Origin of the sequence: Paenibacillus sambharensis (assembly GCF_003233845.1) — a bacterium.
GTDB classification, from domain to species: domain Bacteria; phylum Bacillota; class Bacilli; order Paenibacillales; family Paenibacillaceae; genus Paenibacillus_I; species Paenibacillus_I sambharensis.
In genome coordinates this window covers 115,343-170,369 of record NZ_QKRB01000053.1, presented here as the reverse complement: position 1 = coordinate 170,369, position 55,027 = coordinate 115,343, and the positions used below count along the sequence as shown (strand labels likewise).

61 protein-coding genes, 1 riboswitch and 1 other annotated feature (2 of these 63 cut by a window edge) are annotated in these 55,027 nt (G+C 53.1%); of the genes, 40 read left to right on the top strand and 21 right to left on the bottom strand.

The features are described from left to right. Positions 1-140, top strand: partial view of a 3D domain-containing protein gene (locus DNH61_RS18465; protein ID WP_245948243.1) — the end only. 532 nt of this gene lie to the left of the window's left edge; the window shows 140 of its 672 coding nt (coding positions 533-672); the start codon falls outside the window, past its left edge; the stop codon is at positions 138-140. A 9-nt stretch (positions 141-149) separates the two neighbouring features. Here DNH61_RS18465 and DNH61_RS18460 read toward each other — a convergent pair whose 3' ends face one another. Beyond that, entirely contained in the window at positions 150-1,010 is an 861-nt protein-coding gene (locus tag DNH61_RS18460) for a polysaccharide deacetylase family protein (RefSeq protein ID WP_111148154.1), read from the bottom strand. A 313-nt stretch (positions 1,011-1,323) separates the two neighbouring features. Between DNH61_RS18460 and DNH61_RS18455 the strand changes: the two genes are divergently transcribed. Further along, the gene (locus tag DNH61_RS18455; RefSeq protein ID WP_342771459.1) at positions 1,324-1,740 is read left to right on the top strand and encodes an O-methyltransferase; all 417 of its coding nucleotides are present in this window, start codon (positions 1,324-1,326) and stop codon (positions 1,738-1,740) included. A 67-nt stretch (positions 1,741-1,807) separates the two neighbouring features. Here DNH61_RS18455 and DNH61_RS18450 read toward each other — a convergent pair whose 3' ends face one another. From DNH61_RS18450 to DNH61_RS18435, 4 genes are all read right to left on the bottom strand, one after another. Next, positions 1,808-2,032, bottom strand: a complete 225-nt coding sequence (locus DNH61_RS18450; protein ID WP_111148152.1) for an alpha/beta-type small acid-soluble spore protein — start codon at positions 2,030-2,032, stop codon at positions 1,808-1,810. A gap of 87 nt (positions 2,033-2,119) precedes the next feature. After that, the gene (locus tag DNH61_RS18445; RefSeq protein WP_111148151.1) at positions 2,120-3,121 is read right to left on the bottom strand and encodes a TIGR03943 family putative permease subunit; all 1,002 of its coding nucleotides are present in this window, start codon (positions 3,119-3,121) and stop codon (positions 2,120-2,122) included. A 28-nt stretch (positions 3,122-3,149) separates the two neighbouring features. After that, a complete protein-coding gene (locus DNH61_RS18440; RefSeq protein WP_245948242.1) occupies positions 3,150-4,205 on the bottom strand; it encodes a permease in 1,056 nt (351 codons plus the stop codon). A 175-nt stretch (positions 4,206-4,380) separates the two neighbouring features. Continuing rightward, positions 4,381-4,785 carry a hypothetical protein gene (locus DNH61_RS18435; RefSeq protein WP_111148150.1) on the bottom strand — a complete coding sequence of 135 codons (405 nt, stop codon included), beginning with the start codon at positions 4,783-4,785 and terminating at the stop codon, positions 4,381-4,383. A gap of 191 nt (positions 4,786-4,976) precedes the next feature. After that, positions 4,977-5,211, top strand: a binding site (T-box leader). Between the two features lie 119 nt (positions 5,212-5,330). Between DNH61_RS18435 and trpS the strand changes: the two genes are divergently transcribed. Next, on the top strand, positions 5,331-6,320 hold the full coding sequence (gene trpS, locus DNH61_RS18430) for a tryptophan--tRNA ligase (protein WP_111148149.1): 990 nt from the start codon (positions 5,331-5,333) through the stop codon (positions 6,318-6,320). A gap of 59 nt (positions 6,321-6,379) precedes the next feature. On the opposite strand, the gene DNH61_RS26130 is transcribed toward trpS, so the two are convergent. Then, positions 6,380-6,556, bottom strand: a complete 177-nt coding sequence (locus DNH61_RS26130) for a DUF5325 family protein (RefSeq protein WP_146241080.1) — start codon at positions 6,554-6,556, stop codon at positions 6,380-6,382. Between the two features lie 120 nt (positions 6,557-6,676). Between DNH61_RS26130 and DNH61_RS18425 the strand changes: the two genes are divergently transcribed. After that, the gene (locus DNH61_RS18425) at positions 6,677-6,895 is read left to right on the top strand and encodes an alpha/beta-type small acid-soluble spore protein (protein WP_111148148.1); all 219 of its coding nucleotides are present in this window, start codon (positions 6,677-6,679) and stop codon (positions 6,893-6,895) included. Between the two features lie 129 nt (positions 6,896-7,024). Here DNH61_RS18425 and DNH61_RS18420 read toward each other — a convergent pair whose 3' ends face one another. Next, positions 7,025-8,011: a metal-dependent hydrolase gene (locus DNH61_RS18420; protein WP_111148147.1), complete on the bottom strand. Its 987-nt coding sequence runs from the start codon at positions 8,009-8,011 to the stop codon at positions 7,025-7,027. 86 nt (positions 8,012-8,097) lie between these two features. Between DNH61_RS18420 and DNH61_RS18415 the strand changes: the two genes are divergently transcribed. Next, positions 8,098-8,376 carry a hypothetical protein gene (locus DNH61_RS18415; RefSeq protein ID WP_111148146.1) on the top strand — a complete coding sequence of 93 codons (279 nt, stop codon included), beginning with the start codon at positions 8,098-8,100 and terminating at the stop codon, positions 8,374-8,376. On the opposite strand, the gene gerQ is transcribed toward DNH61_RS18415, so the two are convergent. Next, positions 8,373-8,897: a spore coat protein GerQ gene (gene gerQ / locus DNH61_RS18410; protein ID WP_181438774.1), complete on the bottom strand. Its 525-nt coding sequence runs from the start codon at positions 8,895-8,897 to the stop codon at positions 8,373-8,375. The genes DNH61_RS18415 and gerQ overlap by 4 nt on opposite strands. 21 nt (positions 8,898-8,918) lie before the next feature. Next, positions 8,919-9,341, bottom strand: a complete 423-nt coding sequence (locus tag DNH61_RS18405) for a cell wall hydrolase (RefSeq protein ID WP_111148145.1) — start codon at positions 9,339-9,341, stop codon at positions 8,919-8,921. Between the two features lie 273 nt (positions 9,342-9,614). On the opposite strand from DNH61_RS18405, the gene cyoE reads away from it, so the two are divergent. From cyoE to DNH61_RS18390, 3 genes are read left to right on the top strand one after another with little or no spacing between them, the layout of a single operon-like run. Continuing rightward, a complete protein-coding gene (gene cyoE / locus DNH61_RS18400) occupies positions 9,615-10,487 on the top strand; it encodes a heme o synthase (protein ID WP_181438773.1) in 873 nt (290 codons plus the stop codon). Between the two features lie 31 nt (positions 10,488-10,518). Beyond that, complete coding sequence (locus DNH61_RS18395) at positions 10,519-11,133, top strand: SCO family protein (protein ID WP_111148143.1); 615 nt, start codon at positions 10,519-10,521, stop codon at positions 11,131-11,133. Positions 11,134-11,166: 33 nt separating this feature from the next. Then, positions 11,167-12,099 (top strand): AEC family transporter, encoded by a 933-nt coding sequence (locus DNH61_RS18390; protein ID WP_111148142.1) that lies wholly within the window; start codon positions 11,167-11,169, stop codon positions 12,097-12,099. Here the strand turns inward: DNH61_RS18390 and DNH61_RS18385 are convergent. Continuing rightward, on the bottom strand, positions 12,090-12,467 hold the full coding sequence (locus DNH61_RS18385; RefSeq protein ID WP_111148342.1) for a ribonuclease M5: 378 nt from the start codon (positions 12,465-12,467) through the stop codon (positions 12,090-12,092). The two genes, DNH61_RS18390 and DNH61_RS18385, sit on opposite strands and share 10 nt — an antisense overlap. Before the next feature lie 101 nt (positions 12,468-12,568). After that, positions 12,569-13,759, bottom strand: coding sequence for an MFS transporter (locus tag DNH61_RS18380; protein WP_111148141.1), 1,191 nt, complete (start codon positions 13,757-13,759; stop codon positions 12,569-12,571). A 211-nt stretch (positions 13,760-13,970) separates the two neighbouring features. Here DNH61_RS18380 and DNH61_RS18370 point away from each other — a divergent pair, with 211 nt between their 5' ends. The 16 genes from DNH61_RS18370 (at position 13,971) to DNH61_RS18295 (ending at position 30,840) form a co-directional block, all read left to right on the top strand. Next, complete coding sequence (locus DNH61_RS18370) at positions 13,971-14,465, top strand: hypothetical protein (RefSeq protein ID WP_245948241.1); 495 nt, start codon at positions 13,971-13,973, stop codon at positions 14,463-14,465. 209 nt (positions 14,466-14,674) lie between these two features. After that, positions 14,675-15,670 carry a transglutaminase domain-containing protein gene (locus DNH61_RS18365; protein WP_245948240.1) on the top strand — a complete coding sequence of 332 codons (996 nt, stop codon included), beginning with the start codon at positions 14,675-14,677 and terminating at the stop codon, positions 15,668-15,670. 146 nt (positions 15,671-15,816) lie between these two features. Continuing rightward, positions 15,817-17,877 (top strand): peptidoglycan D,D-transpeptidase FtsI family protein, encoded by a 2,061-nt coding sequence (locus DNH61_RS18360; protein ID WP_111148139.1) that lies wholly within the window; start codon positions 15,817-15,819, stop codon positions 17,875-17,877. 217 nt (positions 17,878-18,094) lie between these two features. Beyond that, positions 18,095-19,099, top strand: a complete 1,005-nt coding sequence (locus DNH61_RS18355; protein WP_425452273.1) for a metal ABC transporter solute-binding protein, Zn/Mn family — start codon at positions 18,095-18,097, stop codon at positions 19,097-19,099. Positions 19,100-19,116: 17 nt separating this feature from the next. Next, positions 19,117-19,884, top strand: coding sequence for a metal ABC transporter ATP-binding protein (locus tag DNH61_RS18350; RefSeq protein WP_111148138.1), 768 nt, complete (start codon positions 19,117-19,119; stop codon positions 19,882-19,884). A 4-nt stretch (positions 19,885-19,888) separates the two neighbouring features. After that, complete coding sequence (locus tag DNH61_RS18345) at positions 19,889-20,833, top strand: metal ABC transporter permease (RefSeq protein WP_111148334.1); 945 nt, start codon at positions 19,889-19,891, stop codon at positions 20,831-20,833. Further along, on the top strand, positions 20,830-21,717 hold the full coding sequence (locus DNH61_RS18340) for a metal ABC transporter permease (protein ID WP_111148137.1): 888 nt from the start codon (positions 20,830-20,832) through the stop codon (positions 21,715-21,717). The genes DNH61_RS18345 and DNH61_RS18340 overlap by 4 nt, the downstream gene beginning before the upstream one ends. A 219-nt stretch (positions 21,718-21,936) precedes the next feature. Continuing rightward, positions 21,937-22,686 carry a Cof-type HAD-IIB family hydrolase gene (locus DNH61_RS18335; RefSeq protein WP_111148136.1) on the top strand — a complete coding sequence of 250 codons (750 nt, stop codon included), beginning with the start codon at positions 21,937-21,939 and terminating at the stop codon, positions 22,684-22,686. Positions 22,687-22,692: 6 nt separating this feature from the next. Beyond that, complete coding sequence (locus DNH61_RS18330) at positions 22,693-23,175, top strand: DUF456 domain-containing protein (RefSeq protein ID WP_111148135.1); 483 nt, start codon at positions 22,693-22,695, stop codon at positions 23,173-23,175. Between the two features lie 47 nt (positions 23,176-23,222). Then, positions 23,223-23,948: a ThuA domain-containing protein gene (locus DNH61_RS18325; protein WP_111148134.1), complete on the top strand. Its 726-nt coding sequence runs from the start codon at positions 23,223-23,225 to the stop codon at positions 23,946-23,948. Positions 23,949-23,971: 23 nt separating this feature from the next. Next, positions 23,972-25,654, top strand: coding sequence for a putative polysaccharide biosynthesis protein (locus DNH61_RS18320; RefSeq protein WP_245948239.1), 1,683 nt, complete (start codon positions 23,972-23,974; stop codon positions 25,652-25,654). A 91-nt stretch (positions 25,655-25,745) separates the two neighbouring features. Next, positions 25,746-27,461 carry a copper amine oxidase N-terminal domain-containing protein gene (locus tag DNH61_RS18315; RefSeq protein ID WP_181438772.1) on the top strand — a complete coding sequence of 572 codons (1,716 nt, stop codon included), beginning with the start codon at positions 25,746-25,748 and terminating at the stop codon, positions 27,459-27,461. A 129-nt stretch (positions 27,462-27,590) separates the two neighbouring features. Beyond that, positions 27,591-27,944 carry a thioredoxin family protein gene (locus DNH61_RS18310; RefSeq protein WP_484216271.1) on the top strand — a complete coding sequence of 118 codons (354 nt, stop codon included), beginning with the start codon at positions 27,591-27,593 and terminating at the stop codon, positions 27,942-27,944. 85 nt (positions 27,945-28,029) lie between these two features. Next, positions 28,030-29,019, top strand: a complete 990-nt coding sequence (locus DNH61_RS18305) for a COX15/CtaA family protein (protein ID WP_342771458.1) — start codon at positions 28,030-28,032, stop codon at positions 29,017-29,019. Positions 29,020-29,260: 241 nt separating this feature from the next. Further along, positions 29,261-29,962 (top strand): Cthe_2314 family HEPN domain-containing protein, encoded by a 702-nt coding sequence (locus DNH61_RS18300; protein WP_111148129.1) that lies wholly within the window; start codon positions 29,261-29,263, stop codon positions 29,960-29,962. 110 nt (positions 29,963-30,072) lie between these two features. After that, on the top strand, positions 30,073-30,840 hold the full coding sequence (locus DNH61_RS18295; protein ID WP_111148332.1) for an SDR family oxidoreductase: 768 nt from the start codon (positions 30,073-30,075) through the stop codon (positions 30,838-30,840). A 186-nt stretch (positions 30,841-31,026) separates the two neighbouring features. On the opposite strand, the gene DNH61_RS18290 is transcribed toward DNH61_RS18295, so the two are convergent. After that, positions 31,027-31,272, bottom strand: a complete 246-nt coding sequence (locus DNH61_RS18290; RefSeq protein ID WP_111148128.1) for a NifU family protein — start codon at positions 31,270-31,272, stop codon at positions 31,027-31,029. Positions 31,273-31,359: 87 nt separating this feature from the next. Here DNH61_RS18290 and DNH61_RS18285 point away from each other — a divergent pair, with 87 nt between their 5' ends. Then, on the top strand, positions 31,360-31,629 hold the full coding sequence (locus tag DNH61_RS18285) for a YuzB family protein (protein WP_111148127.1): 270 nt from the start codon (positions 31,360-31,362) through the stop codon (positions 31,627-31,629). Positions 31,630-31,665: 36 nt separating this feature from the next. On the opposite strand, the gene DNH61_RS18280 is transcribed toward DNH61_RS18285, so the two are convergent. Together DNH61_RS18280 and mqnE are read right to left on the bottom strand one after the other, a co-directional pair. Then, positions 31,666-32,727 (bottom strand): NAD(P)/FAD-dependent oxidoreductase, encoded by a 1,062-nt coding sequence (locus tag DNH61_RS18280; RefSeq protein WP_111148126.1) that lies wholly within the window; start codon positions 32,725-32,727, stop codon positions 31,666-31,668. A 221-nt stretch (positions 32,728-32,948) separates the two neighbouring features. Continuing rightward, positions 32,949-34,052 carry an aminofutalosine synthase MqnE gene (gene mqnE, locus DNH61_RS18275; protein WP_111148125.1) on the bottom strand — a complete coding sequence of 368 codons (1,104 nt, stop codon included), beginning with the start codon at positions 34,050-34,052 and terminating at the stop codon, positions 32,949-32,951. Positions 34,053-34,393: 341 nt separating this feature from the next. Here mqnE and erpA point away from each other — a divergent pair, with 341 nt between their 5' ends. Beyond that, positions 34,394-34,753, top strand: a complete 360-nt coding sequence (gene erpA / locus DNH61_RS18270; RefSeq protein ID WP_111148124.1) for an iron-sulfur cluster insertion protein ErpA — start codon at positions 34,394-34,396, stop codon at positions 34,751-34,753. Between the two features lie 95 nt (positions 34,754-34,848). On the opposite strand, the gene DNH61_RS26125 is transcribed toward erpA, so the two are convergent. Continuing rightward, positions 34,849-35,298, bottom strand: coding sequence for a hypothetical protein (locus DNH61_RS26125; RefSeq protein WP_146241079.1), 450 nt, complete (start codon positions 35,296-35,298; stop codon positions 34,849-34,851). 184 nt (positions 35,299-35,482) lie between these two features. Here DNH61_RS26125 and DNH61_RS26460 point away from each other — a divergent pair, with 184 nt between their 5' ends. Further along, positions 35,483-35,626, top strand: coding sequence for a hypothetical protein (locus DNH61_RS26460; RefSeq protein WP_181438771.1), 144 nt, complete (start codon positions 35,483-35,485; stop codon positions 35,624-35,626). 70 nt (positions 35,627-35,696) lie between these two features. Here the strand turns inward: DNH61_RS26460 and DNH61_RS18260 are convergent, their stop codons facing one another. Further along, positions 35,697-35,957: a hypothetical protein gene (locus DNH61_RS18260; RefSeq protein ID WP_111148122.1), complete on the bottom strand. Its 261-nt coding sequence runs from the start codon at positions 35,955-35,957 to the stop codon at positions 35,697-35,699. A 233-nt stretch (positions 35,958-36,190) separates the two neighbouring features. Here DNH61_RS18260 and DNH61_RS18255 point away from each other — a divergent pair, with 233 nt between their 5' ends. Both DNH61_RS18255 and sda read left to right on the top strand, forming a co-directional pair. Beyond that, positions 36,191-36,862, top strand: coding sequence for a YheC/YheD family protein (locus DNH61_RS18255; RefSeq protein WP_111148121.1), 672 nt, complete (start codon positions 36,191-36,193; stop codon positions 36,860-36,862). A 233-nt stretch (positions 36,863-37,095) separates the two neighbouring features. Beyond that, positions 37,096-37,239 (top strand): sporulation histidine kinase inhibitor Sda, encoded by a 144-nt coding sequence (sda, locus tag DNH61_RS18250; protein WP_111148120.1) that lies wholly within the window; start codon positions 37,096-37,098, stop codon positions 37,237-37,239. Positions 37,240-37,657: 418 nt separating this feature from the next. Here sda and DNH61_RS18245 read toward each other — a convergent pair whose 3' ends face one another. Continuing rightward, positions 37,658-38,656, bottom strand: coding sequence for an NAD(P)/FAD-dependent oxidoreductase (locus DNH61_RS18245; RefSeq protein ID WP_111148119.1), 999 nt, complete (start codon positions 38,654-38,656; stop codon positions 37,658-37,660). 302 nt (positions 38,657-38,958) lie between these two features. On the opposite strand from DNH61_RS18245, the gene DNH61_RS18240 reads away from it, so the two are divergent. Together DNH61_RS18240 and DNH61_RS18235 are read left to right on the top strand one after the other, a co-directional pair. Continuing rightward, a complete protein-coding gene (locus tag DNH61_RS18240; protein ID WP_111148118.1) occupies positions 38,959-40,152 on the top strand; it encodes an NAD(P)/FAD-dependent oxidoreductase in 1,194 nt (397 codons plus the stop codon). After that, positions 40,152-40,433, top strand: a complete 282-nt coding sequence (locus DNH61_RS18235; protein ID WP_111148117.1) for a hypothetical protein — start codon at positions 40,152-40,154, stop codon at positions 40,431-40,433. Before DNH61_RS18240 ends, DNH61_RS18235 begins: the two co-directional genes overlap by 1 nt. 63 nt (positions 40,434-40,496) lie before the next feature. Here DNH61_RS18235 and hemQ read toward each other — a convergent pair whose 3' ends face one another. Further along, the gene (hemQ, locus tag DNH61_RS18230; RefSeq protein WP_111148116.1) at positions 40,497-41,243 is read right to left on the bottom strand and encodes a hydrogen peroxide-dependent heme synthase; all 747 of its coding nucleotides are present in this window, start codon (positions 41,241-41,243) and stop codon (positions 40,497-40,499) included. A gap of 204 nt (positions 41,244-41,447) precedes the next feature. Here hemQ and DNH61_RS18225 point away from each other — a divergent pair, with 204 nt between their 5' ends. The 4 genes from DNH61_RS18225 (at position 41,448) to dnaI (ending at position 45,411) form a co-directional block, all read left to right on the top strand. Further along, the gene (locus DNH61_RS18225) at positions 41,448-41,735 is read left to right on the top strand and encodes a YuiB family protein (RefSeq protein ID WP_111148115.1); all 288 of its coding nucleotides are present in this window, start codon (positions 41,448-41,450) and stop codon (positions 41,733-41,735) included. Positions 41,736-41,800: 65 nt separating this feature from the next. After that, a complete protein-coding gene (locus DNH61_RS18220; protein ID WP_111148114.1) occupies positions 41,801-42,670 on the top strand; it encodes an alpha/beta fold hydrolase in 870 nt (289 codons plus the stop codon). Positions 42,671-42,912: 242 nt separating this feature from the next. After that, the gene (locus tag DNH61_RS18215; RefSeq protein ID WP_111148113.1) at positions 42,913-44,442 is read left to right on the top strand and encodes a replication initiation and membrane attachment family protein; all 1,530 of its coding nucleotides are present in this window, start codon (positions 42,913-42,915) and stop codon (positions 44,440-44,442) included. A 12-nt stretch (positions 44,443-44,454) separates the two neighbouring features. Beyond that, entirely contained in the window at positions 44,455-45,411 is a 957-nt protein-coding gene (gene dnaI / locus DNH61_RS18210; RefSeq protein ID WP_111148112.1) for a primosomal protein DnaI, read from the top strand. Between the two features lie 139 nt (positions 45,412-45,550). Here the strand turns inward: dnaI and DNH61_RS18205 are convergent, their stop codons facing one another. Beyond that, positions 45,551-45,697, bottom strand: coding sequence for a YqzM family protein (locus DNH61_RS18205; protein WP_235287097.1), 147 nt, complete (start codon positions 45,695-45,697; stop codon positions 45,551-45,553). Positions 45,698-45,964: 267 nt separating this feature from the next. Between DNH61_RS18205 and uvrC the strand changes: the two genes are divergently transcribed. Beyond that, positions 45,965-47,944: an excinuclease ABC subunit UvrC gene (gene uvrC, locus DNH61_RS18200; protein WP_111148328.1), complete on the top strand. Its 1,980-nt coding sequence runs from the start codon at positions 45,965-45,967 to the stop codon at positions 47,942-47,944. Here uvrC and DNH61_RS18195 read toward each other — a convergent pair. After that, a complete protein-coding gene (locus tag DNH61_RS18195; protein ID WP_181438770.1) occupies positions 47,916-49,574 on the bottom strand; it encodes a CPBP family intramembrane glutamic endopeptidase in 1,659 nt (552 codons plus the stop codon). The two genes, uvrC and DNH61_RS18195, sit on opposite strands and share 29 nt — an antisense overlap. Before the next feature lie 270 nt (positions 49,575-49,844). Then, positions 49,845-50,031: riboswitch (cyclic di-AMP (ydaO/yuaA leader) on the top strand. A 136-nt stretch (positions 50,032-50,167) separates the two neighbouring features. Between DNH61_RS18195 and DNH61_RS18190 the strand changes: the two genes are divergently transcribed. Next, positions 50,168-50,830 carry a potassium channel family protein gene (locus DNH61_RS18190; protein WP_111148110.1) on the top strand — a complete coding sequence of 221 codons (663 nt, stop codon included), beginning with the start codon at positions 50,168-50,170 and terminating at the stop codon, positions 50,828-50,830. 83 nt (positions 50,831-50,913) lie between these two features. Here the strand turns inward: DNH61_RS18190 and DNH61_RS18185 are convergent, their stop codons facing one another. Then, the gene (locus DNH61_RS18185; protein ID WP_111148109.1) at positions 50,914-51,831 is read right to left on the bottom strand and encodes a LysR family transcriptional regulator; all 918 of its coding nucleotides are present in this window, start codon (positions 51,829-51,831) and stop codon (positions 50,914-50,916) included. A 193-nt stretch (positions 51,832-52,024) separates the two neighbouring features. Between DNH61_RS18185 and DNH61_RS18180 the strand changes: the two genes are divergently transcribed. The 3 genes in view from DNH61_RS18180 to sdhB are tightly spaced (at most 24 nt apart) and all read left to right on the top strand, a layout consistent with a single transcriptional unit that may run on beyond the window. Beyond that, complete coding sequence (locus DNH61_RS18180) at positions 52,025-52,705, top strand: succinate dehydrogenase cytochrome b558 subunit (RefSeq protein ID WP_111148108.1); 681 nt, start codon at positions 52,025-52,027, stop codon at positions 52,703-52,705. Between the two features lie 24 nt (positions 52,706-52,729). Continuing rightward, a complete protein-coding gene (gene sdhA, locus DNH61_RS18175; protein WP_111148107.1) occupies positions 52,730-54,487 on the top strand; it encodes a succinate dehydrogenase flavoprotein subunit in 1,758 nt (585 codons plus the stop codon). Between the two features lie 2 nt (positions 54,488-54,489). After that, positions 54,490-55,027: the 5' portion of a succinate dehydrogenase iron-sulfur subunit gene (sdhB, locus tag DNH61_RS18170; protein ID WP_111148106.1), read on the top strand. 227 nt of this gene lie beyond the right edge of the window; only the first 538 of its 765 coding nucleotides appear in the window; the start codon lies at positions 54,490-54,492; its stop codon lies off the right edge, out of view.

The following is a 55,027-nucleotide window of genomic DNA, read 5'->3' as shown; positions in this document are numbered from 1 at the left end:
TGCCTGCGGGCGGCATGTATGCCATAGCTTCCGATATCGGAGGCGCAATTAAAGGCAGCAGGATTGATATCTTCGTGGCGGACAGCAGGCCCAAAGCATTAACGTTTGGCATTCAAGGCGTCACGTTATATGTATTATAGCCAGGAGCCTTAACCTCGCAGCCCCCGCTGTCCCAGCAGCTCATCAACCGTAACGGCCTGGTAGCCTTTGGCCTTAAGATAACGAATCAGCTTGGGCACCGCATTAACGGTTCCGCTCAAGTCCTGGCTGTCACCGCCGCCTGCATGCTGAAGAATGATAGATCCAGGCTGCAGCGTTTTCCGGATATTCGCCATGATCTTATCACTGCCGATGCTTGTCCAATCCACGGAATCGACATCCCAGTTCACAACAATATAGCCGTGCTCCCTTGACCATTCGACCTGACGGGGGAGAATCTCGCCGTACGGAGGGCGGATAAATCGGGGACGGTAACCTGTTAGCCTGGCGAGCAGCTGGTCAGTCCGCTCAATCTGCTTGCGGTAGCTGGCCAGTGACGATTTGGCAAACAGGGCATGGGAGTAGGAATGGTTGCCCACCAGATGGCCTTCCCGGACCATTCGCTTCACGAGCTCCGGGTACTTCGCCGCCCGGCTGCCAAGCACGAAGAATGTTGCCCGGGTGTGATGCTTGGCCAAGATGTCCAGCACCTTAGGGGTGTACCGGGGATCAGGGACATCGTCGAAGGTCAGGGCCACCAGCTTGCGCCCGCCGTTCCCCCGCGTGACAAAGCTTCCGGGATACCGTCTCTGCAGTACGGACCAGGGGACATGGCGGACACTTGACCTGCGGTAGCGCTTCCTGCGCGGGACAGCTGCGCTCTTGCTGCTCTGATCCGAAGAGGCTGCCTTGACTGTATCCACTTTCCCGGTTATTAACCGGACTTTATACATAGAAGATGTATGACTAGCTGATGCAGAGAGCTGAAGGAGCAGGGGGAGTATCACCACAGTCCACAATATCCGCCGCATGCTCCAGCCCTCCCTTAATTCTGCTTGTTAGTTTGAATCGGAATAAACGGACGAGAATTCGTTCGTACCTAGTTTTACCGAATGCCGGGTTATCATGCAGCGGAAAGCAGGTATGCCACGGGTTCATCATATTTCATTATTTTGTAAGCGCTATTTTGTAGGTTGTATTAGATAAAACCAGATGTTCACACAATGTATAATACTTTAGACCTAATAAAATCTATGTAAAGTATTGTCGAATGGTCGATTGTGACTATATAATAGGTCCTGTAAGCAGATGGAAAGATCATGCAAAATAGGGTGGAGGAGACTAATGATGAGAGCAGTAGAAGAAATGCCATTAGCAAGGCAGGTGGATTATGTATTTCGGCAGCTGGAAAATGAACTGACCAATGCGGTGGGCGGGACAGTATCGATTCAGATCCGGAATAATGCAGTGGGCAAATATGGGGTTAAGCATCATCCGATTGATACACGTGACGGAGTGGTAAATACCTGCTCCGGTACAGGGTTGTCGGCTGAGCAGGTGGCGGCGTTCCGCAAGATGGCGGTGGAGGTGCTGCAGATGAAGCGCAATTGGACGCATGGTGAAATCCAGTATGATTTTTCGGTTAGGGAAAGCAGCAGGAATTGGTCAGCCAGTGTGATGTACGAGTCCAATTATAACGCAGTCAACTGGATGAGCAGATATCAGCCGCAGCATAAGACTTCATTCATGGAATTCAATTAGTAATGCTGTTCTGACAAAAAATCAAGCCCGCAGCCGGAAGCAGCTGCGGGCTTACTTGTGATACAGTTTAACGATTGAAGCGGCCGGCCAGCTGCTCCTCAGCAATTTGAACCAAGCGGCGTGTTATGTAGCCCCCGATTGCGCCGGTGTCGCGGGTTGCCATATAACCGTAATAGCCGTCCTGTGGAATCTGGATACCGAGCTCTTGCGCAACTTCATATTTGAGTTGATCGAGAGCTGCGCTGGCTTGAGGAATGACGAGCGTGTTGCTGTTGCGGTTATTAGATGCCATCCTGCTCACCTCCTTTGCTGCCCTTAGTATGGTTGTACAGGATAAAAATATACATCCATAAACATTCAGGAAGCGGAGGGAAGCTTGTTAGAAGCCAAAGTCGAAATCCGGATAGACGTAAGGCGACTCGGGAGCCGGGATTTTCTCGATTTTGTTCGCTTTAAGGTAAATGATTTCATTATCCTTATACGTCGTGAGGTCCATCTTTCCGGTTACCTGAATCCATTCGTCATCCGCATACCGGGATGCCCCGGGATAATCAATCATCAAGCCATACGGCATGGCATCAGCTGAACAGCAGTTCATGGCAAAGCGGCTGACCACGAAGCGCTCCTTGCCCATCTCTTCTTCACGGTAGACGAAGCCGCTGAGGACCACTGTCTTGCCGGTCAGATTGACACGATACAGATCCAGGGTAGTGAGGTTCTCGATGAACGACTTCTCGGGGATCTCGATCCGCTCGGAGAAGTACAGCTTCTTCGCATGCTCGGCATAGGTTTCCGTATAGGTGTCCGCCGGGAACATGGCATTCAGCTGCTCCCCGGTGGGCACAGCTCCGGGTTCGAGCTCGATGCGGACAGGTGAAGCTGTCTCAGGCTGGCGGCTTGCGCTTGAGGCGTCAGACCCTTCATTCATAGGAGCGGCTTCCGCCTTTGCTTCTGCATTTGGTACACCGCCCGCGTTTACCGGTGTATTGAACTGCTGGGAGGAGCTTAATGTAATCCCCTTCTTCGAAGCCAGCGCACTGCCCATTGTGGTGTCAGGGAGCAGAAAGCCAAGCGCGAGCGGGAACAGGAAGAGGCTATAGATAAGCGTATTCTTGGCAGCGGAAGGCGACGGATCATGGCTGCAGTCGCACTGCATCTCTCTTTTGCGCCCTATCCACGTCTGAATGGCTTCATAGAACTGGTATACCGCAGCCGCATACAGGCCGATTGCGGAGAGCTTGACGTAGAGCTCCATCCTGGGAGCAATATAGTAGCCGATATTGTCGGTTTTGACCAGGTAGACAATCAGCATGGCGAAGCCGGTCAGGATTAGGCCCCGCATCAGCTGATGCAGCATGCGGCTGCGTGAGTCATTTTCCATGGATGAGACTCCTTTCAGGGGCTGCCGGTTACGAGAAGAACAGCCTTTCCGTTAAGATTGATCCGATTAGAACCAGCGTGCCTGTAATGAAGATGAGTGCCAGCACGATCTTGGTCCTGAAGGTGGACAACAGCATAAGCGTGTTCTTGATATCAATCATTGGTCCGAACACAAGGAAAGCGAGCAGCGATCCAGCGCTGAACGTTCCGGTGAAGGAAGCGGCAATGAAGGCATCAGAGGTCGAACAGATCGACAGCACGAAGGCAAAGGCCATCATGAACAGGTTGGATAGAACCGGCTGCTCACCGACGCCTGCCAGCGTATCACGGCTGAGCCCAGTCTGAATCAGGGCAGTAAGCAGAGCGCCGAATATCAGATACTTGCCCATCTCAAAAAATTCATCCGAGGCATGGGATAGAGTGGAAGCGAAGCGGTTCTTCACGCTTGCTGTTCCCGCATGGCCGTGGTCATGACTATGGTGATGCCCGTGATGATGGTCATGACTGTGGATGACTCCAGTAGCAGGACTTGCCTGCTTCAGCGGATTGCTTCTAATAACCTTATACAGGATCAGGCCGGTGATTACGGAGACGCCGAAGGCTAGGCCCATCCGGGAATAGGCAATCTCAGGCCGCGTCCGGAATGCCGTCCAGGTCGCTGTATAGACGACCGGGTTCAGGATCGGGCCGGCTATAATATAGACAATGCCGATATATGCTGGCATGCCTTTGCGGATCAGCCGCCTAACGACGGGTACCATGCCGCATTCACACAGCGGAAACAGCAGCCCTAGCAGACTGCCGAACAGCACACCTGCAACGGGGTTCTTGGGTGTAAACCGCTGAATAACGCTGTCGGAGACGAATACCTGCAGCAGTGCTGAGAACAGGACGCCGAGCAGGATAAATGGAAATGCCTCCAGAATGATGCTGATAAACATCGTCTTGAAGCTTGGAATGAAGGCGGGATCAAGTGAAAAATCGAGCAGTTCCGATAGGCTGGTGCCAGTCAGAATAAGTCCGATTATTCCGAGACAGCAGATCATCAGCAGCGGAGGCGCAAAGCGTAATAGGATACTGGCCAAGCTTCTTACCCCATTTCTGTAAGGATTACGGTTACTAATTATAGACTATGCCCGTACGGGCGTCCATAGGACAACTAATATAGGAAGCCATAAACAAAAACTGCCTTCAGCAGCGTGGATACACGTCTGCCGAAGACAGTTGTTAAGGTGTCTTTACTAGGATGAATTCAATGGGTCAGCGCCGGATCTGGAAGCTTGATACTTCCCTTGTTCTCTGCCGTAAAGCCTGCTCCTGCTCCAGCATGGAGTAAATTTCCGCGGTTAACCGCCTCGAGCAGCTTGTGCAGAGCTTCGCTTCGCGCACGGGGCTGCTGCAGCTCTCACAGGCAGTTGTCAGATTGGGATAATTCTGAATACACAATTTGCGGCTGCGGATAAAGGAGTGAATGGTTTTCACGGGAACCCCTGTGCACTTGGATAGGCTCGCTGTGTCGGCAAAACGGTTGCCCGCCAGATAGCGGTCAATGGCCGATAACTGGTTGTCTAGACGTGAGGAGCATTCACTGCACAGATTGCGGAGATTCTTCTGGTACACATTACCGCAGGACGGGCAGTGTGCAACTTGCAATTCCTTCAGCATCATCGACTCACCTCAATATGTAGTTCTATTGACCCAATTGTATCATAGGACTTGGGTTGGTGCATTAAGATTTTGACTGGACAGACCCGGGACAAATCTTATCGCTAGTCAAAGCTAAGCTGAACCGCATAGGACTTGATATACAGGGCATAGGCGGCTTGACTTTTCGGAACTGCGGCGTATAATCGGGTTAAATGGCAATGATGGGAAGTAGTAGGCGCGCAGCTGTGATTGCAGAGAGCCGGTGGGTGGTGTGAACCGGTGTCAAGCTCTTGCTGAATGGATCCCGGAGCCGAGACCGGAAGGCAGACGCTGCCAGGTGGTTCTCCGCAGGTTCCGCGTTATGGAACAGAAGGCTGTCATCGGCGCTTTTACTTGCGCTCATGCCAGCGAATAAGGGTGGCACCACGGTCCCTCGTCCCTTGCGGCGGGGGCTTTTTTGCGTTCCCGCATCCTGGTATTAATACCCAGTGAGGGGGATGGCTAAACATCAGGGGACAGACAGGTAAGGTTAGTAAACCAGTTAGCGGAAGGAGCTGTTGTTGATGCAGCGCGTATTATCGGGCATTCAGCCCAGTGGACAGTTGACTCTTGGTAACTACATCGGAGCTATGCAAAATTTCGTCCGGCTACAGGACACCTACCAATGCTTCTTCATGATCGTCGATCTGCATGCGATTACCGTACCTCAGGAGCCGGAAGCGCTTCGGGAGCAGACAGAAGCAGTAGCTTCTCTGTTCATTGCCGCGGGGATTGATCCTGCTAAGGCAGCTGTTTTTGTTCAGTCGCATGTACGCTCGCATGTCGAGCTCAGCTGGCTGATGACGACAATGACTTATATGGGCGAGCTGGAGCGGATGACCCAGTTTAAGGATAAGTCAGCGGGCAAGGATTCGATCGGCGCAGGTCTGTTTGCGTATCCGGCTCTTATGGCCGCGGACATCCTGATCTATAACGCTGACCTTGTGCCGGTGGGGGATGACCAGAAGCAGCATCTCGAGCTGACCCGTGATCTGGCAGGGCGGTTTAACAGCCGGTTTGGCGATTATTTCACTACGCCTGAGCCATATATCCCGAAGGTAGGCGCACGGATTATGTCGCTCGACGACGCTTCGAAGAAGATGAGCAAGAGCAACCCGAATCCGGGCAGCTACATTGCCCTGCTTGACCCGCCGGATGTCATCCGGAAGAAGCTCAGCCGGGCGGTAACCGACTCTGGCCGTGAAGTGAAGTTCAACCCGGCGGAGAAGCCGGAAATCAGCAATCTGATGAGCATCTATTCGCACTGCTCGGGGCTGTCACTGGAGGAAATTGAAGCCCGCTATGAAGGCCAGGGATACGGCGGGTTTAAGAAGGATCTGGCTGAGCAGGTGGTTTCGGTTCTGGAGCCGCTGCAAGCGCGGTATAATGAGATCAGACAGTCTGGCGAGATCCATCGTATTCTGGCCGATGGAGCGGATCGCGCCTCTGCCATTGCCGACAAGACCGTACGTGACGTAAAGGAAAAGATGGGGTTCCTGCTGCCGAAGGACTGATGCGGGAGAGCAGCCAGGGCTGTGTGACTAACTATTACAAGAAGAAGAAAAGACGGCGATCAGCCGTCTTTTCTTCTTCTCTGGCGGGCTTTGTAGACAAAGCCGTACCCGATGACTCCCATCGTTATCAGGAAGAAGAGCAGGGCCAGCCAGCCGTTATGGCTGATCATGATGGCGGTTACAAACATGAGCAGGACAGAGATGCAGGCAAACAGCAGCGATACTGATTTGGACATTCACATTCTCCTTTACATTTTTTTTGAGACAAGGAAGCATATATTCGCGAATAGGGGCACATAATAAGCTCGCAAGCTTGCAACACACTACAGCTTAGAGGACGAAAGGAGATTACAAACATGGCAGGCCAATCCCGCAGCAGCAACACGTTGGTAGTACCTCAAGCGAGCCAAGCACTGGAACAAATCAAATACGAAGCTGCACAAGAGCTCGGTATCCAAATCCCGCAGGACGGCTATTACGGTAACATGGCAACTCGTGATGCTGGTTCCCTTGGTGGTTACATCACTAAGAAGCTCGTCCAAATCGCTGAACAACAATTGGCGGGCAACCGTTAATTCTACGTATACCTATTGATAAGCGGAAGTCCGGGGCAGCCCGGGCTTCTTTGTGTGTTTGGAAATCGTTCAATTGCAAACGACAGCACCCCCTCCATTGTGGCAGGAAGGGGTGCGGGGGTCAAGGTGCTAATAGCTGTTGAGCCGGAGCCGCTTCTCCAGCCGCTTCTCACTCAACCAGCCAATATAGGAGCCAAGGGTCAGATAGTCCTTATCCATTACAACGACTGCTACGAAGGGATACTGCTTGCGATGCCGAAAGCGAACATCCGACCAGCGCACCTCATAGCCCCAAGCGTAGCTTCGCACTTCCACATAAGTGAAGGTGGTAAAATACAGGAACGCCTTCACATCGGCATGCTGCTTGGAAGCTTCAACGGCCGGATGATGGACAGAGCGGATGTTCTCAATCCACGTCAGTGTTCGTCCCTTCAGATGACCGATGGCAAAGCCGCCGTCATATTGGTGTTTGACTATGTTCCAGTCCTGAATGGTAAGCGTGGGAATGATGGTATAACGGTCACCTTCGGTATAGGAGGTGTCTATTCGAATCACAAGGCGCTCTGCTGCGCTGCGCTGCAGGGTGCGGCCAATGTAGTAGATCACCAGTAAGATATAAAGCCACGGGAACACAACCGAGGGGCTTGCCGTCTCAGATGCCCAGAGCAGGAGGGCTGCCAGATGAGTCAGGAATATAACGGGGTCGAATATATGGATAATGTTCCATCTTACCCACTTGTCGGATACCGGCCAGTAGGCTTGTGTCCCGTATGTATTAAACATATCGGTCAGCACATGCAGGCTGACAGCAAGCAGTACCCACGCGCCCACATGCAGCAGGGGGAGCGATCCCTGGTAGGCTAGCTGGAGAATACCTGTAATGAGGCAGGCCCATATCAGAACCGCGGGGAAGGAATGCGATTTGCCCCGGTGGTTCCGGATATAGGCGGCATTCCCCAGGAATCGCAGCAAACCGTCAAAGTCGGGAGCTTGCGATCCGACGACCGTACCAATCATGACCGCACCGAAAATATCCGGGTCCGCAGCGACTGCGGGGTCTACCGCTGCCAAACCCGCAAGACCGAGACCGATAACCAAATGAGTTCCGGAATCCATGGCATGCTGACCTCCCGTTATGATGATATACTATGTGCATGCTTTAGTATGTTCTTCATATCTGCTGATTATGAGGAGGGGTCAGGATGTATACCTGCTTTGTGGAATATCGGGTTGCTCTGGAATTCAGAGGAGCCTATGTGGAGTGGATGGAGAGGATCAGAGAATCGGACAACAGCTTTATCTTATATGAAGGAACGGATCAGCCAGGGCTGTTCGTCGAGGTATGGCATGCTGACAGTCTGGAGCGGGGAAAAGCCCTGAAGGAAGAGCGCTGCTCGGAGAGCTCTCCCTGGGCTGGTATGTTCAAGTATGTTCAAGGCGGAAAAGATAAGATTCACGCCTGGGTTTTCCGGGCCTGCTAGCGGCCGCTTGTCATCGGTGTCGTGTTGGTCACAACGCCGCCGTTTACTGGATACTCATAGGCAATCTCTTCATCGAAGGTTACATAGTCGAGATTGACCATCAGCAGAAGGTAGCGCATGCCAGTCTCCGGGTTGCTAAGGATGAGATGATCCCGGCCGGCTGCTTCCACGATTCCCTTGAATACCTTGGCATTCCACTGGGAGTTGTTCTCGAAGGTCATATATACGGTAGCCAGCTTGCCGCGGTTCAGGCGCAGAATGTTCTCTACATAGGACTCTTCCATGGCGGGCATCGTAACGATGTTGCCGGCGCCGGGCGTCACCATGCCTCCTAAAGGAACGCTTGGCGGTACGTTTCCCTGCATGCCGGGGGCCATCATTGCGCCTGGTGACTGAGTATATGACATTGGAGCACTGGTGCAGCCGGGATAAGTGTAGGAGCCGGCATAGGGCTGGATTTGCTGGCCGCCAGTTCCATAAGCGGCAGGCTTCATACCATAAGACGGGTTAACATTATACATTTGACTATTCCTCGCTTTCTGTTAAAAAACATTCGGGCAGTTGACAGTCGTCGGGGCAAAGAAACAGTGGCTTTTGTGGCGGCCGGTGTTCGCCTGGTTATACCATTGTCCTGGACAGGATGCGGTCGGACGGAAGAACCAGAGCGCATTGGATGCAGGATGCTGCCGCTCTCCATTGATTACGCGGCGGGCAAGTCTGATTTCCTTCTCCCTCGCAGACTGGTAGAAGTAACCCTTCTGTGTCGCTTCAAACCCGCCGGGCCTCTGGAACGTCATGTCCCGGATGGACCGGAGATTGCGGAAATCTAGGCAGTCGGCCTTAACCCGGTTAACAGCTACGTTGCCGACCATAAGCATGCCTAACTCGCCTTCGCCTTCCGCTTCGGCGCGTATGAGGCGGGCCAGCATTTTGACATCCTCGGAATTGGTTTTAATTCTGGCCATCTGTTCGGGATCCACTCCTTTCGAAGCTGGTATCGTCGCTCGCGCCCATGGGCTCAAGACTATATGACATCTTATTAGCTTGCCGGGCAGATGTTGACACAGTCGGCTTGTAATATTTTTTTTGGGTTTTAAGTGTGTGATAAACAACACATGGCGAAATCATGAACAGCCGGTGAGAACGTTGTCAACCGGCGGTATTTTCGGTATGATTAAGAACGATTCGAGGGCAGAAGGTGTTTGTCAGCCTTTATGCATCATAATTGGAGGCCCGCTGTGCTGAAAGATTTATACCTGTTGACCAAACCGCGGATTATTCGCCTCAATCTGATTGCCGCTTTCGGCGGCTTCTGGGTCGGGTCCAAGTGGGACGTTGATTGGCTCCTGCTTCTCTGGATGCTGGTCGGCTCCGCGCTGACAATGGCGTCTTCCTGTGTCATTAATAACTATTGGGACCGTGAACTGGATCTGAAGATGGCACGAACCCAGGACCGCGCGCTGCCATCCGGCCGCTTGACACCCGCCTTTGTCCTGATATACGGGATTATGCTGGGAATTATAGGGGAAGTTGTTCTATTCGTTCTGGTTAACCCGCTGTGCGGCTGGCTGGGGCTGCTTGGCATGTTTGTATACATTGTAATCTACACAATGTGGCTCAAGCGCTCCTCTACCTGGAGCACCTCGATTGGGGGAATCTCGGGTGCCATGCCGCCGGTAATCGGCTACTGCGCTGCATCCAATACGGTAGACGCTGGTGCCTGGCTGCTGTTTGCCCTGCTCTTCCTATGGCAGCCCGCCCATTTCTGGTCGCTGGCGATCAGAAGGGTGGAGGAATACCGGGCTGCCGGATTCCCGCTGCTTCCGGTGGTGAAGGGCATTCCCAGAACGAAGCTTCAGATGATCCCGTATGTTCTGCTGCTGCTTCCCGCCGGTATTCTAATGCACTATTACGGATATGTCGGGCAGATTTACCTGATCGTCTCTGTGCTGGCCGGCGCCGTCTGGATGTGGCATACGCTGCTGGGGATTACAGCCAAGGATACGGAAAGATGGGCCAAGACGAATTTTCTGATCTCTGTAAACTACCTGATGCTTACCTTTATCATCATGGTTGCAGACACGCCGGGCGCAGCTGTGCTGCAGCCCTGAATCTTATTAGAAGGGAGGAGTCAGCTAAACTATGGCATTCGTAAAGAAATACAGCTTTCAGATTGCATTATTTGTTCTGGTTGCGGCTATGGCGGCGTATGTCTTATCCAGATTCGTGTTCACGCCGGAGGAGAAGCTTGAAGTCATCAAGGCTGCACCGGATTATGAGCTGACCGCTCTTGATGGTAACATGGCCAAGCGCTCTGATTCGGACGGCAAGGTCAGGCTTTATTACTTCTTCTTCGCCAATTGCCCGGATGTATGCCCGCCGACGACCAGAATGGCCAGCGATGTGCAGGACGAGCTGAAGAAGGACGGACTGTTCCCTTCTGATGTCGAATTTAACTGGATAACGATCGATCCCGAGCGGGACAGCCTTGAAGCCATGCGCGAGTATGCGGATAATATGCAGCTGGATTTGAACGGATGGAATTTCCTGCGCGGTGAACCGGAGCAAATCGTTAACATTGCTCGGGAGTTTGACCTTGGTGTAATCAGCAAAGGCTCGGAAAACCTTGTCCATATGGATATTCTGGTGCTTGTGGACCGGGAAGGAAACATCCGGAAATATATTAGGGGTTTCTCAGATGAGGGTACCAGCGTAGAATCGGTTGTGGCCGATGTTAAGAATGTGGCGAACGACTGAGAATGAAAGCTGCCCCGGAAAGAGAATAAACAGATGTCGATATTTTTGCACATTCTGTGGAATAACGTACTCCCGCTGTCCGTGATGATTGCTGCAGGCATCATTCTGCAGCGGGCTTTTTCTTTGGATATCAAGACCTTATCCAAGCTTAACTTTTATTTATTTTCCCCGGCACTTATGTTCAGGCTGCTGTATGAAACCCCAATATCGCTGGACATATTCGGAACTGTGATGCTGTTCGCGCTGATCTTCATGCTGCTGCAGTATGGCGCGGTGGAGATTGTCATCCGGCTGAAGGGATATGACGGGGGGATGCGGGGCGCCATGCGGAACAGTGTTCTCTTCTATAATAGCGCAAACTACGGCATTCCGCTTAATCAGCTTGCCTTTGCGGGCAATCCGTACACGCTGTCGATTCAGGTTCTAATCATGATGCTGCAGTCGCTGATTCCCAATACATACGGCATCTACAGTGTGAATGCTCATAAGGCAGACTGGCGGGCCATCCGCAGGGTGATATTGTCAATGCCGATCATTTATGTTATTCCGCTCGCCTTTGTTATGCGCTGGCTGGAGGTGCCTGTTCCGGAGTTTATCTACACGCCGATTAATTATACGGCTGATGCCTTCATTGGAACGGCGCTGATCACACTGGGTGTGCAGCTGGGGAGCATGAGCTGGCGGATCAGCGGTAGGCTTGCCTATGACGTAGGCTTGTCAGCCTTGCTGCGGCTTGTCGGGGGGCCGGTCATCGCCTGGGGCCTTACGCTGATCCTTGGCATCGACGGTCTCACCGCCGCCGCCCTCATTGTCTCATCAGCTGTTCCAACCTCGCTCAGCAGTGTGCTGCTGGCCGTTGAATTCGATAATGAGAAGGAATTTGCTTCACAGGCAGTATTCGTTTCCACATTAGCCAGTATTATAACGGTAACCTTCGTCATTTTCCTGTTGAATATTCAGATTTGATCTTCCTTGCTCCAGCGTTCCATGGCCGGATCAGGCTCAGGGAAAATCAGATACTCGCCGAGCCCCGCCTTATCCAGCTGAGCCAGCAGGTAGGGTTCGGGAGTGCCTTCAACCCCGGGATAACCTCTTCTCGTATAGATATGCTCTGCATCAGGGAAGGCATCGCGCAGAATGCCGCGGATCCGCTTGCCGGATGAATCATTGTCCGTGAAGATATAGACCTCCCGCCCGTTAACCTGCTTGATCAGACGCTCTACCTGCAGTGTCCCGGGCGTACCATAGGTACAGAAAATATCAACTTCGTCCGTTACTACCCGCTTCAGCCTGCTGCGGTCATTCTTGCCTTCCACGATAATAACGATGTCCACCATGACCACCTCCCGTTATTCTTATTGTACCCATTTCCCGGGAAATGTCGAAAGGCATGGGAGCTGCGATAGGGAACAGCGTCACAGGGTCCCTTCTCTTCTTATGAAGTAATTCGTGTTGGGGCGGAGGATGCCCGGATCGTATGCAGAGGCAGCAGAATAACGGCCAGCATGAGAGACAGAAAAGCGACATAGTAAGGTGAGATGGTCTCCCTGATCTGCCCCGCGATCATCGGGCCCAAGAAGGCGCCAATCGAGAAGGCGACGGACAGAATGGAGAACATCCGGCCGTACCGCGTGCCCCCGCTGAGCTGGATAAGAAGAGACGAGAGAGCGGGATAGATAATTCCCTTGGCCATGCCGGCAGCGAAGAGCAGGGTGTACAGCGGTACCGGTATCTTGATAGCAATGGCGAAGAAGGTCAGTGCCAATCCCAGTGCGCCCCATAATGTACGGGCATATGGAGATAGCTTGTTAAGGAACAGCAGGCTGAGCGTGAACAATGCGCCGAGACTGATTACAGAGAAGAGTAGCCCGGTTGTCATTACGCCAGCGCTGGCGCCAGCCATAAGCGGGAGCTCAAAGGACAATATGCCTTGGGCACAGGACATAGCCACCGGCAGGGAATAGACAAGCCAGGGCATGGATGGTGCGGCTGAAGAAGACGGCTGCGGGCTGCTGCCTGCAGCAGGAAGGCCGCCGGTTGACATTGCCGGCTCGTTCGCCGTACCTGGCAAAGTCTTCGCGGAAGCTTCACGGATGAAGAAGTACGCACAGAGCGCTGTGCCGATCAGTATCCAGCCCAGCAGGTAGAAGGCCTGTTCAAAGCCGACCTTCGCCACCAGAAGCGCTCCGGCCGCCGGCGAGACGACGGAAGCAAGCGTGTGGACCAGGCCGTTGCCAGCCATCAGCTTGCCCTGCTTCAGCTGGTCGGAAGTAATCCGGGCGAGCATGGCCATACAGGCGGGTGAGAGGAAGGCAAGCACGAATCCGCTGACCGACCGCAGGGTCAGGAGCTGCCAAGGGTCGGTGACCTTCGATTGAAGCAGCAGAATCCCGCCGGCCAGCAGCAGGCTCATGACGATAAAGAAGCGGCTGCCGAACCGGTCCACGCTGTAGCCCGCAATAATATTGCCGGGCAGATGCGTCAAGGAGTACATTCCCATCATGAGGCCGATGAACGAAGGGGCTGCGCCAATCGAGACGGCGAAGGGCGTCAGAATAGGGTATTGGGCATGCAGATCGAATACAGCAACGAAGGAAAACAGATAAAGCCAGATGGCTGTTCGCATGAGTCACTCTCCCGTAAAGTTCGAAAATTCTCTATATCCTACTTGTACTCATTAAGGGGACAGGATATGTATGGACAAGCCATGTTAACGCGAAGGTCCCGGTCAAATGCCGTTTACGGTAGGATGAAGCTGGGGTATAATGATTGTTACCTGAGCATACGGGGCCAGGGCGATCTAGTAGGTTGCTAGAATAGCCGGGAGCTGTGCTCATATGGCTTGGAAACAGATGAATCGGGGTGTCTTGGTGTTTGAGGAAATGTTGAATTATGACTGGGAAACATGGAAGCTGTTTTTTCAGGAGCACTGGTTAATTCTTGTCGTGGCACTAGTAGTACTTCTCATTATTATCCGGCTTGTCAAAACTGTCGTGAAATGGGCGCTCGTCGCCGTCATTGTTATAGTCGTCATCATTTACAGCGGCTACACGCTGAATGATTTGAACCTTGATTCGATAACCTCGATCGGCACGCAGGTAGCCGACAGTGTGAAGAAGGAAGCGGTTAATGCAATGGCGGGTGAAATCAAGAGCGCCTCGTATACGGATAACGGTGACGGGACTTATACCGTCAAGACCGATACGCTGGAGCTGACTGGCGCCGGCGGAGATAATGAGGTAGCCGTCTATTACAGGGGTACATCGCTTGGCAAGTGGAAGATCGATGAGTATATTAAGGCACTGATTGAACAGGCCAAGCAAAACGGATAGGGATTACAATGCATGGACAGTGCGAAGCACCGGGGAGGGAATAGGCAGATATGGATTGGGGCAGGGCGGATTCCTACTTGGAGCCTGTCGCGTTGATCATTATAGTGGTTTTGGGTTTCTCGGTGATTCAAGGCTTTCGTAGGGGTGCGTCGGGTTCAGCGAAGCACCTTTTCTTTTTTATTTGGGAGGGCGTCTGGAGCCTGGTCTCTTTGATCGCGGCCTGGAGGCTGGCCTCCTTCGTATCGCCTATGCTGGAGATCTGGCTGGAGGGCAGAAATATCACAGTGCCGGCAGGGGAGTTAAATACCTTCATGCAGGTGTGGTATACGTTCGTGACCGGCATTCGCGACTTTCCGCTTATGCGGATCGGTCTGCTGCTGGTCGTGTTCTATCTGCTGCTGCGGACGCTGTCCCGTATCGCGGGCATGCTGCTCGTTCCGCTCATTGTGGACCTGCTGGGCAGGCTGAGCCCCGGCAGGGAAAGCGGAACAGCAGGCAGGGCGGTCAGCCGGATTGCAGGAGCTGCTCTTGGGGCGGCGCACGGTGCGGGCAGGGCGCTGCTGATTCTCGCCATGCTGTTCGTCTATGTGTCGCTAATGCCGGGAGCGCCGCTTGCCGGCGGAATCGCTTCCTCGCCAGTGTACCAGGAAGCGGCTGGCCGGCTGCTGGAGCCAGTGGCAGGCAGGGTGCTGGCTGAACAGGGGCCTGTCTTCACGAAGGCGGTCGAAGCCGAGTTCAAGAGGATCGCCGAGCGCCGGTATGAGATCATCGATCACGATGTTCCGGATGAAATTAAGGAAGCGGCGGTTAAGCTGACGTCGGGCCTGGAGGGCGACCGAGAGAAGGCGAAGGCGCTGTACGACTGGATTGGGACACGGATTGAATATGACTGGGATAAAGCCGATAATTATATTGATCATGGCGTATGGAAGGAACAGACGCCGGATGATACCTTCCGTACCCGGAAGGGCGTTTGTATTGATGTGGCCCGCCTGTATGCCGTGATGGCCCGCACAGCCGGACTTGATGTGAAGGTGGTCACAGGGCTGGGCGCGGATGGCCGGGGCGGGTATGGACCGCATGCCTGGAACGAAGTGCTTGCCGCGGATACTGGGCGCTGGATTCAGCTGGATGCAACCTGGGCTTCTTCGGGGGACTGGTTCGATACAGCTGACTTTGACAAAACGCATATCCGTGAAGCGTAGCTTGCCGGATATAAGGGGAATCTGCCGTTTCCTGCGGCAGCCTTACCGTATAAGGAGAACCAAATGGCCAGTTAAGTCGTCTCAATATAAGGAAGCTAATCGGGCTTGGCACGGCCCGTAGCTAAGGAATAGGGAGGGAGAACGGTATGTCGAATCAGCGTACGGAAGAGGAACAGAAGCGGCAGATTGTTAATCGGCGCCATTTCTCATTCCGGCTGAATATGTTTTTTTTCAGTACCTTTGTATTGTTCAGCATGCTGATTATCCAGCTTGCGATATTGCAGTTCGTCAAGGCTCCGGAGCTGAAGGCGATGGAGACCAAGATAGGCACCAGCTCGGTGCTGATCCCGCCGATCCGCGGCGATATTTACGATTCGACAGGCAAGACGCGCATCGCCTATTCGACGTCTACACAGTCGCTCTATTATACGATTGACCCGCACATCAAGGAAGATAAAGCAAGGCGTATTGCGGAAGAGCTTCATGCCGTCTTCGAGAAGTACGGGGATCCGAAGGAGTCCATGACCGTTGATGAAATTATCAAGGAGATGGATATTAATTTTCGAATTAACTATGCCACTACGCCGCGACGAATCAAATCGAACCTCACGAATGAGGAAATTGCTCACTTCATGGAGCATCGGGATAAGTTCGAGGGTATGGAGGTCGTGGAGGAGAGCATTCGCAATTATGATGAAAACACGATTGCCGTCCAATTGGTTGGTTATCTAAAGAAATACAACAAGGTGAACACCGTACCGGCCTTTGAAGAAATCTACGGCACCCGGGATAAGGAAGAGGATCCAACGGTCCGGTATCTGAAGCAGGAGGATGTCGGCGTGGATGGCATCGAGCTGATGTATCAGGATGTGCTAAGAGGCAAGAACGGCGTGAAGACGTATCCGATCAACAGCCAGTCGGCTATTATCGGACAGCCGACGGTTACAAAGCCGGATAAGGGCAGCAACCTGTACTTGACCATTAACAAGGATGTGCAGCTGAAGACGGAAGAAGCGATCATGAACCATCTGGCTTACATTCGGTCTGCCCCGCGCAGCAGCCCGGATTACGCACCTTATGCTAGAGCAGGCTACGCCGTAGCAATGGAAGTGGATACCGGCAAGGTGGTGGCCATGGCCAGCATGCCCGACTATGATCCTAATGTGTGGAAGGGCGGAAGCATCGATTCCGAGGATTATAAGAAGATTGAATTTAGTCAATATAACGGAACGATTCGTCAGGTGTATCAGGACTGGGGTACCCAGGAGGAGGCTAATAAGCATACGTCTTCATTGGTTTATCTGGGTTCTACGCAAAAGCCCTTAACTGTTCTAATTGGTATGGCCGAAAAATTAATAACACCCTATACTCGTTATAATGATACCGGTGTGTTCTATTATGGTAAGGAAGGGACGTCGCACCGTAGAGGTATTCCCAATGCCGGTGGCCACGCATATGGTTCCATGGACCCTGCCCGGGCAATTGAAAAATCATCCAACCCTTTCATGGCTGAGAAAATCGGTAATGCTTTGTACCACAAGTATGACGGTCTCGAGGGTGTAGAGACCTGGGACAAATATGTCAAGCAGTTTGGACTAGGCGTTTCCACAGAAAGCGGGCTGCCTTGGGAAAGCAAAGGGGTTATCGATTATTTCCATGAAGCGCAGGTGGGTAGCACTCAATCTGCTTTAATCTTGTCTTCGTTTGGCCAGCAGGCAAGGTATACCCCGCTCCAATTGGCGCAGTATACGGCTATGCTAGCTAACCGCGGCAAGCGTATGAAGCCGCTGTTCGTTGAGAAGATTATTGATCAGAACGGCAAGGTAGTGGAGAAGGCTGAGCCTGTGGTTTTGAACGAGATTGATTTCCCTAAAGAATATTGGCAGGTTATTGAGCGCGGTATGAAATCCAGTGTGCAGGGCTTTGAAGGAGTTAATTATTCGTTCAACCGGAAGACCGGTACATCCGAGCAGACGACAAGCGTAGGGAAGGTCGACAACGCCGTCTTCATCGCCTATGCGCCTGCCGACAAGCCGAAGCTGGCTGTAGCGGTTGTCGTACCGGAGGGCGGATTTGGCGGCCGTGGTGCGGCACCGATTGCCCGCAAGATTTTCGACGCTTATGATGAAGAGATTGGCCTATACGGAACGCCGCGCAAGGCGAAGCAGCAGGAGTCAGATGCTGCGGACACGGCGGCGGCCGAATAATCAATAAACCGAATATAGGCAGAACATGCTTCCCGGCAAGTGTAGCGAAACGGCCGTTCTCCAAGTCAACATGACTTGGAGAACGGTTTTTTTGTGTGCGATAAAATCATCACAAAAAATAAATGTTGCACACAGGAAACTTTATTGTATAATGATAACAATTAGTCCTATGGGCAATAGTTGTTCGTCCATGCAATTTATTAAGGAAGGTGATCACATGGCTAGCATCCAAACCGGCAGCAGGAATCATACATCGGGTCAGTTATTGATGAAGAAAGCACCGTTCAAGAGATGGGTTGTAACAATGGCTTATATGCTGCTGGCAGCTGCGCTGCTTAGTGGTTGCGGAAACGACGAGCGCGAGGCAGGTGCTGAAGAAGCAGAGGTTTTGAAGGTTACATCGACAACAGGCATGATCAACGACATCGTGCGTAAGATCGGCGGAAGCGACGTCGAAGCAACCGGCCTGATGGGTCCGGGTACTGACCCCCATTTATACAAGGCTACACAGGGCGATATCAAGAGGCTGGATGAGGCAGACGTGATTTTCTATAACGGTCTGTATCTGGAAGGCACTATGGGAGAAATACTGGAGAAGCTGGGCGAGAAGAAGAAGGTTGTGGCCGTCTCGGAGAGGCTGAATGATCAGCAGCTGATGAAGGTCTCTTATGACGGTGAGGAGGTTTATGATCCGCATGTCTGGTTTGATGTGGAGAACTGGATTTCGGCAGCCGAGGTTGTCCGGGACACGCTCAAGGAAGCGGATGCCGCCCATGCAGACGGTTATGACTTGAGGGCGGATGATTACATTAGCCGATTGAAGGAGCTGGACCAGTATGCAGAGGAGCAGATCGCTTCCATTCCCGAATCGGGAAGGGTGCTGGTAACGGCTCATGATGCGTTCGGCTATTTTGGCCAGGCCTATGACATTGAAGTGAAGGGGCTGCAGGGCATCAGCACGGCGTCGGAATATGGCTCGAAGGATGTTTCGCAATTGCGGGACTACCTGGTCGAGAATAAGATAAAAGCAGTCTTCGTGGAATCGAGTGTCCCGAAGCGGGCGATCGAGGCGGTTATTGAAGGGGCGCGCAAGCTCGGTCATGAAGTGAGCATTGGCGGGGAGCTGTACTCTGATGCGATGGGTGAGGAAGGATCGGAAGCCGATACGTATATCGGAATGGTCCGCCACAATGTTGATACGATCGTGAAGGCACTCCAATAAGGAACGTAGGTGATGTTATGTCGCACAGTCCACTGGCTGTAAAAGGATTAAGTGCCGCTTACCAGAAGAAAGCGGTGCTGGACAATGTCAGCTTCGAGGTTGAGGAAGGGAAGCTGATGGGAATCATAGGACCGAATGGAGCGGGTAAATCGACGCTGATCAAAACGATACTTGGCTTGATTCCCCGGCTTTCGGGAGAGGTTACCGTGTTCGGCAAGCCATACAGTGTGCAGCGCAAGCTGATCGGCTACGTGCCGCAGCGGGAATCGGTCGACTGGGATTTTCCCACCAATGCGCTGGATGTTGTATTAATGGGGCGTTATGGCCGGCTGGGCTGGTTCCGCAGGCCGGGAGCTGAAGATAAGCGGATTGCGATGGAATGCCTGGCGAAGGTCGGCATGGCCGATTACGCCTCCCGCCAGATCAGCCAGCTGTCCGGGGGACAGCAGCAGCGGGTATTCCTTGCACGGGCACTGGCCCAGGATGCGCGCCTGTATCTGATGGATGAGCCGTTTGCCGGTGTGGATGCCGCTACGGAGAAAGCGATTATCACGCTCCTGCAGGAGCTGAAGAAGCAGGGAAAGACCGTTATCGTCGTCCATCATGATCTGGCAACCGTGAAGGAATATTTTGATTCCGTTCTACTGCTTAATGTAACCCTGCAGGCATACGGGCCTACGGATGCAGCCTTCACGGCAGCCAATCTGCACCGCACGTACGGGGGCAGGCTCGGCTTCCTGGAGAGGCTGGGGCATGACGTTCCGCTTCCGGCAGAAAGCAGGTGATGACATGCTAGACGAGCTGCTGGAAATTTTGCGCGATCCGAATGCGCAGTGGATTCTGCTCGGCTGTATGCTGCTTGGGCTCAGCAGCGGAATCATCGGATGCTTCGCATATCTGCGCAAGCAGAGCCTGATGGGTGATACGCTGGCTCATGCCGCGCTGCCGGGCATCTGTATTGCATTCATGCTTACAGGCACGAAATCGATTATGCTGTTCTTGATTGGCGCTGGCCTGGCCGGCCTCGTGGCGACGCTCGGCATCAGCTGGATTACAAAGTATTCCAAGCTGAAGACAGATGCGGCGATGGGCATCGTGCTGACAGGGTTCTTCGGCATCGGGATTGTGCTGCTGACTCAGATCCAGCACAGCGGCAGCGGAAGCCAAAGCGGCCTAGACAAGTTTTTGTTCGGCCAGGCGGCGTCGATGGTCAGCTCGGATGTGGCGACCATGCTGGTTGTGAGTCTCTTCCTGTCCGGGTCCTGCTGGCTGCTGTTCAAGGAGCTGAAGCTGGTCAGCTTTGATCCGGGCTTCGCGCGGGGTCTCGGATTTCCCGTTGCATTCCTGGAGCAGCTATTGATGTTCTTTATGGTTATTGCGGTTGTGGTGGGCATTCAGGCTGTTGGCGTAGTACTAGTAGCCGCACTTCTCATCACGCCCGCTGTATCCGCGAGGTATTGGACCGACCGGCTGGGTATGATGATGGTCTTATCCGGTATATTTGGGGCACTCAGCGGAGCGCTGGGAACACTGCTCAGTGCTGCGGCGCCGAACATGCCTACTGGTCCCTTGACCGTGCTTGCTGCAACGCTGCTGTTCAGCGTGTCGCTGCTGGCCGGCCCGCGTAAAGGCTTGATCGCCCGCAGGGTGCAGCATCTTCGAGCGAAGCGGGAGCATCTTGCGGCACGTGAGCGCCAAGCGGTGCCTGCCCCAAGCCGGGGGGTGAGCCAATGAGCGACTTCTGGATACTTCTGACCGGCTCCATGGTAGCTGCCTGCTGCGCGATTCTAGGGGTCTTCCTTGTCTTAAGGAGAATGTCACTGGTAGGAGATGCCATCAGCCACTCCGTGCTGCCGGGCATTGCGATCGCTTTTCTCATGAGCGGCACCAGAGATTCCGCGTTTATGCTGATTGGCGCTGCAGTGCTGGGACTCGTCACCGTCTTCCTGATTCAGCTGTTTCATCAGAGCGGTGTGCAGTCGGATGCTTCGATTGGCATTGTGTTTACCGCGCTGTTCGCGGTCGGCGTTATCCTGATCAGCCTGAATGCACGCCAGGTCGATCTGGATCTGGACTGCGTGCTGTACGGCGAAATTGCCTATACACACTGGAACACGATCACTGTGCTTGGCATCGATTATGTTCCGAAGGCAGTGTGGATGCTCGGTTTCACGCTCGTGCTGATTGTACTGGTAATCGGGCTGTTCTACAAGCAGTTCAAGCTCTGCGCCTTCGACCCCGCGCTGGCAGCGGCTGTTGGCATACCGGTCGCCCTGTTCCATTACCTGCTGATGGGCATGGTCTCCATGGCAACGGTCAGCTCCTTCGAGAGCGTGGGCGCAATCCTGGTGGTGGGTCTGCTCATTATCCCGCCGTCAACAGCCTATCTGCTTACCGAGAAGCTGGGCACTATGATCTGGCTCAGCATCGTAATCGGTGTCGCCAGCACCTTCATCGGTTATTACGCCGCTGTTATGCTTGACGCATCCATCGCGGGCTGCATGGTGAGCGCAGCGCTCGCGCTGTTCATACTTGCTTTTCTGTTCTCTCCCTCTCAGGGAATCGTTTCGCGATATGTCAGCCGCCGCCGTGCGGCGCTCCGGCATACCGCTTCATAAGCTTGTATCCACTGCAGTCAAAAGGACGCCGCCTGGCCTATCGGCCGGATGCGGCGTCTTTCTCGTGTCCATACAATGCGTGGTTTTTGGCACAGCGCAGCCGGGTCCCGAAATGGGACAATAAGCAAGAGAACAGCCGCGGGCCGTTCGGGTGCTGTGCCTTTTTCCTCGCGGTGCAAGATGTGATAGAATGGCAGAAGGTATAGAGAGGAGGCGGACATGGGGAACTATCGTTTGATTGCGCTGGATATGGATGGCACCGTCCTGAACGACAGGCAGGAAATCAGCAGGGAAAATGCGGAATGGATACATAGGGCGATGGAAGCGGGCATAACCGTCTGTTTCTCAACGGGGCGCGGCTTCGAAAGCGCAGTGCCCTACGCGGATCAGCTGGGGCTCGCGACGCCAATGATAACCGTCAACGGGAGTGAGATCTGGCATCAGCCACATGTGCTGCACAAGCGGACCCTGATGAATGCTGCGATGATCAAGCGTTTGCATGAGCTTGCGATGCAGTCGGATGTGTGGTTTTGGGCTTATGCGGTAGAGGGCTTATACAACCGGGAGAGATGGATCAAGCCGGCGGACAACTATGAAGGCCAGCATTGGCTGAAATTTGGCTATTATACGGAAAATGATACGCTTCGCGAAGGCATTCTGGCCGAGATCAGCGAGTGGGGCGGCTTGGAGATTACGAATTCCTCTCCGTGGAACATTGAGCTTAACCCGGCAGGTGTATCGAAGGCAGCGGCCCTTGAGGAGCTCTGCGGCCTGCTTGGCATTACAATGCAGCAGGTGGTAGCCATGGGAGACAGCCTGAATGATTTGGCCATGATCCGTGCTGCAGGCCTTGGCGTGGCAATGGGTAATGGGCAGGATGCGGTCAAGGCTGAGGCGGACTTTGTCACGCTTACCAATGATGAGCATGGTGTTGCTCATGCCATTGAGCACATCGTTATGAAAGGGTGAGGTTCAGTGGAAATCATTGGCTGGATTCTCGTCATTGTGCTCTTCCTGGTCGGGCTTGCGGGAGCGGTATACCCGATTCTTCCGGGGGCTTTGGCCATTTATGCGGCGTTCTTCGTCTATGGGTTCTTCATTTCCTTCGAGCCGTTCGGCTGGATATTCTGGACCCTCCAGACACTTATCGTGGTCGTGCTCTTCGTCGCTGACTATGCGGTGAATGCCTGGGGAGTCAAGCGCTTCGGCGGCTCCAGGGCTTCAGTCATCGGCAGCACCATCGGTGTGCTGATCGGTCCGTTCGTTATTCCGGCATTCGGTCTTATTCTGGGGCCATTCATTGGCGCTGTGGTCGGCGAGCTGACAGCGGGTTCTAATGTTGAACGCTCAGTTAAAGTGGGGATTGGATCGGTTGTCGGACTTTTCTCCAGTATTGTAGTGAAGATCGCTCTTCAGGTAATCATGATCGTCCTTTTTGCATTATGGCTTATCTTCTAAGATGAACAGGGTAATAAGAATGATACGACATGAAGGAGGAATGAACGATGATACGAGTGACAGTATGGAATGAATTCCTGCATGAGAAGATTCATGAGGAAGTGACGAAGGTCTATCCCGACGGCATTCATGAGGCACTGGCGAAGGGCCTGGCTGAGCAGGGGCTTGAGCTGCGGACTGCAACGCTGGAGCAGCCGGAGCACGGCTTGACGGAAGAGGTGCTGGACAGCACGGACGTGCTGATCTGGTGGGGTCACATGGGCCACGATCAGGTGGATGACCATGTGGTTGAGCGTGTGCATCAGCGCGTCATGAACGGAATGGGTCTTATTGTTCTGCATTCGGGACATTTCTCGAAAATCTTCAAGAAGCTTATGGGCACAGGCTGCGATCTGAAATGGCGGGAGGTCGGCGAGAAGGAGCGGATCTGGACAGTCAACCCGGCCCATCCGATCGCGGCTGGAATCCCTGAATATATAACGATTGAGCATGAGGAAATGTATGGCGAGCACTTCGACATTCCGGCGCCGGATGAGCTGATCTTCCTCAGCTGGTTCGAGGGCGGAGAGGTGTTCCGCAGCGGCTGTACGTTCTATCGCGGACAGGGCAAGATCTTCTACTTCCGCCCGGGCCATGAGACATACCCGACTTATTATAATCAAGAAGTGCTGCAGGTCATCAAGAACGGAATCCGGTGGGCAGCCCCATCCGGAGCAGCTGTTCCGGTAAGAGGCAATTACGAGCCGCTCGAACCGATCAAGGCACAGCAGTGAAAGGCGGCTAACAGATCCGAATTATGAAGAAGGATTCGCTTATCAAAGGCACCATCATACTGGCGGCGGCGGCGCTCGTCGCCCGTTTCCTCGGCATATTCCAGCGGGTGCCGCTTGATTACATGCTGACCGAGGAAGGCGGTACCTATTTTGGAACGGCCAACACAATCTACCTGCTGCTGCTCACCGTCGCGACGGCGGGTATACCCAGTACGGTCAGCAAAATGATCTCCGAGCGGTATGCGCAGGGGAAGGTATCGGAGGCGAAGCAGATCTACAGGGCTGCTCTTCTCTTCGGGATCATGGCGGGCATTCTGATGTCCACATTGCTCTTCCTGCTGGCTCCGTTCATCGCCACAAACATCTCCGCTAATCCGGGAGCTGCACTTGCCATTCGGGCGATTGCGCCAGCTCTTCTGTTCTTCCCGATCATCGCGATGATGCGGGGGTACTTTCAGGGCCGGCAGCTGATGGCAGCCGGCGGCATATCGCAGATTATCGAGCAGATTTTACGGGTTGTCGTCGGTGTCGGTCTTGCTTTCATTGTCCTAAGTATCGGATACAGTGATGAGTGGATCGCGGCAGCGGCTACTTTCGGCAGCGTGCTGGGAGGGATTGGCGCCCTCGCTATTATGATCTGGTATGCCGCCAAGCTCCGGCGTCATGATGCGCAGGAAGCGGAGACCAAACGGAGCCGCAGGGCTTCGCTGGATGCTGCAGGTATTATGTCGGTAAGGAAGCCGGAGACAAGCCGAAAGCTGAGGGCTTCCGAAATTTACCGGGACATCTTCAAGATATCGATCCCGATTGTGCTGACAGCGATTACGGTGAACTTGTTCTACGCCTTTGACGCTACCTTGTTCATGCGGCTGACGAGCGCCTTCTATACAGATGATGCCGCACATTCCGCGTTAAACGCATTGACCATTAAGGCACAGTCTATTGCAGGTATACCGCCGATTCTGGCTATTGCGCTGAGCACCTCGATCATTCCGGTCATCTCATCGGCTTATGCTGTTAACAAGCTCGATGAAGTGCGTCGACAGGTTTCGCTTGTTATGCGGATCGTCGTCTATACCGGTGTGCCAGCCGCACTTGTGCTGACCGTAGCTTCCCAATCTATCACAGGCCTGCTGTTTGAACCAGGCGGCAGCGGCGTGGTCGCTGCTCTTACGGCCGGCACGATTTTCCAAATCACGATGATGACGTCCAATTCGATCCTGTTCGGTATGAGCAAGCCGAGACTTGCCATGCGTCATACCCTGATCGGAATGGCGGTGAAGGCAGCGGGAAGCGTTGCGCTGGCTCCGTTCCTTGGCGTATATGGCCTGATTATTGCCTCAACAGCCGCCTTCCTGCTGATCTCGATGTTGAACAATGCTGCTGTACGCAGGGAGGTTAACTTCGAGGTGCTGGGCAAGCGCTGGGTCCCTTACCTGGCCGTTATCGCCATCACGGCGGGCGCAGGCTGGGGTCTGGACGCGGCTGGCCTGTATATGCTGCAGGGGATCTGGTACAAGCTGGCATGCTTCCTGACAGCTGCTGTTTCGGGCTCGGTAATGGGCGGTCTATATCTCGTCCTGCTGGTCGTCCTGCGCGTGGTGACGCCAACAGAGGCGGCCGCCTTCCCGAAGCCGCTGCGCAAGGTGTTCGGTATTCTGCTTCGCTTGTTCGGTAGGGAAAGACATGCCAAAAAAGATGCATAGAATTTCATGAAATGTATATTCGAACTCCTCTCATCATGATAGAATGACTTTACAGAAGTCATACACTACATACGAGAGGAGTTTTTTGTTAATGAATTCTATGAAGAGCAAACTGGCCGTTCTGCTGTTGGCACTGACCATGGTATTCGTGGCAGGCTGTCAAGCTGTCGCAGGCGTTGACCTTAACAAGGTATTGAAGCAATCATTGATTACAACATCCTATGAGGGCAGCCAGACGATGGCGTTTGAACTGCTGATTAATGAAGAACAGCTTGAAGAGCTGCAGAATGCTGAAGTTCCGGGCTACGAGGCGCTGTCCATGCTGTCACACGTGAAGCTGGAGCTGTCTGATATCAAAGTAAGTGATGCGAATCATGCTTCCATGAAGGGCAAGCTTATGCTTGGGGATGCAAGCATCGGATTCGGTCTCAAGATGGCTGAAGAGAAGATGGAGATTCTGCTTGAAGGGGCCAAGCGTCCAATCCTGCTTGATCTGTCGGAGGAAGCACTGAACGGCCTGTTGCTGCCGGAAGCCCCGGGTGCATCTGCGCCAGAAGTGGGCAAGGCTGCAGAAGACCAGCTGACGGAGATTGGAAGGAAAGTGATTGACCTTGTTGGCGGCTATGCCATTGACAACATGCCAAACCCTGAGAGCCTGAGCGTCAAGCCGGCGGCTACCACGGTCGGGGGCGAAGAGCTTAACCTGATGCAGGTTCAGGTGGAGCTGAATGGCAAGCAGCTGTGGCAGTGGATCATTACTTATCTTGATGCGCTTATTCAGGATGAAGAAGGTCTAGCGGAAGTGATGATCGCGATTAATGAGCTGATGAAGGATAATAAAGATCTGTTCGCATCGCTCGGAGCTCCGTTCCCGGAAGAGTCGCTCCCGGTGGGAGCAAGTGATGAGAAGCAGCTGAAGGAAGCTGCGGCTCAGCTGACATCGCTGCTTAAGAGCTTGAAGACGAACATGGAGCAGGCAGCGGCAGAGTCGCCCGAGTCGGTAGAGTCCGTATTCAACGAGCAGACGTACCTCAAGGCGAATGTCTATGTAGACAGCAAGCTCGATATCCGCAAGACGGAAACAGAGCTTATGATCAAGCCGAAGTTCCCGGAAGCGCCGGCTGACATGGAAGAAGAGTACATGGAAGACGAAGCGGCATCTGAAGAAGAAATGTACGAGGAAGATATGTACGAGGAAGACTTCTACGGTGCGGGTCTTGGCAGTGTAGGCTCCGCTTTCTCGTTCATCGAGGGTATCCGTATTTCCTCGTCCAGTGAAATGTGGAATGTCAACGGTGAGGTTGCGGCTGAGAAGCCAGCTGCGGATCCGAATGCCCTTGGCATGGAAGAGCTGGCTGGGATGCAGGGCTATGAATTCCTTCGTGAATTTAACACGAATTCGGTGATGTATGATCTGCTTAAGAATACATTTGGTGTAGGTCATCAACAGGTTATATTGGATCCCGAGTACAGCCAATATCCGCCGATTGTAACACCTGACGGCCGGACCTTGGTGCCGCTTCGGGAGACCGCCGAAGCATTTGGCGCAGAAGTGAAGTACAATGGCAAGACGAAGAGTGCAACCATTCTGGATAGAGCAACCGGCGCGGAGATTGTCGTGAAGAAAGGCAGCAAGACGGCTGTTATCAACGGCAAGTCGGTACAGTGGAGCTTCCCGGTAACTTCCGTGAAGGGAACACTGTACGTGCCAGCCAGAGACCTGACCAAGGCTCTTAACGGCACGCTGTACTGGGAGAGCTTGTACGATGATATGAAGATCCTCATAATAGAGCGTGACGTCGCCTAAGTAAGACAGCGCTGTACGACGTTAGAGTTTGAAGAGGCTGCCACCGGTTATGGCCGGGAGGCAGCCTTTTATTTTTCCAGGTGCCCGTCTTGTGGTAAACTACATTCAATCAACAAACCATACGAAGGAGTGGCTGCATTGATCAAAGTGACGAATGAAACGGATTTTCGCTCGAGCATTGCGGAGGACAAGCTGACCGTGGCAGTATTCAAGACGACCTGGTGCAAGGATTGTCACTACATTGATCCGTTCATGCCGGAGGTTGAGCGGGAGTATGCGGATAAGATTACCTTCATTGAGGTTGACCGGGATGACCTGCCTGAGCTGTGCTCGGAGCTCAACATTCTGGGCATTCCAAGCTTCATTGCGTTTCGTGCGGGAACCGAGCTGATCCGTTTTGTCAGCAAGCTGCGGAAGGACCGGGCGGAGATCGAACAGTTCCTGGACCGTGCGATTCAGGTAGGAGACGCATTGCCGCGCTAATGTTGCTAGTCATTCGGGCTGGGTTTTAAGGTTTTGAACATTTACCGAACAACCAATACTTTGTGATGATTGTCACATTTTCAACATGGATTTTGCCGGTTATTATCGCTATAATGAAGCTGATTTAATAACCGGAAAAGTGGTGATAACTATGGTGTCCAGCCGCTATCGCAGGCTAGCTATATTAGTGTGCATCGGCATGCTGATTGTTTTGCTGGCAGGTGCCCTAGTGACGAATACGGAATCCGGCAGGGGCTGTGGAGACGATTGGCCGCTCTGTAACGGCAAATTTGTTCCCGCCTACACGCTGGAATCATTGATTGAATACTCCCATCGCTTGGTAACAGGGATTGTTGGGCTGATTGTTGTACTGCTGTTCATCGCTACACTGCGCACTCACCGGCAATCCGGGGAGGCGGTGTTCTACGCAAGCGGGATCTTATTCTTCACGGTTGTGCAGGCTTTAATGGGGGCGGCAGCTGTCAAGTGGCCGCAGTCCTCCGAGGTCATGGCCCTGCATTTTGGCATATCGCTGCTGGCTTTTGCCTGTACGCTGCTGCTTGTTATATGGGCATACCGGCACCGGTACGGTGTTCCGGCAAGGCCGCCGAGAGTGCCGCGCAGCGTTTACCCGATGACCTGGTTCGCGCTGCTGTATTGTATTGGAGTTGTCTATATCGGTGCTTATATCCGGCATACTGACTCATCTGGCGGCTGCCTGGGATGGCCGCTCTGCAACGGTGAAGTTGTACCAGAGCTTACAGGCGCAACAGGCGTGGCATTTATCCATCGGGTTGCGGCGATTATTATGTTTATCATTCTCGTAGCGCTGTATTTCTTCATCAAGCGTACCACAGCGCCTGAGAGCGGTTTGATCCGGGCAAGCGCATGGAGTCTGATTCTCGTTGTGAGCCAGGTACTCAGCGGAGCGCTGCTGGTCGTTACTATTGGTCATGACGAGGTCTATATCTTCACAAGCCTGCTTCATAACCTGATCATCTGCGGCCTGTTCGGCATTATGTCCGATATGGCTATACGTTCTTGGCTGCTCCGGGAACCTAGGGAAGCAGAGTAACGAAGTAATGAACTGCCTTATAAGACAAGCATCTGAACAAGAGGGACGGCCCGCGCGTCATTTGACGGGGCCGCCTTTTTCATAAGCGGCAGTATCCGGCGATGGCAAATGCAACGGCGGCACCTGTTGACAAGCTGTATGTGCTGATAATGGGTAAGTATTAAAGGGATCAGCAGGGGCAATTAGTTGAGAAACGCACATGGTGCATCAAGGATGAGCATATTAATAGAGGAGGGGTCATGTGCTGAGGTTTCTGTTTAACGAGAACCCTAGAGGAAGGGAAGGCAAGCTTGGCGAGACCCTTCGACAAATGGAGCAGTTTGCAACGGCAGTGGGGAGCAGGGCTGCAGCAGGTAAGGACGGCGATCACCGGCTTCGCACGCAGGAAATCTGGTCCAAGGGTTTAATGGCGTCATTGAATGAACTAGAGCAAAGCCGTTATGCGGCCAAGCGCTATGCTGAACGGATTACGAAGAATTCGCTCAGCGAGATGTCGGATGAAGAGCTGTTCAATTACTACCGGCACGTCTATTTTGACAAGAATGCCTTCATCCGTGTATTTGCCGTGCTTGACAAGCTGGGAACACTGATGAACGATGTATTCGGGCTGAAGACCGAGAAGATGAAGACGCACTTTTCCTACTTCACTGTACTTCGCGGAATGAGGGAGAACCGGCATCACCCGGCCTTGGCCATGGCCCTTGGAGAAGTGAAGGACCGGCACCGGGACGCGATGTCCCGCCTCCGCAAGAGAAGGAATACTGAGATCCATTACATGAACTCTGAGCTGACAGATGATCTGCTGCAGAGTCATAAGGCTTATGGCAAAGCGGCGGCACTTGAGAATATCCGGACACAGATGGCCGATCTCGATGAAGCATTCGAGTTCGTCACCGAGACGCTGCTGCTTGTATTCCGGTACGCCTGCCAGAGGATGAGCTAGGCGTGAACATGTGTTATACTCGTGTTAAGACTGTCATAGCCGCAGCTGCTTGCTGAATGTATTCCGCCGGCAGCCGGTTCATGATGAGCAGGGGGAGGACAACCGTGGAGCTGAAGGGCAAAACGGCCTTAATTACCGGCAGCGCGAAAGGCCTTGGCAAACGTACTGCACTACAACTCGCGAGTCAGGGATGCCGTATCGTAATCAACTATGTTCACAGTGAGGCAGAAGCCGAAGGTCTGAAGGCAGATATTGAGTCTCTCGGCGTTGAAGCTGCGGCAATCCAGGCAGATATCGCCGATCCCAAGCAGGTCGGGGAGCTGGCGAAGAAGGCCGAAGAGATGTTCGGCGCAATTGATATCCTGATTAATAACGCAGGACCATTCATACGGGAGCGAAGATTGTTTGCCGATTATACGCATGATGAGATATCCGGATTGGTGAATGGCAACCTGCTGGGTGTCATGCTGCTGGATCATCTCTTGCTGCCAGGAATGCGCACACGCGGCTGGGGGCGCATCATTCATTATGGCTTTGGTCATGCAGGGGAATCCCGTGCCTGGCCGCAGAGAGCGGTGTACGCTGCTGCGAAGACCGCGCTTGTGTCCTTTACCAAATCGCTGGCCGTGGAAGAAGCTGCCCATGGCATTACAGTGAATATGATCTGTCCGGGAGATATCCGCGGTGCGAACAAGGAGAAGGCGATAGCCGATGTGGCAGGCCAGACGGACGGGGAATCGCCGCGGGGGCGTCCGGGTACCGGCGAGGATGTAGCTAGAGCAATCGAATTTCTATGCCACCCGATGTCGGATTTCATTACTGGCAATCTGCTGGATGTTACCGGTGGCTTTGACCCCATCAAGAATACAATCCGGTAACAGGTAGGTAAGCGGAAAAGACTGTAAGATCTTTTAGCCCATACAGTACGGGATGTGGATAAAGAAAAGAGCCCGGCGGTGGAACATGAATGTTCTCCGGCCAAGCTCTTATAGCGGTCAAGCAGGCAGGTCCGTATGGAGGCCTGCTTGCTTTTTGAACCTATAACGGTAGTGCTCTAATAGAACTTAGAATACCTGTACGACCTCTTGCACGCCTTCTACTTCCTCAAGCAGGGCACGCTCGATACCGGCTTTCAATGTGATGGTGGAGCTTGGGCAGCTGCCGCATGCACCCATCAGTCTCAGCTTAACGATACCGTCTTCAACATCGACCAGTTCCACGTCACCGCCGTCACGCTGCAGAAACGGACGAAGCTTATCTAGAACGTCGAGCACCTCATCATACATGGTGTCTTGTGTTTGTTCGCTCATTGTTATCGCTCCCTTCTTTCTTTATTATAGTACAAAACGGGCCAAATTGAAAATGGAACCCGCAAAAAAGGTCAGGTGAACTGCATGATGAAACCCATTATTGAATTTTGCTCCAGCAACATGCATCATGGCACAGACCAGGTTATGAAGCGGCTTGAGGAGAATCCGGACTTTGAGGTCATTGAGTACGGATGTCTCGGGAACTGCGGCGAATGCTACATGTTTCCCTACGCTCTGGTTGACGGTGAGATCGTAGCTGCCGAGTCGGCCGATGCCCTGTATGATGCCATCATGGCTGAGGTGGACAAGCAGCAGGAGTCACGCAAGGAGCTGGACAAGCTTCTTGATGATCTGTAATCTTCCGCCCGCCGTCTGCACTTGCACAGCAGCAGCTTAGCCAAAATGCCGTTTGGATTTCCATAGCACGCCGGTTTTGAGCAGTCTGGGTACTCTCCCGAACAGAGGGGTTTTGCCCATGACGCCGAAGCCGGCTTTTTTGCCTAATGACCCCAGGACGCCGCGAAGCTTGATCTTGTCGAGTCTTGGTCTCTCGCCCGCCCAGATCGCCTGCATGACCTCAGCAACCTGCTTGCCCTGGGCGCCGGCAGCCTGCGCACTTGGCGAGAAGGGGAGGCTGGCACAGTCGCCGACAATGAATACACCGGGATAGTCAGGCAGCTGATGATGCTCATTGATAACGAGGCGTCCTCCTCCATCCTTCGGGAGATTCATCCGCTGGACCAGAGGAACAGGCTGAATGCCGGCAGTCCATACGGTGACATCGGTCGGAATCGGCTCTGTCCGGTCGAACACCACGCCAGGCTCAAGGCGTGAGATTGCAGTATTCCCAAGCATGACGACATCATGCTCCGTGAACCATTCGGCTACATACTTCTGCAGACGCTTAGGGAAACCGGAGAGCACGCTGGGGCCGCGGTCCATGATCTGAATGTTCAGATCCGCCCTGCTTTCCCTAAGCTCGGAGGCTACCTCAACTCCGCTCAAACCGCCGCCGACGATGGTCACCTGGCCATAGGGCTTCACATCACCGATCAGCTGATAGGTCTTCCGCGCGCATGAGAACGACTGAATGCTGGTAGAGTACTCTTCGGCCCCCGGAATCCCGTGATACTTATCCGTACAGCCAAGTGCTATGGCGAGCCAGTCATACGATATCGGCTCTTGGCTTTCCAGATATACCAGTTTCCGTTCCAGATCGACGCGGGTGACTTCCCCGAAGGCAAGCTTCAGACGCTCATCCTCGCGGAATTCTACCCGCAAATCAATATCAGCAACTGTACCTGCTGCAAGAGCATAATATTCCGTCTTCAAGCCCTGGAAGGCCATACGGTCAACAAGTACGACCTCGGTATCGCGGGGAATACGTTTCTCAAGAAGCTCCTGGGCGATCATGTTCCCTGCATAACCGCCGCCCAAAATGACAAATCGTTTCATAATGCCACAACCTTCTTATTCGTGTCGCATACTCGAATAACTGCTGACAATGAGTATCTGATTACTGTTACCCGATATCCGGTCCTGCCTAACCCGGAAATAATCTCGAATATTGATGAAGTTGATCAAGCAGGAGATGGTCAGACTGGAATGGATAACAGCAGGCCACGGACCGGTACCTTTAGTATGCGCAATACAGAAATCTCTTGCAGCTGTGAAGATCAGGAATACACTTTAATTTCGTTGTAGAACGTGTCACGCTCGATTGGGATCCGTCCGGCACCCTTCACAAGCCAGATCAGATCTTCACGTGTAATGCCTTCGGGTGTTAAGGCGCCTGCGGAATGGCTGATCCGTTCTTTGACCAGCGTGCCGTGCACATCGGATGCCCCCATCGTAAGCGATACCTGGGTCAGCTGAACACCGATGTTTATGAAATAAGCCTTAATATGCTGAAAATTGTCGAGCATCAAGCGGCTGATCGCGATGGTCTTCAAATCCTCAAATGCCGAGTTGCGGCGGCGGATGCCGGCGCGCGGACTGATCGGCTGCATGGAGAGCGGGATGAATACCATGAAGCCGCCCGTCTCATCCTGCAGTTCCCGGACTTTCACCATATGATCGATACGCTGTTCATGGGTTTCTATAGAGCCATAGAGCATGGTAGTATGTGTGCGCAGCCCCAGCTGGTGGGCATTGCGGTGAACGTCAAGGTACTGGCTTACATCGGCCTTATCCACACGCATCTTCTTGCGGTATTGATCAGACAATATCTCTGCACCGCCGCCTGTCAGCGTGCCAAGGCCCGCCTTGATCAGCTCCTCCAGCACTTCCCGGTAGGAGAGTCCGCTGATCCGGGAGAAGAAGTCGATTTCCGCAGCGGTATATGCCTTTAGAGTTACATCCGGATAATGATTACGGAGCGCCTTCAGCGAGTCCACATAATACTGAAATGGTACGTTCGGGTTGTGCCCGCCGACGATATGGAATTCACGGACACCCGGATGGTAATGCTGGTCCACATATTCGATCATTTGCTCGCCTGTCAGCGTATAGGCACCCTCCTGGCCTTCATCCTTCCGAAAATTACAGAAGGCGCAGTGCGCTTCACAGACATTCGTGAAATACAGGCTCATATTCTCAATAAAATAAACTTTCTTGCCGTTCTTGCGCATATTGACTTCATTAGCCATCTGGCCTATCGACAGCAGGTCCTCGGACTGATACAGGAAAACGCCGTCTTCTGCGGTGAGACGCTCACCGCGGCTTACCTTCTCTCTGATGCTCTGCATCCGTTTCTCATCGGTTGGTATGACGACGTTCATCGGAGGTCCTCCTTCTTCATGTAATTGCATGTGATCAACGAGCTATGAGTTATAACGGAACCCATGCTTCCACCTTCTTTCGTAAGCAGCGGCATGTCCGGATACGGGGATGTGCCGATTCAATGGAGTATGATTATGTGAAAAAAATAACAAAAAGCCACCGGAGTGACGTCTGTCCTCATTATAAACCTCCTTCCTGAGAGCAGCAACTCCCAATGCAGCCACTTGGCTAAACCCTGACAAGTGAAACCGCTGCTGACTATGTTGAGGTGAGGCTCGCAGTAGGGTATACTATAGATAAGTAAGGATGATGTATAAGAACGCTGGCAGGAGGGATACAGATGATTACCATTAGCGAATCTGCTTCGGATAAAATCAAGGAAATGCTTTCACAGGAGGAAACGCCAAACCTGTTCTTGCGCATCGGGGTTAAGGAAGGCGGCTGCAGCGGCTTCTCCTACGGAATGGGCTTCGACGATGAATTCCATGACGGCGACCAGAAGATGTCTGTTCAGGGCCTGGAAGTTGTCGTAGATGAAGAGAGCCTGAAGTATCTGAACGGTCTTGTTATTGACTTCAAGGAATCCACAATGGGTGGAGGGTTCACCATCGAGAACCCGAACGCTACCGCAACATGCGGCTGCGGCTCGTCATTCCGCACGGCAACAGCTGCGGGCAAGCCGGATCCTGATGCTTGTTAATCGGAATCTTGAGCTTCATACTGATAAACCAAAAGAAGGGCTGCCCGAACTGGCAGTCCTTCTTTTGTGGTGCTTCAAATAGGTGAAGATAATTATTACTGCATTGTGCTTGTAGGAGATGCCGAACCGCTTGCTTGCGGCTGCTGAGCTTGCTGTTGAGCCTGCTGCTGGGCTTGCTGTGCCAGCTGTTGAGCCTGCTGGGCTTGCTGCTGCGCTTGCTGAGCTTGCTGCTGTACCTGCTGGAGCTGCTGTGCAGAGGCTTGTGCTGGCTGTTGAGCGGAGGAGCTCAATGTTTGCTCAGCCTGCTGCACCTGCTGTTCGGCTTGCTGAAGCTGCTGAGTGCTGGCCGATTGAACCTGCTGAGCCTGCTGGGTCAGGGTTTGGGCCTGCTGCTGCAGCTGCTGCGCTTGAGTTGCCTGCTGGAATGCCTGTGTTGCTTTCTGGGACACCTGCTGGGTTACCTGCTGCGCCTGCTGAACAACCTGCTTGGCATGCTGCTGAACGGCTTGCGGGTTTTGCTGGCCAGACTTGGGTTGCTGCTGCATGTAGAAAAACCTCCTCTTATAAGTGGGTGGTGGAGACCCTTTTAGAATGGGGAGTTGGAGCCTGAATTATGCCTGCCGCTAATGCGGATAGTTCCCTTTCCCTCTAGCAGTTCCCAGACATAGGGCTGATGCCTTGCGGCATACTAACACCGTTTTTGAGTCCAGGGTTAAGGGGGGATCAGCAATGGCTAAGAAGAGCAACCGTGGTTTGCAGCAGAAGATGCAAGCAATGCAGGATGAGTCCAGACAGGCCGAAGAGAGTGTAGTGGGGTACACGAAGCCGACGATTCATGCCGATAAGCATGAGCCTAACCGTCCTTCTGTCTAACCATCAAGCACAAGAGCCGATCCCAACCGGGATCGGCTCTTGCTGCAAATAGTAAAGAATTCGCTGTGACTTATTCTTCAATCTTCTGAAGAAATTCGGCTTCAATGGCCGGCAGATGCTTCTCCATGCATTTGCAGTAATAGTCCTTACGGCACATTGGGCAGGGAATATTGAGCAGACGGTTCGCATGCGCCAGCTTCCAGTCTGGTTTCTTCGTCAGGAACAGCCGGCATTTGGACTGGTCAGAGAATGTCGCGATGTACTGGTAAAGGCCTTCCTTCTCATTCTTGTCGGAGGGCTGAAGATCAAATATAACAGGATTAAACGCCATCTTTATCAATCCGCCTATTTATAAGTATTTTTGTACAGCTGTAACTTCTTGTTAGAATAAAACTTTCCTATCGACTTGTCAATTAGTATTGACCGGTTGGCTCACCTTATGAAGGGGAATTACAGGTTATAACCGCTCTGAATAAACAGGCTTCTCGCCTCGTTCATTCATCCAAGAGACACTCGTCTTCCGTACATATGCTGTAGACATAAGAGCTGAAGGAGGCGGGATCTATGCATACAGGAGAAGGCAGGCAGCTGGCGAGCAAATGGGCGAAAACAGCAGCGCTGCGGGCCCATCCAAGGCTGGCTCCTCACATTCCACCAACACGGATTTTCAGCCGCGGCAGTCTTGCAGCTATGCTGAGAGCTCATGGCATGGTTGTCATGAAGCCTGTACGGGGTGCTGGAGGACGCGGTGTGATCAAGGTCAGCCGGGAGCGCAGCGGATACAGCTACACGTATTATACGTCTGTGAGGCGCTTTAATACCCTTGATGGCTTGATGAATGAACTCCGGAGATTTACACGCGGAAGACCTTATATGATCCAAAAAGGCATAAGGCTGGCTACAATTGGCGGAAGGCCAATCGATTACAGGGTTAAGTATGTAAAAGAGGGGGATGCATGGCATATTCGCGCAATGGTTGGCAGGCTGGCCAGACGGGGGCTCTTCGTGACGAACTTGTGCCGCGGCGGTTCAATCATGCCGGCAGCCAGCGGAATCAGCCGCTCGTTAAACCCGAAGCTTGTCACCCGCAAGAAGCGGGAGATGAGAGAGCTTACCCGGCTGGGTACGTCGGTTCTGGAGAGCAGGTTTCCAGGTATCGGACAGCTTGGATTTGACTATGGCATTGACCGCAGCGGGAAGATTTGGATTTTCGAAGTGAACACACGGCCACAATAAATTTCCTTGATAAGGAAGATATTATGCATTTATTTTTTTTATGAGCATATGCCGGAGCAAGCCTGTGTATAACCCTATCCACATCATCCACATTGACGGGCTTCATTTTTCGACCTTTACTCACATGTTGTGCACAAGGTATCCACATAAGATTGTGGATAACAGGAACGCTTGTTCCGGCTCCGGGGACATGCTAATATGAGTGAGGAAGAAAAAGGAAAGGGTGTGCATCGATGGATATCATGTCGGACGAGTTATTGCTGGAAGCTTATCATACAGCCGTCAAACTCAAGCTGGACCCTGATTTCATCCGTTTGCTGGCAGTTGAGCTTGTCCGCCGCGGCGTAAAGCCGGACGCCCTGCGAATGGGAGCCTGATCCAAGGAAATCATTTTTTGATTAACAGTTCCACTCAGACACAGCGACTTGACACGAGTAGCCGCATTGGCTGCACTCGGCAATGTGAATACAGACCGTGTGTGAGCCGCGATCTAGTTCTTGGTGATTCCAAGCTTCGTAACGGTCCGGCACATACGGAGCATAAGGGCCTGACCAGTCAGACGGCCTGCCGGCATCATCAAGCGAACCATGTCCGTTAGGGCAGCAGGTCGCAATGGAGCGCAAACCGTTACAGACGGGACACAACAACATGACAAGGGTACCCTCCTTTGGCCGGAAGCGGCTTCGTGTATCACACGGGTGCGCGCTGCCTGATCGTGTAATCGCCAAAGCTAGGATACCCTTATTTCATAAAAATATTGTCTTCTTAAGACCCGCAGCAGCCAGCCTGCAGAAACTACAGCTTCATATTGCTGCTGTGTCCCGGTGAAAGCTTGGCGGTTGGATCAATGTACACCTTGGCATTATTGATAGCTGTCGGTGCTTCACCGAAGCCCACGGCAATCAGCTTTAATTTACCAGGATAGGTCGTAATATCGCCTGCTGCAAAGATCCCGGGAACGGTAGTTTCCATGCGCGAATCTACAACGATCGAGCCGCTCTCAATTTCGATGCCCCAGTCGGCAATTGGTCCGAGCGACGAGACGAAGCCGAAATTGACGATGACAGCGTCTACATCAATCGTGGACGTTTCCTTCGTCTTCACGTCCTGGATTATGACTTGGCTGATCTGATCATTTCCTTCAAGCTTGATGATCTCGGTAGGCGTTACTACCTTAACCGATGAGTTCATCAGGTTCTCTACACTGTGCTCGTGAGCTCTGAATTTATCCCGGCGGTGAATCAGGGTAACGCTGGCAGCAATCGGCTCTAGCATAAGGGCCCAGTCGACTGCGGAATCGCCGCCGCCGCTGATCAGTACATGCTGGTCCTTAAACTGCTGGAGGTCGCTGACAAAATAATAGAGGTTCGTCTTCTCGAATGCGGCCGCCTCCGGCAGCTCCAGCCGGCGGGGCTCAAACGCGCCTACACCTGCCGTAATTATAACGGCCTTGGCCATATGTACTGTCTTGTCCGTTACAACCTCGAAGAGCCGCTCATCCTTCTTGACGACATCGATTACCTTCTCTTCGAGACAAACCTCCGGCTTGAAATGGTCCATCTGCGCATGCAGCTGGTTGACAAGCTCCTGTGCAGTCACCTTGGGAAAGCCGGCGACATCGTAAATATACTTCTCCGGATACAAAGCGGCGAGCTGTCCCCCGAGCTGCGGCATGCTCTCAATAATCTTGACGGAAGCCTGGCGCATTCCGCCGTAAAATGCAGCAAACATGCCTGCTGGCCCTCCGCCAATGATGATAATATCAGTGACCTGCTGTTCTGATGTGCTGTTCATCTTCGTGCACCTCCAACTACAGATTAACAATCCTTCTTATTATACCCATCATGGAAAACACTTTGAAATAGCTTTTTTGTATGGAATCCTAAACATTTTCGTATATTTTGCTCTTGAACTTTTTGTGAAAAACTTATATCATTTTCAATGTATATTTCGTGAGCTATGATGTCCATCACCTTTGATGAAGACCATTCATAAAGCGAAGGCGGACGGCGCAATCTAAGACTAATACTATTTTTTAGCTTAGTTTGTGTAATTTTTCACAAACAAACAGAAAAGGATTGGAAGGGATACCAAACATGAGCAATATACCTAAGATCGTTATTCTCGGCGCAGGGTACGGAGGCGTTTTGACTGCGCTGCGTTTGCAGAAGCAGTTGAATTATAATGAAGCGGACGTTACGCTGGTAAATAAACATGACTACCATTACATTACCACCCATCTGCATATGCCGGCTGCCGGTACGGACAGCCCGGAGAATGCGCGGGTCAGCATTTCGAAGCTGATTGATGAATTCAAGATCGATTTCGTAAAATCAACAGTCGTTCAGATTCGTCCACAGGACAAGAAGGTTATCTTGGAAGATGGCACGCTGTCTTATGATTATCTGGTTATTGGTGTAGGCGGCGAGCCGGAAACATTCGGAATTCCGGGTATGGTCGAGCATGCGATGAACATCCGGAGCATTAATTCCGTCCGGCTGATTCGTGAGCATATTCATTACCAATTCGCGAAGTACAAGCGTGAACCGCATCGCACGGATTACCTTACGTTCGTCGTTGGCGGCGCGGGCTTTACGGGTATTGAATTTATCGGCGAGCTTGCTGACCGTATTCCTGAGCTCTGCAAGGAATATGATGTGGATCCGCAGCTTGTCAAGATTTACAACGTTGAGGCTGCGCCAACCGCACTTCCGGGCTTCGATCCGGAGCTGGTTGAATATGCAATGGACGTGCTCAAGAACAAGGGCGTGACCTTCCGCATTGGTACGGCGATCAAGGAATGTACAGCTGACGGCGTTATCGTCGGCGAGGGCGAAGAGATCAAGTCGAAGACGGTGATTTGGACCGGCGGTATCCGCGGCAACCGTCTGATCGAGGAAGCTGGCTTCGAGACAATGCGCGGACGCGTGAAGGTAGATGAGTTCCTCCGTGCACCGGGCCATGAGAACATCTATGTCATCGGCGATAACTCCCTGATGTTCAACGAGGAAGGCCGTCCTTATCCGCCGACTGCCCAGATTGCCATGCAGCAGGGTGTTGTCTGTGCGCAGAACCTGGTGGGATCTATCCGCAACCAGCCGCTGAAGAAATTTGAATTCAGCAACAAGGGTACAGTAGCATCGCTTGGTAAAGGTGAAGCGATCGGAATCGCATTCGGCAAGAAATACAAAGGCCGTGTAGCCGCTTGGCTCAAAAAGCTGATCGACCTGCGTTACCTGTTCATCATCGGTGGTATTCCGCTCGTTCTGCGCAAAGGGAAAATATTCTAATGCGCCACTGCAGCGTCCAGGTACGCGGCTTGCTGACGCGGGATGAGCTCGACCGGTATAATGCCTTAATGGAGGTTGGTTCGTTCCTGGAGTCGCAAAGCCGGCATGACCTGGCTTATACGGTGCAGAAGGAAGTAGATCTGCTCATTATGCCGGCGATCGAGCGGCTGAAGGATAAGGGCCGTGCCCGTGACCGGGCGACTGAGGAATATCTGGCGTCCAAGCGCCAGGCAGCAGTAGATGCATCCGGCGATGACGAGGACGAAGACGAGGATGAATAACTGCATGTAATATAAAGGGCCGACCAGGTTGTACCTGGTCGGCCTGTTTTTTGATAGATTGTTTTACAGCTTCAGCATCGAGGAGAACTTCTCTGCTGTCAGCAGGTTGCCAATGTAGAAATCGCCAAAGTCTCCATAGCGTGCGCTGACTTCATCGAAACGCATCTCGTATACAAGCTTCTTGAATTGAAGGGCGTCATCCGCGAACAGCGTTACACCCCATTCCCAGTTGTCGAAGCCTACAGAGCCGGTAATAATCTGCTTGACCTTGCCTGCGTACTGGCGGCCAATCATACCGTGGCTGCGCATCATAGTGCGGCGGTCATCCATGCTCAGCATGTACCAATTGTCGCTTCCTGCACGGCGCTTGTTCATCGGATAGAAGCAGATATGTGCCGCCTTTGGCAGGACAGGCTTGAGACGGGCGACAACCTCAGGGTTCTCCATCGGGTCGCTGCCCGGCTGGCCCATGTAGTTGCTCAGCTCTACTACACTGACGTAGGAATGAGCAGGGTAGGTGAATTGGGCGAATGCCGATTTGTTGAAGGCGATCTCAAGCTCATTCAGCTCTTCCAGTGTTTCACGCAGGTGCATGAACACAAAGTCCGCCTTCTGGCCCACAATGCTGTATACCGCTGTGCTTCCCTTCTTGTCCGCTTCCAGGGCGGACCACTGCTTCAGGAAGCTCTGAAGGTCCTCTTCCGCCTGGCGGCGTGTCGCCTCATCGGCCTGCTTCCACGCTTCCCAGTCAATCGTGCGGAAATCATGCAGGGAGAACCAGCCTTCCAATGTCTGTGCTGCTTCGCTCATTTATAAATCGCTCCTTATATGTAAATTTTATTGCTTGATTTGGTTGCTATTATTGTACCTTACCGAATTTCCTGTAGCAAATGTACGACTTGTGACAGTTAGCACACTCTGGCGGCAAATCAAAATTGACTTCCGCATGACCTTCTACTAAACTACAGATAAAAGTATGATTTGCTTCCTTGAGGGGAAAGGGGTTTACTTGCAATGCTTCAGATTATTGTGGCCATGATGCTCTTCTTCGTCATGATGTTCGGCATTGGGTTTATATTGAACATGCTGATGAAGACAACGTGGTTTCCGATTTATCTTTATCTGATTGTTCTCCTGCCGCTGGGCATCTATTATACCTGGGATGACAGCATGAACTTTGCCCAGAACATGGGGGCTTACACGATTGTCGATTACCTGCCTGCCATTACGGCTTTGGCTGGTGCATATATAAGCGGCACAGCGATCCGGTCACTGCGGCGCGGCGGTTACAAAATGTTCTAATAGTTGTTCTCCAGCGGGATGGCCATACTAAGGCGGAATAAATACGACTGCCGAGGTGTTGTGCGATGCCGCATTTTCATGTCAATGGAACCCATATTCATTATCATGTCGATGGCGATGACGGTCCGGCCGTCGTGCTGATCCATCCGCCTTTCCTGGGCGGGCGAATCTACAACTACGTCCGCAATAATCTGGCCAATGACCACCGGCTGGTAACGATTGATGTAAGGGGCCACGGCCATAGCGAGCCAGGCAATGTGAAGCTGACGATGCCCTTGATTGTCGAGGATATCAAGCAGGTTATGGATAATCTGGAAATTGACGAAGCTTATATCTGCGGCTACTCAATGGGCTCGATGCCGGTGCTTGAGTCATTGATCACCCATCCGGACCGGTTCAAGGGCGGCATTCTGCTGTCCGGCACATCGGAGGTTCGAGACCGCCGCAACCGCCGTATCATGAAGGCTGCCGATCTCAGCAGCCGGCTCAAGGCGAAGGAAGCGATTGTCGTGCCGCTGGCCATGGGCAATGCCGACAGCCGGACGACCTTCCATGTGCTGCATAAGGAAGGGATGGCGGGGAACAACGTCAGCTTCCGTGAATATGCTAATGTGTGTCTGAACTATTCCTGCAAGAGCAGGCTGCGCGCGATCGCAAGTCCAATGCTGCTCCTGTGCGGGGAGAAGGACGAAACCTTCATCAAGTACGCTCGCGAAATGGATGAGCTGCTCGCGGTTTCCGAGCTGTATGCCATTAAAGGAGCGGATCATCAGCTTCCGACGCATGTGCCGGACAAGGTATGCTTTACAATCCGGCAGTGGATCGCCAAGCATGAGGATCGTGAATTGGCCGATACGTATGCGGAACGGGAAGAACTGAATCTAGCGCTCACCGAGCAGGGGATTATTACCGAGAATGATCTGGCCTGGCGCTGATCCAGGCTGCGGCTCTCTCGTGTTATTTTTCGACAAAACCTAAGCAACTGTAAGCGATGGTCATACAGCAGCGGCGTCCGCTACGGCGGAACGCCGCTTTCAATGTTTTCTCATCCAACAGCTCTCGGTTTTGTGTTAGAATGATAGAAAGTATGCTAGAAGACTAGTCCGAATGAGTAAGAAGTGGGCCCGAAACGCTGCACTTTCGGCTGGACAGGTCCGAATATGGATGGAGTTAAACGATGCGAATTGATCACGTACACCAGTATACAGAACATCATAGGTTTTACACCTTTCGCGATTTTTCGCTAAGCGTTCTTGACTTCAAGGTGATAAGCCAAATTTATCAGCCGATGGTCGGTGCTGTAGCTGCGGGCTTGTATCAGCTGCTCTACCATCAGGTGCCGGAGAGCCGGACCGGATACTCGCAGCTTGAGCCGCAGCGCAAGCTGTTTCTTAGTCTCGGGCTGGAGATGAATGACACGGGCAGACGCAAGCTGGCGGATGAAGCGTCGAAGCTGGAGGCAGTCGGACTGCTCCAGTCGTCCAGGCTGCATATTCCAGGCAGTGAGGATGTGCTGTATGAATATGAGCTGCTGCAGCCGTTGTCTCCGTCTGAGTTTTTCCTTAATCAGCATCTGACGCTATTTCTGCGGGACAAGATCGGCAAGTATGCGGTCATTGCGCTGCGCGAGCAGTTCTATTCCCCTGAGCCGGACGAGCTGGCCGAAGCTGAGCTTGGCAAGGAGAATATTTCACTGCGCTTTGATGAGCTGTTCCGGCTGAATGCACATGTGATTGACGGGGAGCTGGAGCAGGCGCTTACCGAGGTTGCTCCGGCACGCCAGGCGGCGATGCCGGCAATACCGGCAGCAGCTAGCGCCGGGATACGTTATGGAGAGATTATTATGCGGTTCCCGCGAAATTCAGCTAACCGTCAATTCGTGGAACGGCTGAGAAGCGATGAGGACAAGCTGGCAATGGTCAATTACGTTGCCTACAAATATGAACTGAACGCCGCCGACATGTCGCGTCTTCTGGATGAAGACGGCATCTTCTCATCTTCAGGCAGTCTGATGTTTGATGAGCTGCAGCAGAAGGCGTCCCAGATGTACCGACAGGACCGGAAGCGGGAAGAGGAACGGCGTGTTGCAGCCTCACGGTCAGGCTATGCGCCCGGGCAGGGAGAGGCAGCCGGTCAGGATGCACCGGAGGAGCACGGGGTGACGGAGGAATTTCATCTGCCTGTGCCCGAGCAGCTAAGCGGCCGGTGTGATATCCCGCAGTACAACATGCTGATGCGCAATGAGCCGTATACCCGCTTCCTGCAGCGCTTCTTCCCGGGGGCGGTTCCCGAATGGATCGACAGGCTGTTCGAGCGGATTGATCTTAGCTACAAGCTGCCTGGCGCAGTGATCAATGTACTGATCCATTATGTGATTGGAACGAATGAATCCCAGCGGGTAACCAAGACATTCATCGAGGCTGTGGTTTCGAACATGCTGGTCAAGCAGATTGACACGTATGAGAAGGCAGTCGTCTATGTGCGTGAGCAGGGGCGTATTGAGCTGCGGAAGAAGCAGGAAGCAGAAACAGGCAGCGCGGGCCCGGCGCCGGCGCGCACATACGGCGGTGCAAGAGGAAACGGAAACAGGGGAAGCAGGAAGCCTGCCATCCCGATTGTTGAGAAGCGAACGACCGGCCAGAAGCTCTCCCAGGAAGAACTTGAGGAGATCAGACGGCTGGCCAAGGAGCTTGACGGACAAGGCTAGGGGGGAACAGCAATGGAATCGCTCGGAGAAGTGCTCAAGCAGTGGCCTGGCGGCCGCAACATGCAGGCGGATGCGGACCGGCTCTACACAGAGCTGATGGCTGAGCCGCTTGTCAGACAGTTCAGGAGCAGACATCCTGAGCTGGATACCCGGGAGTACCGGATCAATCTGAACCGGGTTTATCATTATGTGAAGGAGCAGCGGGCCTGCGCGGAATGTCCGGGCCTTGACCGCTGCCCGAACGACTTTGAGGGCCACTATACGATGCTCGAATGTGTGGACAGCGGGGGCGGCCTGAAGCTGATTGACCGCAAGGCTCCATGCAGCAAGCTGATCGCCCGCCAGAATGAGCAGACCATTAAGCGCAAGGTGCGCAGCTTCTATGTGGATGAAGCATCGCTGCACCGCGGTTATTCGGCGGATGAAATCATGAATGCCGACCCGGAGCGGATGCTGGCGGTGGGACGCACCTTCTCCTACATCAAGCAGACCAAGGAGCGCGGACTTCAGCCTAAGGGGCTATACCTTGTCGGCCATTTCGGGACAGGCAAGACATTCCTGATGTGCTACATGCTGCACGAGCTTGCGAAGGTGGGCTATTCCGGCGTTATCGTGTATATGCCGGAGTTTGTGGAAGACTTGAAGTCGATGCTGGATGAGCCGGCCAAGCTGCGCGAGACGGTTGAGATTATGAAGGAGACCGACCTGCTCGTCTTCGACGATATTGGGGCGGAGAACCTGAATCCCTGGGCCAGGGATCATGTCATGGGTGCAATTTTGAACTACCGGATGAACCGGAAGCCAACCTTCTATACCTCGAACCATGATCTGGACGCACTGGAGCGGCATTTCAGCTTCACGAACAAGGATGGCGATGAAGCCCACAAGGGACAGCGCCTGATGGACCGCATCCGGCCGTATGTTGACAAGGTGTGGGTGAATGGAGAGAATAAGCGGGGGCTGTACTGATCTGATTCATTGCTTCTTTTGACCCACCGCTGGCTTATACAAGGAGAGGGCGGCGTCAACAGAAACCTCTCTCCAAATTCTGCACGAAAAAGCCCCGTCCGGCCTGTTAAGCCGAAACGGGGCATATTGTTGTGGTAGATTAAGAGATCAGATACTTGATGACAACTGCTGCGGCAAACACGACGAACATGAAGCCAAACATGCCTGCGAAGCCGTTCGCAACGTCCGCGAAATCGTGTCTGGGCTCTTCGTTAATATGCTCGCGCGGATCTTGTACATTCTCCATCTGCATATCCTCCTTCATATAAGACAGTGTCCGCTGCCTGGAAATGCCCGGGAGCACTGCTGCACTCAGCCCGGTTAACAACTCTTACTAGTATACCCAACGGGACGACAACTTGTAAAGAAGGCGGGTATGAAAAGTTGGAAGCAGGTGTGATTTAATTCATTAACTCCCTCTCTATGGTACAATAAAGGATGGGAGATTAGGTCAGGAGAAAGGGAGAGGGCCGTGAACAAGAACGACAGACCGGCCGGGGAAACAGGCAAAGGGATGCGGCGTGTATCGGAGACGATTCACAACAAGCTTGCACTGCTGCCTGACCAGCCCGGCTGCTACCTGATGAAGAATGCGGAGGGCACGATCATTTACGTCGGCAAGGCCAAGGTGCTCAAGAACCGCGTCCGCTCTTATTTTACCGGAAGCCATAACGCGAAGACCCAGAAGCTGGTGTCGGAGATTCGCGATTTTGAATATATCGTTACTTCAAGCAATATGGAGGCGCTCATTCTGGAGTGCAACCTGATCAAGCAGTACCATCCGCGGTACAATGTGCTGCTGAAGGACGACAAGACGTTCCCGTATATCAAAATTACGCACGAAGCGCACCCGAAGCTTGAGGTTACCCGCCGTGTCGTGAAGGATAAGGGTAAATATTTTGGCCCGTACCCGAACGCTTATGCGGCCCAGGAGACGAAGAAGCTGCTGGACCGGCTGTATCCGCTGCGCAAATGCAAGACGCTGCCCGACAAGGTGTGCCTGTACTATCACATGGGCCAATGTGTGGCGCCATGCGAGTTCGAGGTGGATAAGGCAGTATATGAGGACATGGTGCAGGAAATCACGAAGTTTCTCAATGGCGGCCATGCCGATGTCAGAGAGCTGCTGAAGGACAAGATGCAGGCGGCGGCTGAGGCACTGGAGTTCGAGAGAGCCAAGGAATACCGTGATCAGATCGCCTCGATCGACGCCATTATGGAGAAGCAGAAGATCACGCTCGCCGATGCGATGGACCGGGACATCTTCGGCTTCGCAACGGATAAAGGCTGGATGTGCGTGCAGATCCTGTATATGCGCCAGGGCAAGCTGATCGAGCGGCGTGCTTCCACCTTCCCGTATTACGGCGAGCCGTATGATGACTTTATGTCGTTCGTGTCCCAGTATTACAGCGATAATCCTGCACTGCCGAAGGAGATTTTCCTGCCGGGGATGCCGGATACGGGGACACGGGCTCTAGACGCTGAAGCTGCCGGTTCAGCTGCCGAAGGAAGCAGCGGTAATGAAGAGAGCCCTGAGACTTCTGGAAGCCTCACTGCCGCAATCGGCAGGCTGGATGAGGAGCCGGAGGCGGCAGATGGTGCTGCCGGAGCAGAGCAGGATAGCGGGGAGCTGAACGAGGGAGAAGAGGATGCCCGCAGTGCCCTGCAGAAGTGGCTGCACGTCAAGGTTGTCCTGCCGCAGCGCGGCCGCAAGAAGGAAGTTGTCGCGATGGCGATGAATAACGCTAAGGTCACGCTGGATGAGAAATTCCGGCTTATTGAGCGGGACGAAGAACGCAGTGTGAAAGCGGCCGAAGGGCTTGCCGGTTATCTGGGCCTTGATTCCGTACGCCGGATCGAAGCGTTCGATAATTCGAATATCCAGGGTACCGATCCGGTATCGGCTATGGTCGTCTTCACTGACGGCAAGCCGGATAAGAAGGAGTACCGGAAGTATAAGGTGCGGACCGTACAGGGTCCTGATGACTACGAAACGATGCGTGAAGTTATTCGCAGGCGGTACGAGCGGGTGCTCAAGGAGTCGCTCGAGCCACCCGATCTGATCGTTGTGGATGGCGGCAAGGGGCAGATCAGCGCGGCAGTGGATGTGCTGGAGAATGAGCTTGGCCTCTTCATTCCAGTCTGCGGACTTGTGAAGGATGCCAAGCACAAGACGGCCCAGCTGATGACGGGCGATCCGCCGGCTATTGTGCCGCTGCGCCGGGACAGCCAGGAGTTTTACCTGCTGCAGCGCATACAGGATGAGGTTCACCGCTTTGCGATTACGTTCCACAGGGATACGAGAGCGAAGTCGATGATCGCCTCCAGGCTGGATGCGATACCGGGGATCGGAGAGAAGCGGCGGAAGCTGCTGCTTAAGCATTTTGGCTCCATCAAAAAAATAAGAGAGGCCTCAGTCGAAGACTTCCGGCCTCTCTCGATCGGCGACAAGCTTGCCGCCCAAATTATTGAATCGCTTCGTGAGGAGCCGTGACCCCGCCGGGCCGCGGCTTTCTTTTGTTATGCAAATAGCGGATCAGCCAAGCCAGCGCAATCGGATGCAGAATATAGAAGACAGCTGCAGCCATGTTCTCGGCTGAGCCCATGAATACCAGGGAGACAGCCATCAGCACCAGGTCAATGACGGCATGAGCGAACAGGGCGGCTATAAAGCCGTAACGCAGCATCACGAAGCAGAACAGCAGGCCAAGCAGCGTTAGCTCCACAAGCCTTGTAGTCCATGGGTAAATCGGATAAGCGACATGGCCAAGCGCCCAGACGATCGTTGGAATAATAACGGCCGCATAGGTGCTGCGGAACCAGCGCTTGAAGACAGCAATACCGAACAGCCGGTAGATCGCTTCCTCGGATATGGCCGCACACCACGCCAGAATCGGGAACAGCCACGGATACGCGAAATTAATCGGTGATTGGGACACATCGGTTGTAGCCCAGGCACCCGTGCCCATCTCCAGGAAGAGGAAGATGAGCGTCTGCAGCCCGAGGAAAATGAAAGCGATCCAGTAGCCGGTCTTCATGGAAGTCCAGACATGGTCGCCATACCCGGACTCGCCCCAGCGCGGCCACAGGTTGCGGCCCATCCCGCGCCATAGCCCATCGCCCGCGACAAGCGAGATATAGACGCTTACGGCCATGATGCCCATAATAAATGTGGTTACAATCGTGCCAAGCCAGGCCATTTGTGCCGCATTCTCAATCTCTCCTAGTGTGGCTTCGACACCGTCCATCATGTTGATATTATTCACGGTGTAGAACAGGAAGAAGATAACGGCGAGCAGCCAGCCTCGTGCGAAGGAGGTATGTCTGCGGTACAGGATGGCGTAAATGATAGCCAGAATGAACAGGACAACGCTCATGCCGATATAGCCGGTAAGCGTCAGCAGGCCGGCAATCTGATCCTGCTTCTCCACGTAGCTCACGTAGCCTTCAGGCGGCTGGAACTGCGGCTTATAACGGGTAATGAGAACAGATTGGCTTTCGCCAAGCGCCGCATCTATATGTAGGAACAGCTTCGCATCTCCGAGCGTGTAGCCGGCCGCCTGGTAGACGAGTGAGCCGTCTTGGGACGGAACAGGCATCAGCTTCAATTCTTCGCCGCGGAAGCCGCGTTCCTGCAAGAATGAACGCGCAGCCAGGTCGGCTGCCTCGCTGTCCGCCCTGGTCCATGGGGACAAGGCACCTTCCGGGATGGCGTTCCAGCCGACGATCTCCCCGCTCTCCATATTGACATGGACGAAGATGGAACGCTGCTTAGATTCCGGAGGGATGTGTGAACGGACGTTCACCTGGTAGGTTTCGGTAGGAAATTGGCTGCTGTACTGCTTGTCAAAGTCCTTAGTCAGTTTCTCCTTGGCAAGATAGCCGTAGAGGTCACGGTCTGCCATATAGACAGTAGAAGCCGAATGCACATCAGCGTTAAATTGCTCACGCACAAAATCAGCAGCTTTCTGCTCCGCTGCCTTTTCCTTAATAATCGGCTTGCTCTCGCTGCTGAAAAAGGAACTTGTGGAAGGTAAAATCTGAAAGAAAATAAATATGGCTAAACAAATTGAACCCCAGATGTATAAGGTTTTCCAATGGGGCTCCTGATGCAGCTGCTGCATGCCTACACCTCTTCTTTTTTTGAATTTCATTTACACAATACGATAACATACCCTGTATTATATTTTCCAATCGCTTACTTTCATTACCTCAACCTTCAGCGAGATAATCGGCCAATAATACAAGATAGAGCAGGTTTTTATCGCAAAAAAGCGCGTATATCCTGTTCTATGACCGGGATTAAGCTAAAATTCGTTTTGTGTTTTGCTTGGGGGTGCCGCTATAATCGGAATGGTTAGTAGACCATAACTGAGAGATTCACGATCGTCCAACTGAATATACAGCCGAATTTCATGTTGAAAACGGGGGAACCATAAATGCTGTCAGGATGATAGGGGTCCAGGCGGTGTGGGGTGAATTCCGGTCACCGGTGAGCTATAGAGCCGTGTTGTGCCGGATAGGGCGTCTGTTCGCGCCCGAATCCGTCAGCTAACCTCGTAGGCTGTCCGAACAGGGCTCGCGCGATAAGCATTGGAGTTCCAGTGCTTTTTTTGATGCCCAAAAAACGGTCTTCGGTACGATACGGAATGCTCGGTTGTGGTAATAAGAGAGAGATAGACCATTACTTGGGATAGATTGGAGACAGTACGAAGCTATGAGGAAAAATCAGTTTGTCATCATCGGGCTTGGACGCTTCGGATCAGGGATTGGCAGTGAGCTTATTGAGCTGGGCTATGAGGTGCTCGGCATTGATAAGGATGAAGAGATGGTCGATGAGATGAGCAGCGTGCTTACACATGCCGTCGTCGCGGATTCAACGGATGAGGATGTTCTGCGCTCCCTTGGAGTCCGAAACTTTGATTGCGGCGTAATCGCGATCGGAGATGATATCCAGGCGAGCATACTGACGACAATTCTCCTGAAGGATCTCGGTGTGAAGAAGGTTGTGGCCAAGGCGGTGGGCGAGCTGCATGGCAGAGTGCTGGAGAAAATCGGAGTGGACCGGGTTGTCTATCCGGAACGTGATATGGGCATCCGGGTGGCTCACCAGCTGGTATCCCCAAATCTGCTTGATTATATCGAGCTCTCCAAAGATTATACGATCGCCGAGCTTGCAGTGCCTAAGTGCCTGTGCGGCGTGTCGCTGCATGAGCTCAATCCGCGGGCCAAATTCGGCTGCAGCATTGTGGCAATCAACAAGCCGGAAGGCATTATTATTGCGCCTACTGCGGAGGATGTGCTTGCTGAGAAGGATGTGCTGGTCGTAATTGGCACGAATGAGCAGATTGAGGATTTTGAGGAAGCGATCGTGCGTTAGGCCGCTGGACTATATACGTGAAAATTGGCGCCGCTGTGTCTTACCAACGATGGACTGCAGCGGCGTTTTTTGGCGTGGCACGGCTACACGGGCTGGCTCATGGACCTGCGGGCAAAATAGGCCGCAATCTCATCAATCCAGAGCCGCACAGCAGGGTTCATGTCTTCGCTGCCGTGATGAATGAGGGAGGTTGTGCGCTTGGTTCCGAGGAGCTCCTTCACGGGTATTACGGTCAGGTCGTTATCGGCGAGCATGCGTTCTCTAATGTAGGATTTGGGCAGCAGCGTGGCGGCCCTGCACGTATGCATCAGCCGGAGTATAGCTTCGAAGGAATCGATCTCCATGCGCACATCCGGCTTCAGGTCATACTTGGCGAACAGCTCATCTGTCATAATCCGGTACCAGGTCCCCTTGGCAAATAGAATCATCGGCAGGCCGTTCAGATCCGTTATTCGCATACTAATGCCGCTTGCATCTGCGATGTAATGGCACTTGGGCATGACGAGCTCCAGGTGATCATCGAAGAGCGGCACGCAGTGCAGCGCCGGATCATCAATGGAGGAGGCGACGAGGCCAATATCCGCCTTGTTCTCGCGCACGAGCGAGACGATTTCATGCGTCTTGCCGGTCACTGCCTTGATATCCACCTCGGGATGGGCTTCGTGCAGGACCTGTATCAGATCGGGCAGCGTCGTCTGAAGTGTGGTCAGGCTGGCGCCGATCATCAGCGATGTCTTGGCGGCATAGCCGAATTCGGACAGTGACTGCAGGAAGCGAAAATGGCGCTGCCGCATTTCGAGCGCGTAATCGTAGGTAAGCTGCCCCAGCTTGGTCAGCTCCAGACGTTTGCCTACCCGCCTGAACAGCTCAACGCCGAGCTCTTCCTCCAGCTTTGCGATTTTTCGGGAGAGAGCCGGTTGTGACAAATTTAATTGCACGGAAGCCTTATTCAAGCTGGATTGTTCAACAACGACGGCGAATATATGAAGTTCTTCGAGCATAGGACCCTCCGCATATGACAATTGGTTATAAGTCGATATACCATATCGGCAGTTCCATTATAAGCGAAAAAGGAGTAGCATGGAAACTGTGGCTATTCTGTGTCCAGCCATTTGTTGACGCTCTCATAAGTGAAGGGTACAATGGTAAATGGCTTTAGAAGCATGTCCAGTCCGGAAAGGAGAACGCTTACGTATGAAAGGGAATTCGTATTACTCGCGCAGGCTTCACTCACTTTTAGGGGTGATTCCGCTCAGCTTGTTCATCGTTGAACATATGCTGACGAATTTTGCGGCTGTTGAGGGGGGTCCTCAAGGTTTCAAAGATGCGGTAGCATTCTTGAACGGATTGCCGCTTGTGTTTTTCCTCGAACTGTTCGGCATTTGGCTGCCGCTGCTGTTCCATGGGGTGTATGGCTTGTACATCGCTTATCAATCCAATATTAACACCGGACAATTTCAATATGGCCGCAACTGGGCGTTTGCTTTGCAGCGGATCTCGGGTGTGATCACCTTTATCTTCGTTGTATGGCATGTCTATCAGACACGCTTCCAGGTAGCTGTGGGGAATGTCACACATGAACAGCTGGGCTCATCCATGCATGACATTGCCAATAATCCGTTTTTCTTTGCTTTCTACGTAGTTGGCGTAGTGGCTGCAACATTCCACTTTGCTAACGGAATGTGGGCTTTCCTCGTAAGCTGGGGAATTACAGTTGGACCGAGAGCACAGCGTGTTTCCTCCTATATATGGATGGGCGTATTTGTCATAGTTACGGCTATGTTCCTGGCATCGCTGGCTGCTTTCCGCGGAGACGAATTTAAGGAAGCGAGCGCAGCAATCGACGCAGTGCGGTCGCTTGTGAATATCGGTTAGTCTGAGAACAAGGAGCGAATCGAAATGGCTAAAAACAAAATCATCGTCGTGGGCGGCGGGCTGGCCGGCCTGATGGCAACCATCAAGGCAGCCGAAGCCGGCATGCACGTCGATTTGTTCTCACTGGTGCCAGTGAAGCGTTCCCACTCGGTATGCGCACAAGGCGGCATCAATGGAGCGGTTAATACAAAAGGCGAAGGCGACTCCCCGTGGGAGCACTTTGACGATACAGTTTATGGCGGGGACTTCCTCGCGAATCAGCCCCCGGTCAAGGCAATGTGTGAAGCCGCACCTGGCATCATCCACCTGATGGACCGGATGGGGGTCATGTTTAACCGGACACCGGAAGGTCTGCTTGATTTCCGCCGATTCGGCGGCACGAAGCATCACCGTACCGCATTTGCCGGAGCGACTACCGGGCAGCAGCTGCTGTACGCTCTGGACGAGCAGGTTCGCCGCTGGGAGACAGCGGGGCTTGTGAAGAAGTATGAGCATTGGGAATTCCTCGGCGCTGTGGTAGACGATGACGGTGTATGCCGGGGGATTACGGGCCAGGATCTGCGCTCAATGGAAGTTCATACCATCGCAGCTGACGCGGTCATCCTGGCGACAGGCGGGCCGGGTATTATTTTCGGCAAATCGACCAACTCCGTCATTAACACCGGAACAGCGGCTAGTGCCGTGTATCAGCAGGGCGTTTATTACGCGAACGGCGAATTCATCCAGATTCACCCGACAGCCATTCCTGGTGACGACAAGCTGCGTTTGATGTCCGAGTCTGCACGCGGTGAAGGCGGACGGGTATGGACGTACAAGGACGGCAAGCCATGGTACTTCCTCGAAGAGAAGTATCCGGCTTACGGCAACCTGGTGCCGCGCGATATCGCAACGCGTGAAATATTCGATGTCTGTGTAAACCAGAAGCTCGGCGTTAACGGCGAGAACATGGTGTATCTGGACCTTTCGCATAAGGATCCGAAGGAGCTTGATATCAAGCTCGGCGGCATTATCGAAATCTATGAGAAGTTCATGGGCGATGATCCGCGCAAAATTCCAATGAAGATTTTCCCGGCAGTCCATTATTCGATGGGCGGCATGTGGGTCGATTATAACCAAATGACCAATATCCCGGGTCTGTTCGCTGCAGGCGAGTGCGAGTACCAGTTCCACGGAGCGAACCGTCTTGGCGCGAACTCACTGGTATCCGCTATCTATGGCGGGATGCTGGCCGGTCCAAAGGCTGTTGAATATATTCGCGGTCTGAATAAGACGGTTGAAGATGTTTCCTCTGCGGTCTTTGACCGGGAGCAGAAGCGCCTGGCGGCGAATTATGAGTCCCTGCTCAAGATGAACGGAACGGAAAACGCTTATGTTCTTCACAAGGAGCTTGGCGAGTGGATGACCAACAACATGACGGTCGTTCGTTACAATAACAAGCTGGAAGAGACGATCGGCAAGATCAAGGAATTGAAGCAGCGCTACCAGAATATCAACATTCACGATACATCCCGCTGGAACAACGCAGGCGTGGCCTTTACCCGTCAGCTGTGGAACATGCTGGAGCTGGCCGAAGCGATGACGCTCGGCGCTCTGCTGCGGAACGAAAGCCGGGGCGCGCATTACAAGCCGGACTTCCCGGAACGGGATGATGAGAATTTCATGAAGACAACCAAAGCGAAATGGACGGCTGACGGCCCGCAAATTTCGTATGAAGATATTGATGCGTCGCTTATCCCGCCTCGTAAACGTGATTACTCGACCGACAAGAAGAAAGGAGAATAACCATGGCGCAAACAACAACAGCAGCAAAGACAATCAAGCTGGTAGTCACGCGTCAGGATTCACCGGAAACGAAGCCGTATGAAGAAACCTTCGAGATCCCGTACCGTCCGAACATGAACGTCATCAGTGCACTGATGGAAATTCAGCGGACGCCGAAGAACGCAGAAGGCAAGGAAACCTCGCCGGTATGCTGGGAATCGAATTGCCTGGAAGAAGTATGCGGCGCCTGCTCGATGAACATTAACGGCAAGCCCCGCCAGGCCTGTACGGCCCTGGTCGACAAGCTGGAGCAGCCGATCCGGCTGGAGCCAATGCGGACTTTCCCGGTAGTACGTGACTTGGTTATTAACCGTGAGCGCATGTTTACCGCACTCAAGCGGGTAAAAGCGTGGATTCCAATCGACGGGACCTACGATCTTGGCCCGGGCCCGCGGATGGCAGAGACGAAGCGCCAATGGGCGTATGAACTGTCCAAATGCATGACCTGCGGCGTGTGTCTTGAATCGTGTCCGAATGTGAATGACCGGAACAGCTTCATTG

What these genes read in the sequence shown, in the direction of transcription:
- DNH61_RS18460 (WP_111148154.1), bottom strand. Translation starts at nt 1,010, where the DNA reads ATGCGGCGGATATTGTGGACTGTGGTGATACTCCCCCTGCTCCTTCAG.
- DNH61_RS18455 (WP_342771459.1), top strand. Translation starts at nt 1,324, where the DNA reads ATGATGAGAGCAGTAGAAGAAATGCCATTAGCAAGGCAGGTGGATTAT.
- DNH61_RS18450 (WP_111148152.1), bottom strand. Translation starts at nt 2,032, where the DNA reads ATGGCATCTAATAACCGCAACAGCAACACGCTCGTCATTCCTCAAGCC.
- DNH61_RS18445 (WP_111148151.1), bottom strand. Translation starts at nt 3,121, where the DNA reads ATGGAAAATGACTCACGCAGCCGCATGCTGCATCAGCTGATGCGGGGC.
- DNH61_RS18435 (WP_111148150.1), bottom strand. Translation starts at nt 4,785, where the DNA reads ATGCTGAAGGAATTGCAAGTTGCACACTGCCCGTCCTGCGGTAATGTG.
- trpS (WP_111148149.1), top strand. Translation starts at nt 5,331, where the DNA reads ATGCAGCGCGTATTATCGGGCATTCAGCCCAGTGGACAGTTGACTCTT.
- DNH61_RS26130 (WP_146241080.1), bottom strand. Translation starts at nt 6,556, where the DNA reads ATGTCCAAATCAGTATCGCTGCTGTTTGCCTGCATCTCTGTCCTGCTC.
- DNH61_RS18425 (WP_111148148.1), top strand. Translation starts at nt 6,677, where the DNA reads ATGGCAGGCCAATCCCGCAGCAGCAACACGTTGGTAGTACCTCAAGCG.
- DNH61_RS18420 (WP_111148147.1), bottom strand. Translation starts at nt 8,011, where the DNA reads ATGGATTCCGGAACTCATTTGGTTATCGGTCTCGGTCTTGCGGGTTTG.
- DNH61_RS18415 (WP_111148146.1), top strand. Translation starts at nt 8,098, where the DNA reads ATGTATACCTGCTTTGTGGAATATCGGGTTGCTCTGGAATTCAGAGGA.
- gerQ (WP_181438774.1), bottom strand. Translation starts at nt 8,897, where the DNA reads ATGTATAATGTTAACCCGTCTTATGGTATGAAGCCTGCCGCTTATGGA.
- DNH61_RS18405 (WP_111148145.1), bottom strand. Translation starts at nt 9,341, where the DNA reads ATGGCCAGAATTAAAACCAATTCCGAGGATGTCAAAATGCTGGCCCGC.
- DNH61_RS18395 (WP_111148143.1), top strand. Translation starts at nt 10,519, where the DNA reads ATGGCATTCGTAAAGAAATACAGCTTTCAGATTGCATTATTTGTTCTG.
- DNH61_RS18390 (WP_111148142.1), top strand. Translation starts at nt 11,167, where the DNA reads ATGTCGATATTTTTGCACATTCTGTGGAATAACGTACTCCCGCTGTCC.
- DNH61_RS18380 (WP_111148141.1), bottom strand. Translation starts at nt 13,759, where the DNA reads ATGCGAACAGCCATCTGGCTTTATCTGTTTTCCTTCGTTGCTGTATTC.
- DNH61_RS18370 (WP_245948241.1), top strand. Translation starts at nt 13,971, where the DNA reads ATGGCTTGGAAACAGATGAATCGGGGTGTCTTGGTGTTTGAGGAAATG.
- DNH61_RS18360 (WP_111148139.1), top strand. Translation starts at nt 15,817, where the DNA reads ATGTCGAATCAGCGTACGGAAGAGGAACAGAAGCGGCAGATTGTTAAT.
- DNH61_RS18355 (WP_425452273.1), top strand. Translation starts at nt 18,095, where the DNA reads ATGGCTAGCATCCAAACCGGCAGCAGGAATCATACATCGGGTCAGTTA.
- DNH61_RS18350 (WP_111148138.1), top strand. Translation starts at nt 19,117, where the DNA reads ATGTCGCACAGTCCACTGGCTGTAAAAGGATTAAGTGCCGCTTACCAG.
- DNH61_RS18345 (WP_111148334.1), top strand. Translation starts at nt 19,889, where the DNA reads ATGCTAGACGAGCTGCTGGAAATTTTGCGCGATCCGAATGCGCAGTGG.
- DNH61_RS18340 (WP_111148137.1), top strand. Translation starts at nt 20,830, where the DNA reads ATGAGCGACTTCTGGATACTTCTGACCGGCTCCATGGTAGCTGCCTGC.
- DNH61_RS18335 (WP_111148136.1), top strand. Translation starts at nt 21,937, where the DNA reads ATGGGGAACTATCGTTTGATTGCGCTGGATATGGATGGCACCGTCCTG.
- DNH61_RS18325 (WP_111148134.1), top strand. Translation starts at nt 23,223, where the DNA reads ATGATACGAGTGACAGTATGGAATGAATTCCTGCATGAGAAGATTCAT.
- DNH61_RS18320 (WP_245948239.1), top strand. Translation starts at nt 23,972, where the DNA reads ATGAAGAAGGATTCGCTTATCAAAGGCACCATCATACTGGCGGCGGCG.
- DNH61_RS18315 (WP_181438772.1), top strand. Translation starts at nt 25,746, where the DNA reads ATGAATTCTATGAAGAGCAAACTGGCCGTTCTGCTGTTGGCACTGACC.
- DNH61_RS18305 (WP_342771458.1), top strand. Translation starts at nt 28,030, where the DNA reads ATGGATTTTGCCGGTTATTATCGCTATAATGAAGCTGATTTAATAACC.
- DNH61_RS18290 (WP_111148128.1), bottom strand. Translation starts at nt 31,272, where the DNA reads ATGAGCGAACAAACACAAGACACCATGTATGATGAGGTGCTCGACGTT.
- DNH61_RS18285 (WP_111148127.1), top strand. Translation starts at nt 31,360, where the DNA reads ATGAAACCCATTATTGAATTTTGCTCCAGCAACATGCATCATGGCACA.
- DNH61_RS18280 (WP_111148126.1), bottom strand. Translation starts at nt 32,727, where the DNA reads ATGAAACGATTTGTCATTTTGGGCGGCGGTTATGCAGGGAACATGATC.
- mqnE (WP_111148125.1), bottom strand. Translation starts at nt 34,052, where the DNA reads ATGAACGTCGTCATACCAACCGATGAGAAACGGATGCAGAGCATCAGA.
- erpA (WP_111148124.1), top strand. Translation starts at nt 34,394, where the DNA reads ATGATTACCATTAGCGAATCTGCTTCGGATAAAATCAAGGAAATGCTT.
- DNH61_RS26125 (WP_146241079.1), bottom strand. Translation starts at nt 35,298, where the DNA reads ATGCAGCAGCAACCCAAGTCTGGCCAGCAAAACCCGCAAGCCGTTCAG.
- DNH61_RS26460 (WP_181438771.1), top strand. Translation starts at nt 35,483, where the DNA reads ATGGCTAAGAAGAGCAACCGTGGTTTGCAGCAGAAGATGCAAGCAATG.
- DNH61_RS18260 (WP_111148122.1), bottom strand. Translation starts at nt 35,957, where the DNA reads ATGGCGTTTAATCCTGTTATATTTGATCTTCAGCCCTCCGACAAGAAT.
- DNH61_RS18255 (WP_111148121.1), top strand. Translation starts at nt 36,191, where the DNA reads ATGCATACAGGAGAAGGCAGGCAGCTGGCGAGCAAATGGGCGAAAACA.
- sda (WP_111148120.1), top strand. Translation starts at nt 37,096, where the DNA reads ATGGATATCATGTCGGACGAGTTATTGCTGGAAGCTTATCATACAGCC.
- DNH61_RS18245 (WP_111148119.1), bottom strand. Translation starts at nt 38,656, where the DNA reads ATGAACAGCACATCAGAACAGCAGGTCACTGATATTATCATCATTGGC.
- DNH61_RS18240 (WP_111148118.1), top strand. Translation starts at nt 38,959, where the DNA reads ATGAGCAATATACCTAAGATCGTTATTCTCGGCGCAGGGTACGGAGGC.
- DNH61_RS18235 (WP_111148117.1), top strand. Translation starts at nt 40,152, where the DNA reads ATGCGCCACTGCAGCGTCCAGGTACGCGGCTTGCTGACGCGGGATGAG.
- hemQ (WP_111148116.1), bottom strand. Translation starts at nt 41,243, where the DNA reads ATGAGCGAAGCAGCACAGACATTGGAAGGCTGGTTCTCCCTGCATGAT.
- DNH61_RS18225 (WP_111148115.1), top strand. Translation starts at nt 41,448, where the DNA reads ATGCTTCAGATTATTGTGGCCATGATGCTCTTCTTCGTCATGATGTTC.
- DNH61_RS18220 (WP_111148114.1), top strand. Translation starts at nt 41,801, where the DNA reads ATGCCGCATTTTCATGTCAATGGAACCCATATTCATTATCATGTCGAT.
- DNH61_RS18215 (WP_111148113.1), top strand. Translation starts at nt 42,913, where the DNA reads ATGCGAATTGATCACGTACACCAGTATACAGAACATCATAGGTTTTAC.
- dnaI (WP_111148112.1), top strand. Translation starts at nt 44,455, where the DNA reads ATGGAATCGCTCGGAGAAGTGCTCAAGCAGTGGCCTGGCGGCCGCAAC.
- DNH61_RS18205 (WP_235287097.1), bottom strand. Translation starts at nt 45,697, where the DNA reads ATGGAGAATGTACAAGATCCGCGCGAGCATATTAACGAAGAGCCCAGA.
- uvrC (WP_111148328.1), top strand. Translation starts at nt 45,965, where the DNA reads ATGCGGCGTGTATCGGAGACGATTCACAACAAGCTTGCACTGCTGCCT.
- DNH61_RS18195 (WP_181438770.1), bottom strand. Translation starts at nt 49,574, where the DNA reads ATGCAGCAGCTGCATCAGGAGCCCCATTGGAAAACCTTATACATCTGG.
- DNH61_RS18190 (WP_111148110.1), top strand. Translation starts at nt 50,168, where the DNA reads ATGAGGAAAAATCAGTTTGTCATCATCGGGCTTGGACGCTTCGGATCA.
- DNH61_RS18185 (WP_111148109.1), bottom strand. Translation starts at nt 51,831, where the DNA reads ATGCTCGAAGAACTTCATATATTCGCCGTCGTTGTTGAACAATCCAGC.
- DNH61_RS18180 (WP_111148108.1), top strand. Translation starts at nt 52,025, where the DNA reads ATGAAAGGGAATTCGTATTACTCGCGCAGGCTTCACTCACTTTTAGGG.
- sdhA (WP_111148107.1), top strand. Translation starts at nt 52,730, where the DNA reads ATGGCTAAAAACAAAATCATCGTCGTGGGCGGCGGGCTGGCCGGCCTG.